60 protein-coding genes (2 of these 60 running past the window's edge) are annotated in these 55,146 nt (G+C 59.9%); 37 read left to right on the top strand and 23 right to left on the bottom strand.

Translation table 11 applies throughout. The annotated features are described in order from the left end of the window. On the bottom strand, nt 1-414 hold the 5' portion of the coding sequence (gene cueR, locus DSM107133_RS23865; RefSeq protein WP_037929540.1) for a Cu(I)-responsive transcriptional regulator. It extends 6 nt beyond the left edge of the window; only the first 414 of its 420 coding nucleotides appear in the window; its start codon is at nt 412-414; its stop codon lies off the left edge, out of view. Between the two features lie 19 nt (nt 415-433). Beyond that, nucleotides 434-2,941: a heavy metal translocating P-type ATPase gene (locus tag DSM107133_RS23860; protein WP_114293666.1), complete on the bottom strand. Its 2,508-nt coding sequence runs from the start codon at nt 2,939-2,941 to the stop codon at nt 434-436. A gap of 138 nt (nt 2,942-3,079) precedes the next feature. On the opposite strand from DSM107133_RS23860, the gene DSM107133_RS23855 reads away from it, so the two are divergent. The 10 genes from DSM107133_RS23855 to DSM107133_RS23810 all read left to right on the top strand — a co-directional run bounded on the left by DSM107133_RS23855 (nt 3,080) and on the right by DSM107133_RS23810 (nt 11,521). Beyond that, a complete protein-coding gene (locus DSM107133_RS23855) occupies nt 3,080-3,289 on the top strand; it encodes a heavy-metal-associated domain-containing protein (protein ID WP_114293667.1) in 210 nt (69 codons plus the stop codon). A gap of 173 nt (nt 3,290-3,462) precedes the next feature. Further along, a complete protein-coding gene (locus DSM107133_RS23850) occupies nt 3,463-3,885 on the top strand; it encodes a hypothetical protein (RefSeq protein ID WP_114293668.1) in 423 nt (140 codons plus the stop codon). A 73-nt stretch (nt 3,886-3,958) separates the two neighbouring features. Continuing rightward, entirely contained in the window at nt 3,959-4,180 is a 222-nt protein-coding gene (locus tag DSM107133_RS23845) for a hypothetical protein (RefSeq protein ID WP_239032051.1), read from the top strand. Continuing rightward, nucleotides 4,180-5,640, top strand: a complete 1,461-nt coding sequence (locus DSM107133_RS23840) for a TolC family protein (protein WP_114293670.1) — start codon at nt 4,180-4,182, stop codon at nt 5,638-5,640. The genes DSM107133_RS23845 and DSM107133_RS23840 overlap by 1 nt, the downstream gene beginning before the upstream one ends. Before the next feature lie 11 nt (nt 5,641-5,651). Next, entirely contained in the window at nt 5,652-7,010 is a 1,359-nt protein-coding gene (locus tag DSM107133_RS23835) for a copper oxidase (RefSeq protein WP_114276243.1), read from the top strand. Nucleotides 7,011-7,056: 46 nt separating this feature from the next. Next, nucleotides 7,057-7,773 (top strand): copper-binding protein, encoded by a 717-nt coding sequence (locus DSM107133_RS23830; protein WP_037929554.1) that lies wholly within the window; start codon nt 7,057-7,059, stop codon nt 7,771-7,773. 109 nt (nt 7,774-7,882) lie between these two features. Beyond that, a complete protein-coding gene (locus tag DSM107133_RS23825; RefSeq protein ID WP_114293671.1) occupies nt 7,883-8,416 on the top strand; it encodes a plastocyanin/azurin family copper-binding protein in 534 nt (177 codons plus the stop codon). 9 nt (nt 8,417-8,425) lie between these two features. Continuing rightward, nucleotides 8,426-9,730 carry an ABC transporter transmembrane domain-containing protein gene (locus DSM107133_RS23820; protein ID WP_114293672.1) on the top strand — a complete coding sequence of 435 codons (1,305 nt, stop codon included), beginning with the start codon at nt 8,426-8,428 and terminating at the stop codon, nt 9,728-9,730. 14 nt (nt 9,731-9,744) lie between these two features. Beyond that, entirely contained in the window at nt 9,745-10,185 is a 441-nt protein-coding gene (locus DSM107133_RS23815) for a cytochrome c (protein ID WP_240310534.1), read from the top strand. Nucleotides 10,186-10,279: 94 nt separating this feature from the next. After that, entirely contained in the window at nt 10,280-11,521 is a 1,242-nt protein-coding gene (locus DSM107133_RS23810) for a sialidase family protein (protein ID WP_240310535.1), read from the top strand. A gap of 50 nt (nt 11,522-11,571) precedes the next feature. On the opposite strand, the gene DSM107133_RS23805 is transcribed toward DSM107133_RS23810, so the two are convergent. The 4 genes from DSM107133_RS23805 to DSM107133_RS23790 all read right to left on the bottom strand — a co-directional run bounded on the left by DSM107133_RS23805 (nt 11,572) and on the right by DSM107133_RS23790 (nt 19,403). Next, nucleotides 11,572-14,721 (bottom strand): CusA/CzcA family heavy metal efflux RND transporter, encoded by a 3,150-nt coding sequence (locus DSM107133_RS23805; RefSeq protein WP_114293674.1) that lies wholly within the window; start codon nt 14,719-14,721, stop codon nt 11,572-11,574. After that, on the bottom strand, nt 14,718-16,154 hold the full coding sequence (locus DSM107133_RS23800; protein ID WP_114293675.1) for an efflux RND transporter periplasmic adaptor subunit: 1,437 nt from the start codon (nt 16,152-16,154) through the stop codon (nt 14,718-14,720). The genes DSM107133_RS23805 and DSM107133_RS23800 overlap by 4 nt, the downstream gene beginning before the upstream one ends. Further along, nucleotides 16,151-16,549: a FixH family protein gene (locus tag DSM107133_RS23795; protein WP_114293676.1), complete on the bottom strand. Its 399-nt coding sequence runs from the start codon at nt 16,547-16,549 to the stop codon at nt 16,151-16,153. Before DSM107133_RS23795 ends, DSM107133_RS23800 begins: the two co-directional genes overlap by 4 nt. A gap of 526 nt (nt 16,550-17,075) precedes the next feature. Then, on the bottom strand, nt 17,076-19,403 hold the full coding sequence (locus DSM107133_RS23790; protein ID WP_114293677.1) for a heavy metal translocating P-type ATPase: 2,328 nt from the start codon (nt 19,401-19,403) through the stop codon (nt 17,076-17,078). Between the two features lie 216 nt (nt 19,404-19,619). Between DSM107133_RS23790 and DSM107133_RS23785 the strand changes: the two genes are divergently transcribed. Together DSM107133_RS23785 and DSM107133_RS23780 are read left to right on the top strand one after the other, a co-directional pair. Continuing rightward, nucleotides 19,620-21,971, top strand: coding sequence for a cation-translocating P-type ATPase (locus DSM107133_RS23785; RefSeq protein WP_205387825.1), 2,352 nt, complete (start codon nt 19,620-19,622; stop codon nt 21,969-21,971). Between the two features lie 61 nt (nt 21,972-22,032). Next, nucleotides 22,033-22,533 carry a L,D-transpeptidase family protein gene (locus tag DSM107133_RS23780; protein WP_114293712.1) on the top strand — a complete coding sequence of 167 codons (501 nt, stop codon included), beginning with the start codon at nt 22,033-22,035 and terminating at the stop codon, nt 22,531-22,533. Between the two features lie 25 nt (nt 22,534-22,558). On the opposite strand, the gene DSM107133_RS23775 is transcribed toward DSM107133_RS23780, so the two are convergent. The 11 genes from DSM107133_RS23775 to DSM107133_RS23725 form a co-directional block, all read right to left on the bottom strand. After that, the gene (locus DSM107133_RS23775; RefSeq protein ID WP_205387826.1) at nt 22,559-22,723 is read right to left on the bottom strand and encodes a hypothetical protein; all 165 of its coding nucleotides are present in this window, start codon (nt 22,721-22,723) and stop codon (nt 22,559-22,561) included. Further along, nucleotides 22,720-24,216 carry an apolipoprotein N-acyltransferase gene (gene lnt / locus DSM107133_RS23770; RefSeq protein WP_240310536.1) on the bottom strand — a complete coding sequence of 499 codons (1,497 nt, stop codon included), beginning with the start codon at nt 24,214-24,216 and terminating at the stop codon, nt 22,720-22,722. Before lnt ends, DSM107133_RS23775 begins: the two co-directional genes overlap by 4 nt. Before the next feature lie 45 nt (nt 24,217-24,261). After that, entirely contained in the window at nt 24,262-24,738 is a 477-nt protein-coding gene (lspA, locus tag DSM107133_RS23765; RefSeq protein WP_114293679.1) for a signal peptidase II, read from the bottom strand. Between the two features lie 3 nt (nt 24,739-24,741). After that, entirely contained in the window at nt 24,742-25,524 is a 783-nt protein-coding gene (locus tag DSM107133_RS23760; RefSeq protein WP_114293713.1) for a ZIP family metal transporter, read from the bottom strand. Nucleotides 25,525-25,534: 10 nt separating this feature from the next. Then, nucleotides 25,535-25,987: a DUF411 domain-containing protein gene (locus DSM107133_RS23755; RefSeq protein ID WP_069301625.1), complete on the bottom strand. Its 453-nt coding sequence runs from the start codon at nt 25,985-25,987 to the stop codon at nt 25,535-25,537. Nucleotides 25,988-26,007: 20 nt separating this feature from the next. Next, the gene (locus DSM107133_RS23750) at nt 26,008-27,324 is read right to left on the bottom strand and encodes a M23 family metallopeptidase (protein WP_114293680.1); all 1,317 of its coding nucleotides are present in this window, start codon (nt 27,322-27,324) and stop codon (nt 26,008-26,010) included. A gap of 29 nt (nt 27,325-27,353) precedes the next feature. Further along, nucleotides 27,354-27,974 carry an SCO family protein gene (locus tag DSM107133_RS23745; RefSeq protein ID WP_081731465.1) on the bottom strand — a complete coding sequence of 207 codons (621 nt, stop codon included), beginning with the start codon at nt 27,972-27,974 and terminating at the stop codon, nt 27,354-27,356. An 11-nt stretch (nt 27,975-27,985) separates the two neighbouring features. Beyond that, on the bottom strand, nt 27,986-28,417 hold the full coding sequence (locus DSM107133_RS23740) for a copper chaperone PCu(A)C (RefSeq protein WP_114293714.1): 432 nt from the start codon (nt 28,415-28,417) through the stop codon (nt 27,986-27,988). Between the two features lie 70 nt (nt 28,418-28,487). Continuing rightward, the gene (locus tag DSM107133_RS23735; protein WP_114293681.1) at nt 28,488-29,150 is read right to left on the bottom strand and encodes a thioredoxin domain-containing protein; all 663 of its coding nucleotides are present in this window, start codon (nt 29,148-29,150) and stop codon (nt 28,488-28,490) included. Continuing rightward, on the bottom strand, nt 29,147-29,590 hold the full coding sequence (locus DSM107133_RS23730) for a disulfide bond formation protein B (RefSeq protein WP_114293682.1): 444 nt from the start codon (nt 29,588-29,590) through the stop codon (nt 29,147-29,149). The genes DSM107133_RS23735 and DSM107133_RS23730 overlap by 4 nt, the downstream gene beginning before the upstream one ends. Further along, complete coding sequence (locus DSM107133_RS23725) at nt 29,587-30,126, bottom strand: SCO family protein (RefSeq protein WP_240310540.1); 540 nt, start codon at nt 30,124-30,126, stop codon at nt 29,587-29,589. Before DSM107133_RS23725 ends, DSM107133_RS23730 begins: the two co-directional genes overlap by 4 nt. Nucleotides 30,127-30,373: 247 nt before the next feature. Between DSM107133_RS23725 and DSM107133_RS23720 the strand changes: the two genes are divergently transcribed. The 9 genes from DSM107133_RS23720 (at nt 30,374) to DSM107133_RS23680 (ending at nt 35,620) form a co-directional block, all read left to right on the top strand. Next, nucleotides 30,374-30,802 (top strand): helix-turn-helix domain-containing protein, encoded by a 429-nt coding sequence (locus DSM107133_RS23720; RefSeq protein WP_024099356.1) that lies wholly within the window; start codon nt 30,374-30,376, stop codon nt 30,800-30,802. Beyond that, nucleotides 30,799-31,125, top strand: a complete 327-nt coding sequence (locus tag DSM107133_RS23715; RefSeq protein WP_114293683.1) for a YnfA family protein — start codon at nt 30,799-30,801, stop codon at nt 31,123-31,125. Before DSM107133_RS23720 ends, DSM107133_RS23715 begins: the two co-directional genes overlap by 4 nt. 113 nt (nt 31,126-31,238) lie before the next feature. Beyond that, entirely contained in the window at nt 31,239-31,949 is a 711-nt protein-coding gene (locus DSM107133_RS23710; RefSeq protein WP_243253648.1) for a cation transporter, read from the top strand. Nucleotides 31,950-32,005: 56 nt separating this feature from the next. Then, complete coding sequence (locus tag DSM107133_RS23705) at nt 32,006-32,776, top strand: transglutaminase family protein (RefSeq protein WP_114293685.1); 771 nt, start codon at nt 32,006-32,008, stop codon at nt 32,774-32,776. Beyond that, nucleotides 32,766-33,674, top strand: coding sequence for a cation diffusion facilitator family transporter (locus DSM107133_RS23700; protein WP_114293686.1), 909 nt, complete (start codon nt 32,766-32,768; stop codon nt 33,672-33,674). Before DSM107133_RS23705 ends, DSM107133_RS23700 begins: the two co-directional genes overlap by 11 nt. 12 nt (nt 33,675-33,686) lie before the next feature. Then, on the top strand, nt 33,687-34,070 hold the full coding sequence (locus DSM107133_RS23695; RefSeq protein ID WP_114293687.1) for an STAS/SEC14 domain-containing protein: 384 nt from the start codon (nt 33,687-33,689) through the stop codon (nt 34,068-34,070). A gap of 6 nt (nt 34,071-34,076) precedes the next feature. Beyond that, nucleotides 34,077-34,634 (top strand): methyltransferase, encoded by a 558-nt coding sequence (locus DSM107133_RS25085; protein ID WP_114293688.1) that lies wholly within the window; start codon nt 34,077-34,079, stop codon nt 34,632-34,634. A 108-nt stretch (nt 34,635-34,742) separates the two neighbouring features. Further along, nucleotides 34,743-35,333: a L,D-transpeptidase gene (locus DSM107133_RS23685; protein WP_114293716.1), complete on the top strand. Its 591-nt coding sequence runs from the start codon at nt 34,743-34,745 to the stop codon at nt 35,331-35,333. A 17-nt stretch (nt 35,334-35,350) separates the two neighbouring features. Further along, entirely contained in the window at nt 35,351-35,620 is a 270-nt protein-coding gene (locus DSM107133_RS23680) for a hypothetical protein (RefSeq protein ID WP_114293689.1), read from the top strand. Nucleotides 35,621-35,703: 83 nt separating this feature from the next. Here the strand turns inward: DSM107133_RS23680 and DSM107133_RS23675 are convergent, their stop codons facing one another. From DSM107133_RS23675 to DSM107133_RS23660, 4 genes are all read right to left on the bottom strand, one after another. Beyond that, nucleotides 35,704-36,369, bottom strand: a complete 666-nt coding sequence (locus DSM107133_RS23675) for a L,D-transpeptidase (RefSeq protein ID WP_114293690.1) — start codon at nt 36,367-36,369, stop codon at nt 35,704-35,706. Nucleotides 36,370-36,669: 300 nt separating this feature from the next. Beyond that, nucleotides 36,670-37,512 (bottom strand): hypothetical protein, encoded by an 843-nt coding sequence (locus DSM107133_RS23670; protein WP_114293691.1) that lies wholly within the window; start codon nt 37,510-37,512, stop codon nt 36,670-36,672. 237 nt (nt 37,513-37,749) lie between these two features. Then, on the bottom strand, nt 37,750-38,406 hold the full coding sequence (locus DSM107133_RS23665) for a hypothetical protein (protein ID WP_240310539.1): 657 nt from the start codon (nt 38,404-38,406) through the stop codon (nt 37,750-37,752). 626 nt (nt 38,407-39,032) lie between these two features. After that, entirely contained in the window at nt 39,033-39,308 is a 276-nt protein-coding gene (locus DSM107133_RS23660) for a hypothetical protein (protein WP_114293692.1), read from the bottom strand. Between the two features lie 195 nt (nt 39,309-39,503). Between DSM107133_RS23660 and DSM107133_RS23655 the strand changes: the two genes are divergently transcribed. Genes DSM107133_RS23655 through DSM107133_RS23590 form a run of 14 tightly spaced genes read left to right on the top strand, consistent with a single transcriptional unit; the run spans nt 39,504 to nt 50,884 of the window. Then, nucleotides 39,504-39,863 carry a hypothetical protein gene (locus DSM107133_RS23655; RefSeq protein ID WP_114293693.1) on the top strand — a complete coding sequence of 120 codons (360 nt, stop codon included), beginning with the start codon at nt 39,504-39,506 and terminating at the stop codon, nt 39,861-39,863. Between the two features lie 52 nt (nt 39,864-39,915). Further along, nucleotides 39,916-40,539 carry a lytic transglycosylase domain-containing protein gene (locus tag DSM107133_RS23650; RefSeq protein ID WP_243253647.1) on the top strand — a complete coding sequence of 208 codons (624 nt, stop codon included), beginning with the start codon at nt 39,916-39,918 and terminating at the stop codon, nt 40,537-40,539. Further along, nucleotides 40,536-40,850, top strand: a complete 315-nt coding sequence (locus tag DSM107133_RS23645; protein ID WP_114293694.1) for a TrbC/VirB2 family protein — start codon at nt 40,536-40,538, stop codon at nt 40,848-40,850. The genes DSM107133_RS23650 and DSM107133_RS23645 overlap by 4 nt, the downstream gene beginning before the upstream one ends. A gap of 9 nt (nt 40,851-40,859) precedes the next feature. Continuing rightward, nucleotides 40,860-41,138: a VirB3 family type IV secretion system protein gene (locus tag DSM107133_RS23640; protein WP_114293695.1), complete on the top strand. Its 279-nt coding sequence runs from the start codon at nt 40,860-40,862 to the stop codon at nt 41,136-41,138. Beyond that, on the top strand, nt 41,128-43,512 hold the full coding sequence (locus DSM107133_RS23635; RefSeq protein WP_114293696.1) for a type IV secretion system protein B4: 2,385 nt from the start codon (nt 41,128-41,130) through the stop codon (nt 43,510-43,512). The genes DSM107133_RS23640 and DSM107133_RS23635 overlap by 11 nt, the downstream gene beginning before the upstream one ends. Next, nucleotides 43,509-43,724, top strand: coding sequence for a hypothetical protein (locus DSM107133_RS23630; RefSeq protein ID WP_114293697.1), 216 nt, complete (start codon nt 43,509-43,511; stop codon nt 43,722-43,724). Before DSM107133_RS23635 ends, DSM107133_RS23630 begins: the two co-directional genes overlap by 4 nt. A 4-nt stretch (nt 43,725-43,728) precedes the next feature. Further along, nucleotides 43,729-44,895 carry a lytic transglycosylase domain-containing protein gene (locus DSM107133_RS23625; protein ID WP_114293698.1) on the top strand — a complete coding sequence of 389 codons (1,167 nt, stop codon included), beginning with the start codon at nt 43,729-43,731 and terminating at the stop codon, nt 44,893-44,895. Beyond that, nucleotides 44,892-45,683, top strand: coding sequence for a type IV secretion system protein (locus tag DSM107133_RS23620; RefSeq protein WP_114293699.1), 792 nt, complete (start codon nt 44,892-44,894; stop codon nt 45,681-45,683). Before DSM107133_RS23625 ends, DSM107133_RS23620 begins: the two co-directional genes overlap by 4 nt. 26 nt (nt 45,684-45,709) lie before the next feature. Further along, nucleotides 45,710-46,357: a type IV secretion system protein gene (locus DSM107133_RS23615; RefSeq protein ID WP_114293700.1), complete on the top strand. Its 648-nt coding sequence runs from the start codon at nt 45,710-45,712 to the stop codon at nt 46,355-46,357. After that, nucleotides 46,354-47,067, top strand: a complete 714-nt coding sequence (locus DSM107133_RS23610) for a TrbG/VirB9 family P-type conjugative transfer protein (RefSeq protein ID WP_162792038.1) — start codon at nt 46,354-46,356, stop codon at nt 47,065-47,067. The genes DSM107133_RS23615 and DSM107133_RS23610 overlap by 4 nt, the downstream gene beginning before the upstream one ends. Beyond that, a complete protein-coding gene (locus tag DSM107133_RS23605; protein ID WP_114293701.1) occupies nt 47,064-48,386 on the top strand; it encodes a TrbI/VirB10 family protein in 1,323 nt (440 codons plus the stop codon). Before DSM107133_RS23610 ends, DSM107133_RS23605 begins: the two co-directional genes overlap by 4 nt. A gap of 1 nt (nt 48,387) precedes the next feature. Next, nucleotides 48,388-49,422 (top strand): ATPase, T2SS/T4P/T4SS family, encoded by a 1,035-nt coding sequence (locus DSM107133_RS23600; RefSeq protein ID WP_114293702.1) that lies wholly within the window; start codon nt 48,388-48,390, stop codon nt 49,420-49,422. 17 nt (nt 49,423-49,439) lie between these two features. Beyond that, a complete protein-coding gene (locus DSM107133_RS23595) occupies nt 49,440-49,859 on the top strand; it encodes a hypothetical protein (protein WP_114293703.1) in 420 nt (139 codons plus the stop codon). Further along, nucleotides 49,859-50,884 carry a type IV secretion system protein gene (locus tag DSM107133_RS23590; RefSeq protein ID WP_114293704.1) on the top strand — a complete coding sequence of 342 codons (1,026 nt, stop codon included), beginning with the start codon at nt 49,859-49,861 and terminating at the stop codon, nt 50,882-50,884. The genes DSM107133_RS23595 and DSM107133_RS23590 overlap by 1 nt, the downstream gene beginning before the upstream one ends. A 528-nt stretch (nt 50,885-51,412) precedes the next feature. Here the strand turns inward: DSM107133_RS23590 and adh are convergent. Then, a complete protein-coding gene (adh, locus tag DSM107133_RS23585; protein ID WP_054540808.1) occupies nt 51,413-52,936 on the bottom strand; it encodes an aldehyde dehydrogenase in 1,524 nt (507 codons plus the stop codon). A 129-nt stretch (nt 52,937-53,065) separates the two neighbouring features. After that, the gene (locus DSM107133_RS23580) at nt 53,066-54,025 is read right to left on the bottom strand and encodes a GAF domain-containing protein (protein WP_089423416.1); all 960 of its coding nucleotides are present in this window, start codon (nt 54,023-54,025) and stop codon (nt 53,066-53,068) included. 539 nt (nt 54,026-54,564) lie between these two features. Between DSM107133_RS23580 and DSM107133_RS23575 the strand changes: the two genes are divergently transcribed. Together DSM107133_RS23575 and DSM107133_RS23570 are read left to right on the top strand one after the other, a co-directional pair. Beyond that, nucleotides 54,565-54,762 carry a hypothetical protein gene (locus DSM107133_RS23575; protein WP_114294110.1) on the top strand — a complete coding sequence of 66 codons (198 nt, stop codon included), beginning with the start codon at nt 54,565-54,567 and terminating at the stop codon, nt 54,760-54,762. Then, nucleotides 54,759-55,146, top strand: the 5' portion of a protein-coding gene (locus tag DSM107133_RS23570; protein ID WP_243253569.1) for an IS630 family transposase. It continues 188 nt past the right edge of the window; 388 of the gene's 576 nt are visible here — the first part of the coding sequence; it begins with the start codon at nt 54,759-54,761; its stop codon lies beyond the right edge, outside the window. The genes DSM107133_RS23575 and DSM107133_RS23570 overlap by 4 nt, the downstream gene beginning before the upstream one ends.

Raw genomic sequence — 55,146 nt, 5'->3', positions numbered from 1 at the left:
GGACGCCTTGCTGATACTGCCCGCCTTTTGTTCCATCGCCAGATCGGCCAAGATGGGGCAATCGGGGCGGTGATCACCCGCGCATGCATCCACAAGATGCGACAGCGTCGCGCGCATTTCGGTTAGTTCAGCGATCTTGCTGTCAATCCGATCAAGATGCTCTTCGGCAATCTGCTTCACCTCGGCACTGGCTCGGTCAGTATCGGCATAAAGCTTCAGCAGGCTCCGGCAATCCTCGATGGTGAATCCAAGGGCCCGTGCCCGGGCGAGAAAGGCCAGCTTGTGCACGTCGCTTTGCCGAAAGCTGCGATAGCCATTTGAACTGCGCAGCGGTTCGACAAGACCGATGTCTTCGTAGTAGCGGATCGTTTTGGCGGGAAGGCCGGAAAGGTCGGCCACATCTCCGATGTTCATAATCGTTTCCTCCTTGAGTTCATTCAGCTGGAATCGGGGATGCCGAGGCTTCGGAGACGGGGCGCGCCGTTTCGTCCATCGCCGGGCGCACGCGGCGCAGCCGCAGCGCATTCGTCAGCACGAAGACAGAGCTGAGCGCCATCGCACCTGCTGCCAGAACGGGTGAGAGCAGAAGTCCTGACACCGGATAAAGCGCGCCCGCCGCAACCGGGATCAGGGCGACGTTGTATCCAAATGCCCAGAAAAGGTTCTGGCGGATGTTGCGCATGGTGCTCCGCGACACCTCGAGGGCGTTCACGACGCCGCGCAGATCGCCGGACATCAGCACCACATCTGCGGATTCGATGGCCACGTCTGTACCGGTGCCGATCGCGATACCCACGTCCGAATGGGCAAGCGCGGGTGCGTCGTTGATCCCGTCGCCAACGAACGCGATGCGCTGGCCGGTGCCCCGCAGATCGTCCAGCGCCGCCACCTTGCCGTCGGGCAGAACGCCCGCGATCACATGGTCGATGCCGATTTCGCGGGCGATAGCCTCTGCCGTTTCGCGCTTGTCACCGGTGATCATGGCGACCTTCAGTCCCTGTGCGTGCAATGCGCGGATTGCAGCGGCGCTGGACGGCTTCACCGGATCGGACACCGCGATGACGGCGGCGACACGACCGTCGATCGCCGCGAAAAGTGCGGTGCGGCCCTGTTCGGCCAGCCGGCGCTCCTCGTCGGCCAGATCGCCGATTGTCAGCCCCTCGCGGATCATCAGGCGGTCGGCCCCGACAAGCACCTCGCGGCCCGCCACTTTTGCTCGCACGCCGTGGCCGGTGATGGATTCAAAATCCTTGGCGTCATGCCGCGCGACGCCCTCGACCTTTGCCGCGCGCACGATTGCCTCGGCGATCGGGTGTTCCGATTGCGCCTCAACAGCGGCGACAAGCGCCAGCACCTCGGTTCGGTCAAAGCTGTCTGCAAGCACGAGATCGGTCAGTTCCGGGCGGCCCTGGGTAACCGTTCCGGTCTTGTCCAGCGCCACCACATCCACGCTGGATAGCTGTTGCAACGCGTCGCCCTTGCGGAAGAGCACGCCCATCTCGGCGGCACGTCCCGTGCCGACCATGATCGACGTCGGCGTGGCGAGCCCCATCGCGCAGGGGCAGGCGATGATCAGCACAGATACACCGGCCACCAAAGCAAAGGACAGCGCGGGCGAAGGACCGACCAACAGCCAGACAATCACCGTCAAAAGCGCCAATGCCATGACAGCGGGCACGAACCAGAGCGTGATCCGGTCCACCAGCCCCTGGATCGGTAGCTTGGCGCCCTGCGCCTCTTCGACCATCCGGATGATCTGGGCCAGCGTCGTGTCGGCGCCCACACGCGTCGCGCGGAAGTGGAAGGCACCGCTGCCGTTGACGGTGCCGCCGGTGACGGGATCGCCCACGGATTTGGCCACCGGCACCGGTTCGCCGGTGATCATGCTCTCGTCCACACGGGCACTGCCCTCGGTCAGCTCACCATCCACTGCAATCCGCTCGCCGGGGCGCACGATCAGAATATCGCCCGCGACGATGCGGTCAATGGCCACATCCTGCGGCTCCCCGTCAACCAGCACACGGGCTGTCTTGGCCTGAAGGCCCAGCAGCTTCTGGATCGCAGCCCCGGTCCGGCCCTTCGCGCGGGCCTCCAGCCAGCGGCCCAGAAGGATCAACACCACGATGACCGCCGCCGCCTCGAAATAGACCGCGCGCGATCCCGCAGGCAGCAGCGTCGGTGCGAAAAGCGCCACGAGCGAATAGATGTAGGCCGCCGAAGTGCCAACCGCGACAAGGCTGTTCATGTCCGGCGCGCCTTTCAACAGTGCCGGGAAACCGCGTGTGTAAAAAGTACGTCCTGGCCAGAGCAGGACTGCCGTGGTCAAAACGAACTGGATCATCCAGCTGGTCCAGTGGCCGATGGTGTCACCGATCAGACCGTGCATGCCGGGGATCAGATGTGCGCCCATCTCAAGTAGAAACACCGGCAGGGCGAGGGTCGCTGCCACGACAGTCCGTCGTGCCAGAACCCGCGCCTCTTCGTTCTTGCGGGCTCCTGCGTCTTCCGATGAACTATCTTCGGCCTGAGTGGCGGGGTAACCTGCGTCGCTGGCCGCCTTGATGAGGTCGACAACCGCGACTGCGCCCTCCAGATAGGTAACCGTTGCGGTTTCCGATGCGAGGTTGACGTTAACGTCCAGCACGCCCGGCAGCACGGCCAGTGCTTTGTCCACCCGACCGACGCACGAGGCACAGGACATGGATGCGATGTTCAGACGTACGCTCCCGGTACGGGCTGGATAGCCGATCTCCTGAAGGGTCGTGGCGATTTCGGCGATGCGCTCCGGTGCGTTGACCTGCGCCTGGGCGGTCTCGTTGGCGAGATTGACGCGGACATCGCTGACCCCCGGCAGAGCCGTGAGGCCACGTTCCACGCGCCCGACGCAGGAAGCGCAGGACATGTTTTGCAGGGAAAGCCGAAGGGTGCGTGGATCCGACATGAGAATCTCCTTGTTTTGATCCTCCTACAAATAGGGGCTCCAGTTACTGGAAGGTCAACAGGCATGTAGAATAAAATTCTGGCAATTGACCTTCCCCCGCAGGAACGCCCTATGTCACTATCGTCAAAGGAGATTGCGATGTTCAGATTCAGCGTACCGAACATGAGTTGCGGCCATTGTACCGCTTCCATCCATCAGGCCATCATGGCGGCCGACCCAGATGCAACGGTTTCGTGCGATCTGACTGCACGTATCGTCAACGTCGACAGCACTCTGGATGAAACTGCATTGGCCGCAGCGATCAGCGATGCGGGCTACAGGTCTGAGAAGCTGGCAGAGGTTCAGTAGCCAAGATGCGTCAGCAACGCTCCGCTGAACGGAGATAGCGGCTCTCTCTATGTCGCTGATATGCAACATTCTCTGACAGCAGCGGCCAAAACTCGCCGGTTTCAAAAAAAAGCGACAAACCTTCCTGCGCAGGACGGATTGACTGTACTGCATGGGTATCCGATGTTCGCGGCATGAGCTTTCGAGTTTTCATATCAAGCTGGTCAAGGGCGTTTACGTGCATTGCGTTTGCGCTGGCATTGGTATTGTCACCACCTTCTGCCGCTCACGCGGCATCCGGCATGCATGACGGACATCAAGCCAAGTCTATTGTTGTCGTTGGTTCCGCCATGACTCATGACACCGGAAGCGATGCGCATCACGAGCATGAGAAGCTTAGGGTCGCAAGCGACATCGACATCGCAGCGTCCGACAAAGATGGCAAAGAGCAACAATCCCAAGAGTGTTGCAACGGTATCTGTATTTCTGTCGTCTTCCTCGAAGACACCAAGATCAAAGCAGAGCCGGTTGGTACAAGTGAATATGTCATTCTGGACGGTCAAACGTATTCGGTAGAAACAGCAGGGTTCCTGCGGCCCCCTCGATTCCTGATCTGAACTGACGCCCAAATCGGGTGTGAGCCTTGCGCAGAGTCTGCGTGAGACAACGTTCATCAATCAGGTTACGTTCATGAAAATTCATCTACTTATGGGGGCTTCGGCCCTCGGGCTTGGCGCATGCGCCTACGAGCCCACCCCGTTGCCGTCCGTCGCGACCCAACAGGCCGTCGCCAACACGGCAGTTTCATCGCCGATCAGCTATCAGGACCCCTTGGCGGGCTACACCTATCGCGGCCCTACAGGTCCCCGCGACTGGCGTTCCGTCAATCAAGAACAGACGGAGGGCAACTGATGCGGGTATCGAAGTTTCCGCTGGTTTTCGGCTTTCCGCTAATCTTGGGTGCCTGTGCTACAGCTGTGCCAGGCATCTACACGGAACCAAAAGCTGGCTTCGCCAATATTTCCAGCCAGGTCACACCAGCCATTGGCAAACGGACAGCTTTCGCCGAAACCCAGGCCGAAAACGAGGCCTTGAAGAAGCAGGTGCACGCAATGGTGCACCGCAAGACCATTTCGGCGGACACCGCCGTTCAGGTCGCGCTTCTGAACAACAAGGGGTTGCAGGCGTCATATGCGAACGTTGGCCTATCTGCCGCAGAGGCCTGGCAGCAGTCGACGCCGGAAAACCCGATCGTGTCGATCGGTGTCTTGGGCATCGGTGCGCCGGAACTGGGGGCTTATAGGGCAATCGAAGGCCTGATCCGCTCCAACGTTCTTGATGCCACCACCCGTAAGCAGCGAACGGCCATTGCAGACGCAAACTTCCGGCAGGCTCAACTGAGCGCCGTGAACGACACGCTCGCACTGGCCAATCAGACGCGGAAGGCATGGGTCGATGCCGTAGCTGCCTTCGAGGCAGTGAGCTATCTGCGCCGCGCGAAAGCGACCTCTGACGCCGGATCAGAATTGGCGATGAGGCTTGGCGAGACCGGCGCGCTTAACAAAGCCGGGCAGGCCCGTGAACAGGCCTTCAACGCCGAACTCGCCGGGCAACTTGCCCAGGCACGCTTGAATGCTACCCGGTCCAAGGAGCAGCTGACCAGGCTTATGGGGCTGTGGGGCACCGAGGTCGACTATTATGTGCCCGATGCCCTACCTGCGCTGCCGCGTTCCGTCGGCCGTGTGACTGACATCGAAGCGAAAGCATTGCGAAATCGGGTTGATCTGCGCGTTGCCAAACTTGGCCTGGAAGCACAGGCCAAGGCGTTTGGTCTGACTGATCAGACTCGCATTATCAGCGATCTCGAATTTATTGCCGGGTTCGAAGCGGAGCGGGAAAATGAGGACGGAGAAACGGAGACCGTGACCACCCCTCAGGTGGAGGTGGAGTTCGCAATCCCGATTTACGACACCGGTAAGGCCCGGATGCGCAAGGCGGAATTGTCGTACCTGCAAGCAGCCAATATGCTGGCAGAGAGAGCCGTCAACGTCCGGTCCGAAGCGCGTGGTGCTGAAGCCTCCTATCACGCCGCGTATAAGATCGCCCGCCACTATCGCGACGTTCTGGTGCCGCTACGCACGACCGTCGAAGAAGAGGGGCTGCTGTCTTATAACGGCATGATCACCAACACTTTCGAGCTGCTGACAGACGTGCGCGAGAAACTTGGCGCATCACTGGAAGCGGCAAACGCAAAACGCGAATTCTACATGGCGCAGGCTGACCTGACTGCTGCGATCTATGGCGGCGGAGACGGCGGCGGTGCTGGTGGAGAAGACGCAACACTTGCCGCCGGTGGCGGCGCAGGACACTGAAAGGAACTGACATGTTGAACAGACGTCAATTACTCGGAGCCGGTGCGGCAGGTGCAACGCTGGTCTCTTCGAAAGCCTGGGGTCAAACCTTGAACATGGGATTGCCCGAAGCCGCGCAAATGGACAGTGCGGCAACGGCGATCACGGCGCGTCCCAATTCCGGGCCGGACTACACACCTGTGGTCACATTGAACGGATGGACCCTGCCACACCGGATGAACAACGGCGTGAAGGAATTTCACCTCGTGGCCGAACCGGTAGAACGCGAGCTTGCCGACGGCATGATCGCGCATTTGTGGGGCTACAACGGACAATCCACCGGTCCGACAATTGAAGCTGTCGAAGGCGACCGGGTGCGCATCTACGTCACCAATAAGCTGCCGGAAGGCACAACGGTACACTGGCACGGGCTGATTCTTCCGTCGGGCATGGATGGGGTCTCCGGGTTGAGCCATCCCAGCATCCCACCAGGCAAAACCTTCGTCTATGAATTCGACTTGGTGAAGTCCGGAACGTTCATGTACCACCCCCACGGCGATGAAATGACCCAGATGGCGATGGGGATGATGGGCATGTTCGTGGTCCACCCCAAGGATCCCACATTCATGCCGGTAGATCGTGATTTCCTGATCATGCTGAACGCTTTCGACATCGATCCGGGGACCTATGTACCCCGCATCATGACGATGACGGATTTCAACCTTTGGACCTGGAACAGCCGGATCTTCCCCGACATCGATCCGCTGGTCGTGAACAAGGGCGACCGGGTGCGAGTGCGGGTTGGGAATCTTACGATGACGAACCACCCGATCCATATGCACGGCTATGACTTCAAGGTCACCTGCACGGATGGCGGCTGGGTGCCGCCTGAAGCACAGTGGCCGGAGGTGAGCATCGACATTCCCGTAGGTGCGATGCGCGCCTACGAATTCACAGCTGATCATCTGGGTGATTGGGCGATCCATTGCCACAAATCTCACCATACGATGAACGCTATGGGCCATGACGTGCCGACGTTCATCGGGGTGAACAAGAAGCCGCTGACCCAGAAGATACGTCAATTCCAGCCGGAATACATGCCGATGGGCATGTCCGGCATGGGGGACATGGCAAAAATGGAAATGCCGCTGCCTGACAATACCATCCCGATGATGACGGGTTGGGGCCCGTACGGACCCATCGAGATGGGCGGCATGTTTTCGGTCGTGAAGGTGCGAGACGGCATCGACGCGGACGATTACTCCGATCCCGGCTGGTACGAAAATCCTCCGGGCGAGATGGCCTACGAATGGACCGGCGAATTACCCGAATTTGCCTCCAACAACAGCCCCAAGACCATTCTCACACCGAAACCAACCTCGAAGGGCTGAGCGGCCCTTCGTCATCTCCAACCAAACCAACCTACAGGACAATAAAATGAGAAATCTTCTTTTGACGACAAGCTTTGCGATCGCGTTATCAGCACCGGCCTTTGCTGCAGGTACACACGACGGTGGGCATGGGGAGAACAAGCCGGCTGCAATGATGGTCGGCATGCCGGGTGACGCCGCCAAGGTGGATCGTACAATCGACGTCACTTTGCTCGAAAACGATGAGGGCCAGATGCTGATCGAGAGTGAGCCGATGGATATCAAGGAGGGCGAAACCATCCGCTTCAACATCACCAACAAGGGTGAGCTGGAGCATGAATTCGTCCTCGACACGGTAGAGCGTAATGCCGAGCACAAGATCGAAATGGCCAAGATGGACATGGAACATGACGATCCGAACCGTATCCGTCTCGATGCGGGCGCCTCGGGCGAGGTTGTCTGGACTTTCGCAAATTCTGGCACATTCGAAGCAGCGTGCCTGATCCCGGGCCACTACGAATCGGGCATGCACCGTGAGGTCGCAGTCGGTGACCAGATGGCTCAGGCTGACGTGGAATACACGAGCGGCACCATCAAGAAAATCGACGCAAAGGCCGGCAAGGTCACAATCATCCACGGCCCTCTCGTCAACCTGGATATGCCGGCAATGACCATGGTGTTCCGCGCCGACGAGGCGATGGTGGCCAAGATGGCGGAAGGTCAGGACATCGAGTTCGTTGCCGACCGGGTCAAGGGTAAACTGACCGTCACGCAGATGAAGTAACTACTAACAATGGGGCCGGGGGTAAACACTCCGGCCCCATCGCCTTGATCGCTTAGCCCAAGCAAGCAAGAAGATCCCATAAAATCAAGCGCTACGGAGGTAGCCGAGCATGAAGAATTTCCTGAGAACCTGCACCATCGCCCTTGCGCTCGTCCTTCCGGCTTTTTCAGTGGGCGCTTCCAGTGGCAAGGGCCAGCAGCCTCACGCGCGTGCATTCGAAGTGCCTGGCCATGATCCGATCGGGAGGCCCGGTGATGGCTCCTCAATCGACAGGACGATTGAAATATCCATACGGGAGACAGAAAGCGGCTACATGCTTTTCGAGCCGGACGCACTCCACATCGAGAGCGGTTCAGTTGTCCGCTTTTTGATCAGCAATTTGGGCGGGCTGGAACACGAGTTTTTTCTCGGCTCCTTTGACGAGGTTGCAGAACACCAGCAGTGGATGCGCGAACATCCCGATATGCAACATGACAACGCCAATTCAGTTTCGATCCCTAGTGGGCAAAATGCAGAGTTGATCTGGGAGTTCTCCGATATGACCAACCTGGAGTTCGTATGCTTGATCCCCGGCCACCGGGAAGCGGGCATGTGGGGCGTCATCATCGTGCACGATCACCTTGCGCCGAAATCCAAAGGTTAGACATTTTCAATGTCACTCTTGGACAGGTATCACCTGCTTGTACACGACGTAGCTGCCGCCTTTGGGTACGACTACAACGATGTCACGCCAGACTGGGTGCACCCGTTCATTCATCTCATACTGGTCTTGGCGCCTGCGCTGCTGATCACCGTTGGCTCATATCTTGCTATTCGCGGCATTCTGAAGCTTTGGAAGTACCGCAGCACGCCTGCGATCCACCCAGAGCCCATACGAGGGCTCGAAGGAAGTCTTTTCAGCACCGTCTTGCGCTATTCAAGAAGGCAGCAGGCGTTGATGATCGTGGTTAGCCTCATCGCGATGCCTATTCTCTATCTGACCCTGGAACTGCCAAAACAGATCGTGAACAACGCTCTGGATCCCGACCGTTTCCCGATCGTCGTTCTGGGACGAGACCTCGATCAGGTCGTTTTCCTCATACTTCTTTGCGGTCTCTATCTTCTGACGATCATCCTGAATGGGTTAAACAAATATGGCCTAAACGTCTTCAAAGGGTATGTCGCGGAGCGTTTTCTGCGGCGCTTCCGCCTGCTGGTCTATCGGCAATGGCGCAGCGATCCAGACTCCGGAAACCAAAGCGAGATCGTCCCTATTCTCGCACAGGAAGTCGAGCCCATCGGTGGCTTCGCGGCGGACGTCCTTACGCTGCCAATCCTGCAAGGTGGTACGCTTTTGACGATCCTGTTTTTCATGTTCGTTCAGGACCCTGTCTTGGGTGCCGCAGCACTGACCGTACTGCCAATTCAGCTTGTGCTGCTGCCCAAGCTGCAACGTCGGGTCAACGCGCTTTCGCGCACCAGGATCAAGGAAGTCCGACAGCTTGGCAGGCAGCTCAGCGATCAATTGCGCCAACGGCAGGTCAATTCGGCCGGGCTGCTGCCAGCGAGTGCAAGTTTTAGAGAGCTTGAGCACGTGCGCAGGAAGATTTTCCGTCTGAAGTTCTTCATCAAGGCCCTCAACAATTTTCTGACCGCGCTAACACCGTTCTTGTTCTATTCTCTAGGCGGATACTTCGTCATCGAGGGGCGGATTACACTCGGCGCGCTTGTGGCCGTCCTGGCAGCGCACAAGGACTTTTCGGCACCGCTGAAAGAGCTCTTCAATTACTATCAGACGCTGGAAGACACGCGGATCCGGTACCAGGAAATCACGAGCTTTTTCATTCAATCGATTAATCGATCGACGAACGTTGAGGCAGACAACATCAGACTGGCGAGGGTCGGAAAATTCGAGCAATCCACACGGAGTTACCCGGATTTGTCTTTGGAAGGGCGGGGAGCGATCGCAACATCATGAAGGAGGCTGATAGAATGAAATGGGCAGCGATATTTTTTGCTCTGGTCGCTGCTGCTGCGGCGGGATGGTACATAATGCAAACGAACATCTCCCGAACTGGCTCCCAGACGGGCGAGAGCATACCGCTTCCCGCAGGAGCCCTTGCAACTGTCAAGCTGCCAGCCAGTTTCACAGAGCAGGAGCAGATCGGCGGGAGAGCTTATGATGCGGTCTGTGCCGCCTGCCATGGCCCGAACGGGCAAGGCCGGGATGGCGTTGCTCCACCGCTTGTTCACAAGATTTACGAACCGAGCCATCACAGAGACATGGCGTTTGTCCTCGCTGCGCAAAATGGAGTGCGGGCGCATCATTGGAAATTTGGAAACATGCCAGCGGTTGAAGGCGTGACGCGATCAGATATCCTTGCTATCGTGACTTACATTCGAGCATTGCAGCGTGCCAATGGGATCAATTAAGCCATTTCGACAGATAAGAGGGTGGAGTTTGGTTCGCGGTCAACGACTACTAGGTTCGCCGCGACATGGCCACAGCTGGCGGAAGAACGTTTTCATGAGTAAATGTCTTTCTGCATCCATATTGAGTATTGGTGCATTTTTCAATTTTTTCACCGCAACATATGCTGAGGAAACCGACCTCTTCAGATTGACCGACCGCACAGCCCCGGTCGGCATCGGTGCCCGTGAGCCATCACTAGCAACCTTGCCGGATGGCCGGGTCGTAGTGAGTTGGACAGAAGAAAACGGAGCCGAAGCGGAAGTTCGCATGGCTATCCTTGATGGCAGCGAGTGGTCGGACGCTCGCACAATTCATAAATCGTCAAAGATTTACATCAACTGGGCCGATTTTCCATCTGTAGCGGTGCTGGCTGATGGTGGCCTGGCGGCACAATGGCTTAAACTGAATGGGGAGGGTGATTACCAATATGACGTCAATATCGCTTTTTCCAAAGATGAAGGCAGAAGCTGGACGGACCCACTTGTTCCCCATGATGACAGATCACAACGCGAGCACGGTTTTGTTTCGTTGGTTCCCGATCAGTTTGGCGGGTTGACGGCGATGTGGCTGGATGGCCGGGAGTACGACAGTCAAACAGAAGGCGAAAGCTTCGAGAATGCGATGCAGCTGCGCGCACGACAGATCAACTCTGACGGAACGATGAAGCCAGAAAGCCTGTTGGACGCGCGCGCTTGTACTTGTTGTCAGACGTCCGCAGCGCGGACCGCGTCGGGCGATATCGTGGCGGTCTATCGTGATCGAACCGCCGATGAAATCCGCGACATTTCGATTGTTCGATCTACCGAAGGGGACTGGACGCAACCCATCACTGTTCACGACGACGGATGGGAAATTGCCGGCTGCCCCGTAAATGGCCCAGCCGTTGATACGATGGACGACAAGGTGTCCGTTATCTGGTTCACTGCAGCTGAGAATAAACCAGAGGTTTATATCGCGTTTTCGGACGATGGCGGTGCGCAGTTTGACGAACCGCTCCGCATTGACCTCGACACAGCCGCGGGACGGGTGGACGTCCTGCAAATGCCGGATGGAAGCGCATTGGCGCTCTGGATTGAATATGTGGGAGGCGGTGAAGCGATCGTCATGTGCCACATATCGCGAAGTACCGGATGCGCAGCGCCTCAGGCGCTCCATATCAATCGGGGCGGCGGATCGATCGGTTTTCCCCGAATGGCGCGCGGAGACGCCGGTGCGTTTGTGGCCTGGACGCAGCCGACCGGCGGCGCGGATGGGGGCACTACAATCCGCATGGTCGAAGTCGCGGTAATTCCATAGGTTTCGAGCATACATCTCAATATCCTATTGCTTGCTTGACGCCGTTGCCCTTATTCTGCGGCCTGCCCGAGGGCCAAATCAGGCACTGTAACGGCTTGCTTCAGGCTCCACCCTTTGATGATGGCATAAACCGCCGGAATGACGATCAGGGTCAGCAAGGTTGACGACACCATTCCCCCGATCATGGGCACTGCGATGCGCTGCATGATCTCGGACCCGGTGCCATGCGCCCAAAGGATCGGCATCAGGCCGGCCATGATTGCGACAACTGTCATCATCTTGGGGCGCACGCGGTCTACTGCACCCACCATGATCGCGGCGTAGAGCTCGTCGCGGGTCAGGTCCCTGTCGCCCGCGCGGGCACGCGCTTCATTCAACGCCTGATCGAGATAGATCAACATGATCACTCCGGTTTCAGCCGCCACCCCGGCCAGCGCGATAAACCCGACGGCCACCGCAACCGACATGTTGAAGCCCATGAACCACATGAGCCAAATGCCACCGACCAGAGCGAAAGGCAGCGACAGCATCACGATCAAGGTTTCCGTCAGGCGGCGGAAGTTTAGGTAAAGCAGCAGAAAGATCAGCGCCAGCGTCAGCGGCACAACAGTGGCCAGCCGCTGTTTCGCGCGTTCAAGGTATTCGAACTGACCGCTCCAGCCCAAAGAATAGCCGGGTGGCAGAGTGACGGAGGCCGCGACCGCCGCCTGAGCTTCGGCCACATAGCCGCCCAGATCGCGTCCGACGATATCGACAAAGATATATACGGCAAGCTGTCCGTTCTCGGTGCGGATCGACGTAGCTCCGCGGGTGCGTTCAATGGTGGCCACGTCCCCCAGCGGAATGGTGCCACCGCCCGGCAGTGCAACCTGAACCTCGCGCCCAATCGCCTCCGGATCAGACCGCAGTGTCGCCGGATAGCGCACTGCGACGTCGTAGCGCTCGCGCCCCTCGACGGTCTGCGTGATGGCCTTGGCCCCCAACGCCATGCCGACTACCTCCTGCACATCCTGCACCGACAGACCGTAGCGGCCAAGCGCTGTACGGTCCGGGGTGATGTCGAGGTAATAGCCGCCGATCACCCGTTCGGCATAGGCGCTGGTCGTTCCGGGCACCGTTCGTACCACGGCTTCGACCTCACGGGCGACCTTTTCCATCTCGGTCAGGCTGGTGCCGAAGACCTTGATCCCCACAGGCGTGCGGATGCCGGTGGACAGCATGTCGATGCGCGCGCGGATCGGCATGGTCCAGGCGTTCGACACACCGGGAAATTGCAGTGCTGCGTCCATTTCCTGCCGCAGGCTTTCGATGGTGACACCGGGTCGCCATTCGTTTTCCGGGCGGAGTTGGATGATGGTCTCGAACATCTCGGTCGGCGCGGGATCAGTGGCGGTCAGGGCGCGGCCCGCCTTGCCGAAGACGGTCAGGACCTCGGGAAAGGTCTTGATGATGCGGTCTTGCGTCTGCATCAACTCGGCGGCCTTGGTGACCGACAGACCGGGCAAAGTGGTCGGCATATACATCAGCGTGCCCTCGTTCAGGACGGGCATGAACTCCGACCCCAACTGCCGCGCGGGCCAGATCGTAACGATCAAGGCGAACAGCGCCACGATGATGGTGAGGCTTTTGGCCTTCAGCACCGCGCGGATGATCGGGCGGTAGACGGCGATCAGCGCGCGGTTCACCGGATTCCTGTGTTCAGGGATGATCCGGCCGCGCACGAACACCACCATCAGCGCAGGCACCAGCGTCACCGACAGGAAAGCAGCCGCCGCCATCGAAAACGTCTTGGTAGAGGCCAGCGGGCCGAACATGCGTCCCTCCTGTCCTTCCAGTGCAAAGATCGGCAGGAACGATACGGTGATGATCAGCAGGCTGAAGAACAGTGCCGGGCCGACCTCGCTTGCGGCTTCGATCAGCACCTCGATGCGGGGCTTGTCGGGGGCAGCACGTTCCAAATGCTTGTGCGCGTTCTCGATCATCACGATGGCGGCGTCGATCATCGCGCCGATGGCGATGGCAATGCCGCCGAGACTCATGATATTGGCCCCGATCCCGAGGAATTTCATCGCGGTGAACGCCATCAGCAGCCCCACCGGGAGCATGATGATGGCCACAAGAGCAGAGCGAACGTGCAGCAGAAAAATGATCGTGACCCCGGCCACAACGAGACTTTCTTCGAGAAGCGTTGTTTTCAGCGTCTCGATTGCCGACAGGATCAGGTTGGAGCGGTCATAGACTGGCACGATGTCGACGCCGTCCGGCAGACTTTGAGCAACCACGTCCAGTTCCGCTTTGGCGTTTTCGATCACATCCAGTGCATTGGCACCCACCCGTTGCAGCACGATGCCACTGGCGACCTCGCCCTCACCGTTCAACTCGGCGATGCCGCGGCGTTCATTGGGGACGATTTCGACCCGCGCGACATCTTTAAGGTTGATCGGCACCCCGCCGATACTGCGCAGGGTGATGTTGCCGATATCCTCGGTTCCCGCCAGATAGCCCCGCCCGCGCACCATGAATTCGAACTCGGACAGCTCCACCGTGCGCCCGCCGGTGTCCATGTTGCTTTCGGAGATGGCTTTGCCGATGTCAGACAGCGTGATCCCCTGCGCCCGCATCCGCACCGGATCCACCGTGACCGAGTATTGCTTGACGAAGCCGCCGACGCTGGCCACTTCGGACACGCCCTCGGCGCGGCTTGCACCAAAGCGGACGACCCAATCCTGCAACGACCGCAATTCCGCCAGCGACAGATTTTCCCCGGTGATCGCGTATTGGTAAACCCATCCTACCCCAGTCGCATCGGGACCGAGCGTGGGCGTCACGCCGTCCGGCAGGCGGGCTGCTGCGGCGTTCAGGTATTCAAGCACCCTGCTGCGCGCCCAGTAGGGGTCCACCCCATCTTCGAAGATAATGTAGACAAAGGAGATGCCGAAGAACGAAAACCCGCGCACGACGCGGGATCGCGGCACCGTAAGCATCGCCGAAGTCAGCGGATAGGTGACCTGATCCTCGACGACCTGCGGAGCCTGGCCCGGATAATCGGTCAGCACGATCACCTGCACGTCTGACAAATCGGGAATAGCGTCGATCGGCAAGTTGCGCAGTGACCAGACCCCTGCGGCGATGATCAGGGCCGTGGCGAAGAACACGAGAACAAGGTTGCGGGCGGACCATTCAATGACACGCGAGATCATTCGCCTGCCTCCGGGGCAGTCAGCGCAGCCAAGGCTGCGTTCAGGTTGCTTTCCGCGTCGATCAAAAAGGTAGAGGTGGTGACAATGCGGTCGCCCTCCACAATGCCTTCAAGGATTTCCACCATCCCGGCTGCCTGCCGCCCCAGCACCACATCCTGCGGGGCGAATTTCCCCTCCCCCAGATCTCTGATCACCACCTGACGGTCGCCGGTGTCGATCACCGCCGTTTCCGGCACCTGCACCACAGGCGCACCGTCGCCCGTCGCCAAAGCGACATCAGCGAACATGTTGACAAGCAAGCGACCCTCAGGGTTGGACAGGTCGACGCGGACGCGTGCCGTCCGGGTCTGCATATCGACCTCAGGGTAGATCTTGTCGATAACGCCGCTGAAGGTCTCGCCCGGGAGGCCTGGGAAGGTGATCGTCGCAGCATTTCCATCCGAAAGACCCGCGAGCGCAGATTCCGGCACGTCCGCCATGACCCAGACAACCGATGTATCGGCAATACGAAACAGCGTTTCTCCAGCCTCGGACATCATGCCTTCGACGGCCATCCGTTCCAGAACCACGCCCGACCGCGGTGCCATCAGGGTGATTTGCACCGGGGTACGCCTGTCCGCCGCGATTTTGTCGATCACGGACACCGGAACACCCAAGTTTGCCAGCCTTTGGCGGCTGCCTTCGACACGCCCTTCACCACTTCGCAGGTCTGACACATACTGCGCAGCCGCCGAGACGATATCCGGAGAATAGAGCATCGCCAGCGGTTCGCCCGCTTCAACGATTGATCCGGTCGTTACATCCTCGACTTCTTCGATGAACGCATCCGCACGCAGCGAAATAACGCTGACCCGACGGTCGTCCAGCGCGACAATTCCAGGCGCACGCACCGCCGTTGCCATGGGTTCAAACACGGCAATCGACGTACGCACGCCGGTGCGTTGCAGCTTGCCGGGCGATACGGTCACTGATTCGGCATCGCTTACCTCGTCGGCATAGACGGGCAGGTAGTCCATCCTCATGGAATCCAGCTTTGGCACCGGCGACGTATCAGGCAGGCCCATCGGGTGGCGGTAGTAGAGTAGGGTTCGTTCGCCACTCTCTGCCTCTAGGGGCGTGATCGCCTCTGGATCAAACGATACGTCTTCGCTCGCCAGGACCGGTAAAAAGGACTTTCCATCGGCAGTCTCGGTCGGCGTAGCGGACCATTCGGCGAGACCGTCAGGGTGTCGGTAGTAGATGACCGGGCCTGTCAGCGTTCGGGTTGCGGCTGGCATTGCTTCAGCTTGCCGTCCCATCAGCGCGGTGAATTGCGTCTGCGCCACATTTGCCAGCATAGCAGGCGTCCAACCCTTGACGCCTGCCGCGAGGCCCGCCCATCCAGCCGCGCCGCCAACCACGCCGATAAGCACTAATTTGCCAAAGACGCTCATGGCAGCACCTCGAGCACGATTTGCGCCTGAACAGTTTCAGGTTCGCCCTGCACCTTGGCCGCAACGGAAAACCGCCAGTTTCCGTCCATCGTCAGATCGGCGGAAAAGCGATAGAGACCCGGCTCTTCGCCGGGCAGCGCCACGACTGTCGAAGTCATCGTCTCCATGCTGTCCGGCTCCATATCCAGCCTTGTAGCAAAGATGACGGCGCCTTCGACGGGCGCATTGGTCCGGGTATCAATCAGACGAAGCTCCAGAACCGCGCCGTCTCCGAAGGGACAAGTCGTTTCGACGAGAACGAGGTTGTAATCAGATGCAGCCGCCTGTGCCATCGGCACGGAGAGCTGGGTCGCGACCACGAGGGTCGCAAGAAAGGTGGGGATATAGCGGAGCATGATACGCCTATTTTGACGGGCTACGGGAACGCCAGCCATCGTATCGACCCTGAGTCTATACGTTACATCGGCGCGTGGATTTTGGTGCGAAAGACACCTGACCCGTCATGCCTTGGGCGGTCTTTGAAGCCCAATGTCCGCATGTTGTCGGTGCGCTGCCGCCTCGGCCCGTGAGAACTCTGCGCTTCCTGGGCCCGGCAAGCTCGCTAGAGTTGCTCGTTCCAGCCCCAGCACAATCGGGGCTACCCGACATTGCATCGTCGAAATGCAAGCAGCATCGCATTCCGGCATGTCCGGGCAGTCATCTGGACAGCAATCGCTTTGCATGGTCATCGAAGGCCCTGAATCCACGCTTGAAATAGACGCATGACTGATTTGCGCCAGAACAACGCCAATCAAAAGAGTAAGCAGAAAATGGCGCGTTTTGAGTATCATCGGTCAGCTATGTTGGATTTCTGACAGACCAGCAATACACGTTTTGCTGAAATGGATAATTGACCGACTTCACGTTCAAAACGCGGACCCGCTAAAGCTTCAATCGCCTCAACCTGAGAGCGTTTGCGATGACCGAGACTGAAGAAAGGCTCATCGCGGCTGCGGCGATCATTGGTGACATCAATAGGCCGAAGACCGGATAGAGGACCCCTGCCGCGATTGGAACACCGAGCGTGTTATAGGCAAACGCCCAGAACAGGTTCTGGCGAATGTTGCGGATCGTCGCCACCGCCAGTGTCCGCGCCTTGACGATGCCGTTCAGATCCCCGCGCAACAGCGTGATGCCCGCACTTTCAACCGCCACGTCCGCGCCCGTGCCCATGGCAAGGCCGACGTCCGCTGCGGCCAGGGCTGGCGCGTCGTTGACACCATCACCCGCCATCGCGACCTTTCTGCCTTCGGCGTGCAGCTCGTCCACCAGCGCCTTCTTATCTTCCGGCAGAACGCCGGCCCGAACCTCGTCGATTCCAAGCCGCTGCGCCACGGCCCTGGCGGTGCGTTCGTTGTCACCTGTCGCCATGATGATCCGCAGACCTGCCTCGTGCAGCACCTTGATGGCTTCGGCAGTCGACTCCTTGATCGGGTCGGCCACTGCGACGATGCCGGACAGCTTACCTTCAATGGCTACGAACATGGCGGTCTTACCCTCGGCCCGTAGAACATCTGCCGCTTCCTCCGCCGCAGATGTGTCGAGAGACATGTCGCGCATCATTGCGGTATTTCCAAGCGCGACAGCCCGCCCCAAGACAGTTCCGCGCACGCCTTTTCCGGTCACCGCCTCGAAGTTTTCGGCATTGCCGACCTTGATGCCCTTCTCCTTCGCACCCTCCACGATGGCCTCCGCCAACGGGTGCTCCGAGCCTTTTTCCAGGGCGGCAGCTAGGGTTAGAATGGTTTCCTCGCTTTCGTCGCCCAGAGCGGCCACATCGGTCAGCTTCGGCTTCCCCTCGGTCAGGGTACCCGTCTTGTCCACGATCAGCGTATCGACCTTGGCCATGCGTTCCAGAGCTTCGGCGTCCTTGATCAGCACACCCGCCTGTGCACCGCGCCCCGCGGCCGTCGTGATCGAAATCGGGGTCGCCAGACCCAGAGCACAGGGGCAGGCGATGATCAGCACCGACACCGCCGAGGCAATGGCAAAGACCAGAGCAGGTTCGGGTCCGAAGCTCAGCCACGCGACGAATGCCAGCAGCGCGATCAGGACAACGGTCGGCACGAAGTAGGATGAGACCTTGTCGGCAAGACCCTGAATCGGCGCGCGGGACCTACGCGCGTTCGAAACCATCTCGACGATCTGGCTCAGCATCGTGTCGGCACCCACGCGCGCGGCCTCGATGACAAGGGATCCGTTCTTGTTGATCGTGCCGCCGGTGACGGTATCGCCGGGACCTTTTTCGACCGGCAGGGGTTCGCCGGTGATCATGCTCTCGTCGATGGACGACGTACCGTCCATGACCGTGGCGTCAACGGGGATCGCGTCGCCTGGGCGGACCCGCAGACGATCCCCCTCAACGATGTTTTCCAGCGGCGCGTCATACTCTGTGCCGTCGGGCAGGATACGTCGCGCGGTTTTCGGGGCCAGATCGAGTAGTGCCCGAATGGCATCGCCGGTCCGTTCCCGCGCCCTCAGCTCCAGAACCTGCCCGACAAAAATCAGGGTGATGATGACAACGGCGGCCTCAAAGTAGGTGCCGACCCCCGCGCCCATCCGGTAGACCTCCGGAAACACGCCCGGAAGGAACGTAGCCACCAGCGAATAGATGTAGGCCGCACCGACACCGATGGCGATCAGTGTCCACATGTTGGGCGAGCGGTTCATGATCGACGCCCATCCCCGCTCGAAGAAGGGTTTCGCCGCCCATAGGACGATTGGTGTCGCCAACGCGAACTCGACATAGGTCGCCAGTTGATGCCCGATCCAGTCTCGGACGGGCAGACCGACCAACTCCCCCATGGTTAGGATGACCAGGGGAACGGCCGCGGCGGCACTGATCCACATGCGGCGGGTGAAGTCGGTCAGTTCCTGACTGGGTTCATCCGACGGTAACATCGGTTCCAGCGCCATGCCACAGATCGGGCAAGATCCGGGTTCATCACGTACGATATCAGGGTGCATCGGGCATGTATACTGCGCGCCTGCTTGTGACGTCATGCGACGATCCGATGCCTTGCCAGAGGCGTAGTAAACTGGATCAGCCTTGAACTTGGTATGGCACTTGTCGGAGCAGAAATAGAAAATTTCACCGTCATAATCTGCACGGCGTGCGTCCGGAGAAATTGTGACGAACATGCCGCACACCGGATCCACGGCATGATCCGACGACCGCTCTGACGCATCCTTGCCTACTATCTGATCCATTTCCCAGCCTTTCAAAAACTACACTGGGACCGCAAATAGTGCTTCCCGTAGATGGAAGGTCAAGTCCAATCGCCTCGCTGTCGCGCCCGAACAGTTCAGAGGAGGTACAGTGCTGATTGTGATGGCCTTAATCACAGAACATCCCAAGAAACTTCTTGAACCTCTAGCAACTGAAGCTCCTATCTTTGGCTCAACGCTTATTCTCAGAGGTTTCCCATGTCCCACGACGGTCCAGACACGCATCCGCACGGTCATCAGGATGATCGCAAAGACACAAAGGCTTGCTGTGGCCAGACGGCCGAAGACACCGCGCAGGTGGCAGCACCTCCACCATCCTCCGGACGCAGTTTTCGCGTTAACGGGCTGGATTGTGCGGAAGAGGTCGCGATCCTGAACAAGGTCGTCGGGCCGGAAGTCGGCGGCAGCGAGCATCTGGCCTTCGATGTGATCAACGGGCGCATGACCATCCTCAAAAGCGCCAAACCGCTCAGCGACGATAAGATCATCAAGATCGTCAGCTCGACCGGTATGAGCGCGAAGATGTGGGATGCCGAAAGCGCCGAAGCGGATCAGGCGGCGCATTTCGCACGTCAACGCCTCTTCACCGGACTCAGCGGCGGCTTCTGGGCCGCGGGGTTCCTTTACCACATCGTCGAGACGGGGGCGGGCGGCGCGCTGCGGCTCTTCTCCGGTCATGGCGAGACGTCTATGCCTCTGGTCGAGATGGGGCTGTTCATGCTGGCGGTGGTGTTCGGAGCCTGGCTGGTCGCCCCCAGAGCATGGTCCGCCGCGCGTAGATTGTCGCCTGACATGAACCTCCTGATGATCGTTGCCGTAGCCGGTGCGATCGGGCTGGGCGAGTTTTTCGAGGCGGCGACGGTCGCATTCTTCTTTGCTCTGTCCCTCGCTCTCGAATCCTGGAGCGTGGGGCGTGCGCGCAACGCGGTCTCGGCCCTGTTGGACCTGGCACCACCCACGGCGCGCGTCATTCGCGCCGACGGATCGGAGACCGATGTTCCTGCGGCTCAGGTTGCGATCGGTGACCGCTTCGTAGTGCGCGGCGGAGACCGCATCCCGCTCGACGGAGAGGTGACCGAGGGTCGCGGCGATGTCGATCAGGCTCCGATTACAGGGGAAAGCGCACTGGTCGCCAAGGAAACTGGCGACGAAGTCTATGCAGGGACGATCAACGGTGATGGCACGCTGACGGTCAGGGCCACCAAGGCCGCAGGCGATACCGTGCTATCGAAAATCATCCGCATGGTAGGCGATGCGCATTCGCGCCGGGCCGAGGTGGAGCAATGGGTCACGAAATTCGCCCGCATCTACACGCCCATCGTGATGGCGCTGGCGATTCTAATCGCTGTCGTTCCGCCGCTGCTGTTCGCGGGGGCATGGAATTACTGGTTCTACAATGCGCTGGTTCTTCTGGTAATCGCTTGCCCCTGTGCGCTCGTGATTTCTACGCCGGTCTCCATCGTCGCTTCGCTCGCGGCCTCGGCACGCAATGGCGTGCTGATCAAGGGCGGTGCCTATGTGGAGGCTCCGTCACGCCTGACAGCTCTGGCAATGGACAAGACCGGGACGATCACCATGGGAGAACCGGAGGTCGCGGGCCTGCATCCTTTAGGCGGCACGGTCGAACGCGACCTTCTGAGCGCCGCTGTCGCGTTGGAAGCCCGCTCTTCGCATCCTCTGGCGCGGGCCATCCTGGCGCGCGGCGAACGCGACGGGTTGAAGCAGTCGGCGGCTACCGACACCAAAACGGTGCCGGGCCGCGGTGTCGAGGGAACCTGGGAGGGTCAGCCCGTCTGGCTCGGCTCGGATCGATTTGCGACCGAGAAGGGGCTTGGCGAAGCGATCCCCCGCGACCTGCTGGAACGGATCGAAGGGGCTGGCAGCACACTCGTTGCCGTAGGCTCCGCGGACCGCCTGCTGGGCCTGATCGAACTGCGCGACCGCATCCGCCCGGATGCGAAGGTGGTCGTGGCACGCCTGCATGCCCAGGGCGTAAAAAAGATCATCATGCTGACCGGCGACAATGAACGCACGGCGCGCGCCGTGGCGGCGGAAGTCGGCATTGACGCGGTGCGCGCGGAACTGCTGCCCGAAGACAAAGTGACGGCAATCGAGGAACTCGTTGCCAACTATGATGTCGTGGCAATGATTGGCGACGGTGTGAACGATGCACCTGCCATGGCGCGGGCGCATTTCGCCATCGCCATGGGTGCGGTCGGATCGGATGCCGCCATTGAGACCGCCGATATCGCGCTGATGACGGACGACATCGCCAAGGTGCCATGGCTGATCGGGCATTCGCGCCGCACCATGAACGTCATCCATCAGAACATCGCAATTGCGCTTGCGACGAAGGCGCTGTTCGTCGGGCTGACAGCGTTCGGCATGGCAACAATGTGGGGTGCCATTGCTGCGGATGTCGGCGTTTCGCTACTGGTAGTCGCCAACGCGCTCAGGCTGCTCCGGGCCAAAAAGGACCGGCCGGACGGGTCCGGGGGAGAGCAAGTGGGAGAGAAGATGGCGCAGGGAGCCCTGGCGCACGGCCATTGATTGATCAAGCATACCGATACCGATATGAGTGGACAGGTAAAAAGATCGAGCGGACGACATGATGAAAACGACACGACGAACGGCACTCTTGGGCGGACTTGCACTTGGCCTTTCAGGGTGCGCCAGCAAATTCCGAACCTACGATGGGCCCGAGGTCACCCGGTTGCAGATGTTCAAAGGTGACCGGAACCTGTTCCTGTTCAACAATACCTCGGTCCTGAAAGCCTACAGGATAGACCTCGGTTTCGCGCCCGAGGGGCCCAAGCAGTTCGAGGGTGACGGGAAAACGCCCGAAGGGGTTTATACCGTCGACCGACGCAATCCCGACAGTCTGTTCCATCTCTCCATCGGAATCTCTTATCCGAACGAGGCCGATATCGCCTTCGCCGCTGCACAGGGACGTGAGCCGGGCGGCGACATTTTCATCCATGGCGGGCCACGACCCGGTATCGACGCGATCAAACCAGACTGGACGGCGGGTTGCATCGCGGTGTCGGACCGCGAGATTGAGGATATCTACGCGATGGTGCGGGACGGGACGCCAATCGACATATTCGCATAGCATCGTACCGGCCTTGGCTGGCGGTTCATAGAACCCGTGCGAGAAAGATCGAGGCGAACAACGCCAGGAGCCCGAATGCGATCGCGGAACTCGTCGCGTATTGTGCAATGTCCAGCCTGTTGCCGCCCCGCTTTTTGGCGAGATATCCGCCCCATGCGGCTCCCGCCACTGCTCCGAAGATTACGATCATGGTGCGCTTTCCTTTCTGACGGTCATTCCAATGGCTCCCGCGATGCACGCTGCCAAAACGAGCAGGAACATCATCTGCCCGTATTTCGCAAATGGCGTGTCCGGGAGCGCAACTGGCAAGCGGGCGTCCAGCACGCCGGTCTCATCCAGCCCGAGGCGGGCGACGATCCGGCCGTACCCATCGATAACTGCTGAAATGCCCGTATTGGCCGCGCGAACCATCGGCAGCCCCTCTTCGACCGCGCGCATCCTGGCAGAGGCCAGATGTTGCCGGGGACCGAAAGACGCACCGAACCAAGCGTCATTGGTGGCGTTGAAGATCCAGTCCGGGCGCGAAGCGGCGTCTACGACGCGTCCCGGAAAAATGGCCTCGTAGCAGATCGAAAGGCCGACCGGAGATAAACCGGGTAGCTCAACGGTCTGGGGGCCGGGACCGGGCGTGAAGTCCCCAAGCCGTGCGGTCAGTCGCTGGATCGGAAGAAAACCCCGCAAGGGAACATATGCCCCGAACGGCACGAGATGATGCTTGGCGTATCTCGTGACGATCCGTCCGGTCTGATCGACCGCGAGGATCGAATTTCGATAGCGTGTGCCCGTCCCGCCCGGCTCTCGCGTCTGGGCGCCGGTCAGTAGAACGCTGCCTTCAGGCAGACGGTCAGCAATCTGATCCAACATTCCAGGATTCTCATCAAGATAGCCGGGAAATGCGCTTTCGGGCCAGAGAAGGACGTCGAACCTGCCAGACTGCGCGGACAGATCCAGATAGCGGGATATGTTCCGATCGCGGAACGCGGGGTTCCATTTCTCCGTCTGAGGAATGTTTCCCTGAACGATCCTGACGGTTGTGTCTGTTGGCGGTGTGGTGGCCATAAGGCGAACCGTGCCGAGGGTTCCGGCACCCGCCACCACCGAAATGAAAACAAATGTGGCGAACGCATTTTGCCGACGATTCCGCATGAGGAGCGTTACGGGCAGGACCGACAGCAGAACTGTGACGAGGCCAAGTCCGTAGCTGCCAACCCATGCGGCCATTTGGCGTGGAATATCGTAGTCGGCCCATGCATAGGCGATCAGGTTCCAGGGAAAGCCTGTCAGCATGGTGCCGCGCAGCCATTCCGAAACCGACCAGCAGACCGCGAAGATCAATGCGCCGGAGACACCTTTCGTCCTGCTCCATGCGAACGCTGCCATTGCCGCCGCCGGAAACAGCGCAAGGCCGGCGGCCAGTCCAGCCACCGCAGGAACGGCCATCCAGCCGAACCGCTCCGCGTCGACAAAAAAGCTCTCCGCGATCCAGGACAATCCGAACAGGAAGAAGCCAACGCCGAACGCCCATCCGGCAAGTCCGGCCCGCATGCGGCTCTCTCCGACCGTAAGGAGATACAGCGCGCCAAACGCGACGGGCAAAAGCACCGGCATCGAGAATGGTGGCAGAGCGAGAACCGCCAAAGCGCCGAGGCCGAATGCACAGAATGTGAGGATGATACCTGACATTCCGGAAATGCGCAGAACAGTGATGCCGATTGAAATCACCGAGATCTATCTTGAGGTTTCGGACGCATCGACCTTCTCGCGCCCCGCGAAGATCAGCAAAATCCCGACGCCGCAGACCACGAAGACATCCGCGAGGTTGAACGCTGGCCAATGCGCCGTTCCGAGATAGAAATCCAGAAAATCGGTCACCCCTTCAAAGCGAAGACGATCGACGATATTCCCAAGAGCGCCGCCGATCACCATGCCGTAGGCAACCGCCTCGGCTGCCTGCGTTGCCCGGATCAGTGAAACGACGAGGAACAGAACGACGGCGGTGGCGACCAATGCAAGGACCCACCACGGCACATTTTGAAAAAACCCAAAGGTCACGCCGTAGTTGCGGTGGAAGATCAGGTTGAAGCCGGGGAATACAGCGACGCCGGTGGCAAGCGCTTCTGCGTTCGCAAGCACGAACGCCTTCGATGCCTGATCGGCGGCGAGCGCCGCGACAGCTGCACAAATGCCAATGGAACGAATTGACATGAATCACCCCAACCAGACATCGAGGAACAGCATGACGACGAGGCCGATCGCGAGCCCAGTCGTCGCCTGCTTCTGGTGGCCGCTGCGATGGGTTTCCGGGATGATCTCGTGGCTGATGACGTAGAGCATCGCGCCCGCCGCAAAAGCCAGACCCCAAGGCAAGAGAGGCTGCGCCACGACGATCACTGCAGCACCAAGGAAGCCCGTGACGGGTTCAACCAGACCGGTCCGTGCTGCGATGCCGAACGCACGGCCCGCCGAGTATCGCTCGCCCAGTAGGGCGACTGCAACGGCCAGCCCTTCAGGCGCATTCTGCAATCCGATCCCGAGAGCGACGGGAAATCCGCCTGTAAAACCGTCGGCACCGAACGCAACGCCGACGGCCAAACCCTCCGGCGCATTGTGGATCGTGATGGCGATGATGAAGAGCCAGACACGGCGCAGCGAGACCGCCTCTGGGCCTTCGCGCCCGCTGCTGAAATGCTCATGCGGGATCATTTCGTTCATCATGGCGACCGCGCCCATGCCCATCAGGATCGCAGCACAGACGATCAGCGCCGGTATCGCGCCATCCCCGTATCGGCCCTCCGCTGCGTCGAGTGCCGGTATAATGAGAGAAAAGAAAGACGCGGCAAGCATGACCCCGGCGGCAAAGCCGAGCGAAATATCGCGCCATTTGCGTGACGGGGTCTTGCCGAGAAGCACGGGCGTCGCCCCGACGGCGGTCATGAGACCGGCGGCCAGGCTGCCTAGAAAGCCCAGTGCGACTGGTGAGAGTGTTGTGATTTGCTCCACTTTAACTCGCCGGATAGGACGAAAAGATCTCAGTGGAGCCGTCGGATTTCACCAGAAAGACATCGTAGGCTTCGGCATCGTCGCCGAAATCCATGCCGGGCGAGCCGATGGGCATGCCGGGCACGGCCAGGCCTATGGCATCGGGACGTTCTTCAAGCAGTCGAGTAATATCGGCTGGCGGAACGTGACCCTCGATGGTGTAGCCTTCGACGGTCGCCGTGTGACAGGAGAACATATCGACGGGAATACCGCGATCCATTTTCAGACGGATCAACGCCCCGCCCATATTCTCACCTTCAGGAGCGAACCCGGCATCGGACAGCTTTTCCATCCAGGCAAGGCAACAACCGCAGCCGCGCGTCTTTCCGACGTGGATAGCGGTCTGGGCGGTTACTGCCGTCGCGGCAGCAATCATGAGGGTCGCAGCGGCCAAGGTTTGAAACCTGTTTTTCATCGGAATTCCTTTCAAATCAGTCATGTGTCTTCGCGAAGAAAGGTCGCGAACCGTGTGCGCGTCTCTTCAAGGATTTCAGTGGCATCCGCAGTGTCGAAATTTTCCGCAGAGGCGAGCAATTTCTCCCCGAGCGGATCGATAGGTCGGCCGTCCACGCGCACTTCGTAGTGAAGGTTCGGAGCTGTCGCCGTGCCTGTCTCACCGACCTGGCCAATCGTTTCGCCCGTGACCACGCGGTTTCCGACGGCCAGACCCTCCGGCACAGAGCTGAGGTGCGCATAGCGGGTCATGGTATCGGACCCGTGCGTGATCTCGACCACCCGGCCATACCCGCTCCGCCATCCGATGAAGGAGACCCGTCCGGGCGCGGTGGCCGCCACAGGCGTCCCCGCAGCGGCAGCGTAGTCGACGCCTGTATGCATCCGCATATTGCCGTAGATCGGATGCTTGCGCTGCCCGAAGACCGACGACAGTCGTGCGCCTTCCACCGGCGGCGCAACCGTCCGCAGGATTTCACCATTCAAATAGACCGTTGCCCGCCCGCTGTCTTCGGCTGACCAGAGGATTTCGAAGCGGTCGTCGGCCAGATCGAGGGCCGCATAGGAGATTGACGGTTGACCGACCTCTGAACCATCGCGAAGGACGGTCTGACCCCAAAGGATATTCAGGGTCTCTCCGCCTTGAAGATCCCTGCGAAAGTCGACCGTTTCCCCGAGGATTTGTGCGAGATCGACGGCAAAACGGGCCGGGACGCCTGCTCGATCCAGCGAAGCGTAGATCGACCCGTTCACCAGCAACTGGCTCGCACGCTCGACTGTCAACGCGCTCGGCGTTACCGTCCGGCTCGCAATGGTGTCGTCCAGGGTGACTTCGATCCGCACACCGTCATCGACAGCCAACGTCACAACGAATGGCGTGCCGTCCGGGCGAAAGTCGACGCTGAGACGATGGCCCGGTCGAAGGCGGCGCAGGTCGTATTCAACCGTCAGTGCCAGTGCGACTTCGGTCCGTGTTTGCGCATCCATGTCCGCGAGAGAGAGAAGCACGTCCAATGTGTCACCCGCCTCGACCGTCGCCTCCCAAGGCGGCGTGGCGAGGGCCTGAACAAGCGCCATCAGATTATCTGGCTCGGCCCGTTCGAGTACGGGAAACTCAGGCGGCTGAAAAGCGGCCGGAAGCATATTCGGCATCGTCTCGCCAGATGCGTTGACGCCTGGTCCATCGAGAGGTTCGGGTGGACTGTCCAAGGCTACCGGAGCCTCGGAAAAGATGTACTCGGGCGGTGCCTCTAGGATCAAAGCCCGGCTCGCTATCGTGCTGACCGCTGCTGCGGCCATTGTCGTTCCCAGAACGATATGTCTCAGTTTCAAGATTCTGCCCTCTCGGTTCTGTTCTGCATCGCGCGCCTTATCTTCGGCACGGCGAATTCGCGTGGTTCGTGATAGTCGATGGTGGTGACGAAGCGACCTGTCGCATCGAACAAGAAAACACCCGCCGTGTGGTTCATCGTATATTCGCCGTTTTCCCCCTCAACCTTCTCATAGGTGGCACGGAAACCATCGGCGATGGCCGCGATCTGGTCTGGCAAGCCCGTCCATCCTTGTATCTGCGGATGGAAATACGAGACATACTCGGCCATGGTCTCGACCGTGTCGCGGTCCGGATCTACGGTGATGAAAACGGTATTCAGGTCTTCGGCGTCCGGCCCAATCTCGTCGAGCCATCCGGAAATGTCCGAGAGGGTCGTCGGGCAAACGTCGGGGCAATAGGTGAATCCGAAGAAGACCAGACTCGGCTCGCCGATGAGGGTTTCCGGGCCGACATCCCGACCATCCTGATCCGTCAGGCTGAATTCCATAGCAGTCAGCGGTAGAGACCGCTTGCCCGGCGCGGAGTCAGCGCCAGGCCCATCTACCTGCCACCAGCCGACAAACAGGGCGGCAAAGACCGCCGCCGCTCCGATCGCTGCGATTTTGGCCACCCTCATAATCAGCCGGATCAGCCTTCGGGGCCGCGTGCGCCGATGCCAAGGACCGGGACGGTGATTTCAAGCTCTGTTCCATCGGAAAAGAGCAGGGTCAGCGGAAAGGTCTCCCCCTCGACGAGCGGAGATTGCAGTTGCATCAGCATGGCGTGATATCCGCCGGGTTCAAGGGCGAACATACCCCCGGGCGGGATCACGATATTGTCCGCCGGAGCCATGCTGCTGACGCCGTCAGAATTGGTTCTGGTTTCGTGGACCGAAGCCATGCCGGAGATCTCCGCGCGAAGACCGATAAGGGAGATCTGATCGCTGCCCTCGTTCCGAACGGTCAGATAGGCCCCGCCGGGCCGCGACATTCCAAGGCTCGCGCGCGCCCAGGGGCTCTCGACCACAATCGATGCGTTCTCTGACAACTGCTGCGCTGAGGATGCCATTGGCAAGCCCATCAGAAGAGCGACAGACAGGCTCTGGATTGCCTTTGCGAAGGTTTTGAACACGTTGGGTCTCCTGTTCGTTCTAGTTTGTTGCCGCAGCCTCGACTTCGGCTTGGACGAGCGACAAGAGCTGCTCCGCACCGAACTCTGGCAAAGGCTTACCGTTGACGAAGAACGTCGGTGTGCCTTGGATACCGACAGCTTCGATGTCTGCCCGGTCTTGATTGAGGACGCCGACGATGCTGGGTGACATGATCTGATTTGCGGCGGCGTCTGTGTCCAAGCCCGCCGCTCCGGCGATCTCCATGATGCGCTCAGCTGCCGGAGCGCCGTGAGAGGCCCAGGCGGGCTGATTTTCAAGCAGCGCTTCCAGCACGGGAACAAAAACGTCCTGCAACCGAGCCGCTTCCAGCACCTTGATTGCCAGCTCGGACCCATCGCCGTGGAACGGCGTGTAGCGCATGACGACGCGCACATCGTCGGGGTATTGCGCCAGTATCTGCTTCACGATGGGATGGAAGGCGCGGCAGGCCTCGCAGGCTGGGTCGAAGAACTCCACGATGGTCACTGGCGCATCCTCGCGCCCGAGTATGGGAGAATAGGACCGAACAAGACGATCCTGTTGTTCCAGCGGAGCGGCTGTCGCCACCGGGGTCGGATCGGGGCGCGATACGAACCAGGCACCAGCCACGAAAACGGCCAGTACCAGAGTGAGTATCGCGAGCAGAAGTGTCTTTCGGTTCATATTGATATCCGTCGAAGTTGAATGAGAAGGACAAGGATCGCCCCGAACGTCAGCAGGGAGAGCAGAGGGATTGGCAGGCCAAGGATCAGCATCGCGTCATCGGTGCAGGATGGCCCGGACGCCGTGCAGGGGACGATCGGCGCCGGCACGATCCCTGCGTAAAGCAGGGAATGGTAAAGGGCGACGGCACCACCCAGAAACGCGAGCGGCGCGGCATAGCGCCAGATCGAGAGGTCGGCGCGCCAAGCCGCCACCCCGAGGATGACCGCGAGCGGGAACATGAAGGCACGCTGGAACCAGCACAGATTGCAGGGGGTCTGCCCCAGAACCTCTCCGATGAAGAGCACGGCAAGCGACGCGGACAAGGCGACGAACCATGCCGCGAAGAGGAAAGCTACCGGGCTCGCGGCGCGTGGCGTTGCGTCTGGGCCAGCTGTCACGCGCCGACCCTTTCGCGAAGATCAGTAACGATCAGTCCGGGTTCCTCGTCGTATTCGTAGATGCGGACAAATTCGCCTTCCGGATCGAAGAGAAGGAAGGACGACGTATGCCCCATCGTATAGCCGTCGGGCGCCGAGGCTTCCTCGATCTTCTGGTAGTAGATCTTGAAGGTCTCGGCAGTGCGTTCGATTTGGTCCGGCGGTCCGCTCAACCCAAGGATTCCCTGACCAAACTGGGGAACGTAGTTGGCCAGAGCGCTTGGCGTATCCCTTTCAGGGTCGACCGTGATAAACAGGGGCTGGACGGCGGAACCTTGGGTGCCGAGCTCGTCCATGACCTGCGCGATGGTTGCGAGCCCCATGGGACACACGTCGGGGCAGTTCGCAAATCCGAAAAAGACGAGCATCCAGCGCCCTCGGAAATCCTCGTCGGTCTGCACCATACCGGTATGGTCCGTCAGCTCAAAATCCGCAGTGAAACTCTCGGCCTCAGGATCAACACGCGCGGCGACCGGTCCCTGATTGCGTTCAGTCATCCAAAGCGTGGCTGACACCGCCGCAGCGACAACCACTGCCGACCAGAGAACTATCCGGACCTTCTTCATTGCTTGCGCTACCCACCTGTTCAGTTTGTCTGTGCGCGGGATACAAGCTACAGCAGATAGAGGTTCAAGCGAAAAGTTACTTTTTGTTGTCCGAAGTCACACCAAAGTGAAACCTTTGTCTTTTCAATGGAGTTGGCTCTTCAGTAAGCTACAGTCTTTGTAGATTGAAGGATCGCACATGCTGGCAATTGGAACACTCTCGCGGAGAACCGGAACCAAGGTTCAGACGATCCGCTACTACGAAGAAATCGGTTTGATGAACGAGGCCGGAAGGACCGCAGGCGGCCAGCGCCGGTACTTTGAAAAGGACCTCGACCGGCTGGCTTTCATCCGGCACTCACGCCAGCTCGGATTTTCGCTCGACTCCATCCGGGAGCTGCTGGACCTCTCGGACAACCCGTCCCAATCCTGCGCGGAGGCGGATTCGATCGCGCGTCGGCAACTCCACCAAGTCGAACAGCGGATCAAGCGTCTGCAAGCGCTTAAGAAGGAATTGAAACGCATGGTCGCCGAGTGCGACGGTGACAGCGTTGCGGAGTGCAAGGTTCTGGAGGTCCTTCGAGACCATGCGGAATGTCTGACCGAGCACGACGAGATTGGGGCTTGAACGCCGCAATTGCCTATCCGCTGGCTGCTGTCGCAGAGATCAGCGGGTGTTTCGCTATCTGGGCATGGTGGCGTCTTGGGGCATCAGCGCTCTGGCTCGTACCTGGCATATTCGCGCTCGCGCTTTTCGGCTGGTTGCTCGCGCAGGTCGAAACCAGCGCAGCGGGCCGCGCTTTCGCAGCCTACGGCGGCATCTACATCGGGGCCTCCATGCTCTGGATGTGGTTCGTGGAGGGCCAGCGACCTGACAGATGGGACTTCATAGGAACGTCTATCTGTTTGATCGGTGCCGCGATTATTCTTTCGGTGCCGAGAGAGACGTAGATAAATTCTCTTGGATCTACAGTCGCTAGAGGTTCTATATATCTTTTTGATAGCGGCATCCGAAGAGGGCGTTTCTGCCCCCTTTCTTAGAAATCGGAAGGTTTGCCAGTTCGATGGTCGAAAGCGAATTCAGCGGGAAGAATGAAAAAGAGCGCCAGACGCTCTGGATTGTTCTCGGTCTCAATCTCGCAATCGCTGCGGGGTTCTTCGCCACGGGAGCCATCGGCGATTCCAGCGCCCTGATCGCCAATGGTCTCGACAACACATCCGACAGCCTCGTCTATGGCATCAGCCTTCTTGCCTTGTCCCGGTCGTCGAAGTGGAAGCGGGGTGCCGCAAACATATCCGGCGGATTGCTTCTGATCTTTGCGGTAGGCATTCTGATTGACGCTTGGCGGCGCTATGTCGGCGGTTCCGAACCGCTCGGAACTTTGATGATCGCAATGTCGCTGGTCGCTGCGGTCGTCAACATCGCCTGCATCTGGCTGCTCGGGCGACTGAAGGAACCGGACGTGAACATCCGGGCCGCCAACACCTTCAGCCTCAACGATTTCGCCTCGAACGGCGGCATCCTGATAGCGGGCGGTCTCGTTTGGTGGTTGGGCAGCAACTGGCCCGACCTCGTTGTCGGGATCGCGGTGGCTGGCATCGCGGCGTGGGGCGGCATAGGCATCCTGCGTGACGCGCATGACGAGCATGACGAGCATGACGAGCATGACGAGCATGACGAGCATGACGAGCATGACGAGCATGACGAGCATCACAAGGCAGTTCACAATCACCAACCAGAAAAGTCTCTCGCGTCGCGACAAGATAAAGGTTGAAGCTACAGTGACTGTAGAAAATATCATCTCTGTATAGTTGATTCTAGGAAACGCTCATGACCCTTGTTGACCCGCTGCTTTCGTCCACGCCACTCTTGGATTTCAGGCATCCTTCACTTGCCGCTCTGATCGCCGACCGGGGGTGGGGAACCATGCCGTTGCATGATCGAATTGGTGCAATCTACGACTTCGTGCGAAACGAGATCGACTTTGGCTATAACCGCGCCGACGACGTTCCTGCCTCCGAAGTACTCGAAGACAGATATGGACAATGCAACACGAAGGGAACGCTGCTGATGGCGCTTCTACGCGCTGTCGGCGTAAGATGCCGCTTGCACGGGTTCACAATCCACAAAGCGTTGCAACGGGGCGTCGTGCCTGAACTGATCTATCCGATCGCACCCGCAGAAATCCTCCACTCATGGATCGAGGTCGAGACCGAGGCAGGATGGATCGATCTTGAGGGCTTCATTCTGGACACATCCTTCCTGTTGGCCTTGCAGCGGTCGTTTCCCGAGACTCAGTCCCTATGCGGCTACGGTGCCGGGACCGACTGCTTGAGCGCACCGCCAGTCGGATGGACGGGGGAGAGTACATATATCCAGAAGACCGGCATCGCCCGCGATTTTGGAACATTCGATAATCCTGACATGTTTTATGAGCACCATCGTCAGGCGTTTGGCCCCCTGCGCCACTGGGTCTATCGGCACCTCATTCGCCATTGGATGAATGCCCGCGTCAGGGCGATCCGCGCTGGTCGTTTGCCCAGCGTTCCAGGGCTCAGTCGGCCAAACCACAGCCATGAGGAGGCTTCTCGTGCCGCATGATCATGCCCAAATGGAGCCTAAAGAAGGCGACCGGCGGGTTGCCATTGCCATCTGGGCAAACGGCCTCTTGACGGTCGCTCAGATTGTCGGCGGGATACTATCCGGCAGCCTCGCGCTGATCGCGGATGCCATCCACAACTTCTCCGACATGGCGTCGCTCGTCATCGCATTCGGCGCGCGCAAGATCGCGCGCCGCCCGGCCGATGCGAAAATGACCTTCGGATATGGCAGGGTCGAGATCGTAGCCGCCCTGATCAATTATACCTCGCTGATCATCATCGGCCTTTATCTGGTCTACGAAGGCGCGATGCGGTTTGTTGATCCGCCAGAAGTCGCGGGTTGGACCGTGGTCATCCTGGGCAGTGTGGCGCTGTTTATCGATACCCTCACCGCGTGGCTGACCTATTCGATGCAGAAAGGCAGCGTGAACATCCGGGCGCTGTTCCTCCACAACCTCAGCGACGCACTGGCGTCCGTGGCCGTGATCGTCGGTGGTGTCCTCATCCTTCTCTACGATATCCGCTGGGTCGATCCTGCGATCACCATCGGGATTGCTGCCTACATCCTCTGGCTCGCCTTCAGCGAGATCGGTGGCCCGATCCGCACGCTGATGCTGGGAAGCCCACCCGATATCGACACGGACAAGGTTATCGCGGCCGTGGAGGACGTGGACGGTGTCGAGGAAGTTCATCACGCGCATTTCTGGCAGATGCAGGAGCATCGCGCGGCGCTCGACACCCATGTCGTGATCGCCACGAACCGGTGGGAGGATGTCGAAAGCATCAAGGAAGTGATCAAGACCCGCCTTTCGGAGGAGTTCGGAATAGATCACTCTACGCTGGAGTTCGAGAAGGCCGACAACAAGCATGACGACGCTGCCCGCTACGGGCATGGATGAAAGGAGACTCTCATGTGGAAGGAAGTGAACATAGACGGCGACGGTGTCCTGGGGATCGAATGCGACGGCAAGCTGTCGAAGCAGGATTTCGAGTCGATGCACACCTGGCTCGATCGCGAATTGGAAGCGGCAGAGGACAAACGGGCGCTGGTCATCTTTATGGACGCGTTTGAGGGCTATGAAAGCGCCGCAGCGATATGGACGGACATGAAAGTGGACGCCCGACATGCGACAGATTTTTCGCGGGTCGCCATGATCGCTGATCAGAAATGGATCGAATGGGGGACCAAGGTAGCGGATCTCGTGATAGGTTCAGATTTCAAATGGTTCGACATAGATGAACGGGATGCGGCTATCACTTGGGCGCGCGAAAACTCTATGGGTAGCGCAACGTAGTTTGTAATGCCTGAGTTAAGGACTGTCATTTTCGCTGCCGGTTGCGTCGCCAATCTGCTGCTTGTTGTTGGGATACTCTGGTCCATCTCTCAACCGGAGCGACGTGTCTGGCCGCCGATTCACTCTACAGGAGGCCACAAGATTGTCGTCTGGGGACTTACGTGCGTCGGCTTCGGATCTGCCATCGTTTTGGCTCTGCTAGAATGGGGTGAGCTCGACTTCCCATGGATCATGCGTTGGGCTCTAGGGCTTTGTCTGATCGTTCTGGGCAATGCCGCTGTCTGGTCCGGTGTAATACAACTTGGAATAGCGGCGACGAGTGGCGATGAAGGCTTTCTGCGGACCCGGGGCCTTTACCGGTTCTCCCGCAATCCTCAATATGTGGCTGACATGGCGATCCTTATCGGGATTGGACTGCTCTCCACCTCAATCCTCGCGTGGTCAGTGACCTTTACAGGCATCGCGGCATTGATCCTTGCGACCTTCGTCGAAGAGCGATGGTTGATTGATCGCTACGGGGACCCATACCGAGGCTACCTCCGCACAACCCGCAGGTTTCTCTGACAGCATAAGGACATCTGAATTCACGGCTTTGTGAGTGGCAGCCTGTTGAAGCTCTAGTGGGTGGAGGTCCCAAAATAGTGCAAACAGATAAAATTTGAGGTTTTCATGATGAAACGAGCGAACGACATGTCAGTCACGCGCAGGGCTGCGCTCCTGGGAGCCGCCGCAAGCGGCTTGGTTCTCGGAACCGGCAGGGGAGTGGCACAGACAAACGAGGGTCTGGCGACACCGACGGTGCGAAGCAATATTTCCGGGTTTAGGGTTGCGTCCTGGCAAGATCATTTTGACAACCTGCGGAATGGCGCGATCCTCTGCGACATTGACTCCCGCGCGGTGCAGTTCTGGTCGGAAGACGAAAACGTCTACAAGCTTTACCCCTCCAGCGTCCCTCTTACGGAGGAGTTGACGCGGCGCGGTTACACCGAAATCGTTCGCAAGGTGGATGGCCCGAGCTGGCGACCCACGCCGTCGATGAAGGAGCGCAACCCCGAATGGCCGGATTTCGTTGGCCCTGGCCCCGACAATCCCCTTGGAACACACGCCCTTTATCTGTCATGGCAGTATTACCGCGTTCACGGCACCGGTGACACGCGCAAGATCGGTCGACAATCGTCGAACGGCTGCATCGGTCTCTACAACGAACATATCGAAGAGTTGTTTGGATTGGCCGAGGTCGGTACTCAGGTTAAGTTGTTCTAAAGGCGGAAATTTTAAATATGCGAATTCATCTTGGCTTACTTGTCCCAGCAGCGTTTTTGCTGGGAGCGTGTTCCGCTTCTATTCCTGGCGCGCCCGACACTGCACAAAACAGACCACTGCCGGAGGCAGTCGTCGCTATGGCCGCGACGGGTCAGGATCTTCAGTCCGCGCGCCTTTTGCCGGAAGACGGCTGCTACTGGTATCTGCACAACGGTCCCGTGGAAGCGACCCTGGTGCCGCTCCGAACCCCCCGCGGAAATCCGATTTGTACCGCACCAGCGGCCTAGCGGGGTTCAGTAATCCGAAGTGATCCCCGGCTAGGATAAACTCCCGTCACTTTCCCTGACCGATGGTGCTTTGGTACACGGCCTCAGCTTCCCGCAGTGACACTGTCCTCGGCCGAGTAGAGGAAAGCCGTCGAACTAATATCGACGTTGGGATAAAGAACGTTTATGTGCGCCATGACCATTCTGACGCAGCCGGAACTCGCACGACCGCCGATGCTTCTCGGCTGTGGCGTACCGTGAATGCGGAGATAAGTATCCCGGTCGCCGAGAAAGAGATAGAGAGCTCGCGACCCAAGCGCATTCTTAGGTCCGGGCTCCATACCATCGGCGATATCAGCGTAGAGTTCTGGGTCGCGGTCGATCATGTTCTGCGTCGGCTGCCAATGCGGCCATCTGACTTTGCGCTTGATCGTGTATGTACCTGGTTCGTACAGGGTGCCTCGCGCGATCGCCACGCCGTAACGCATCGCTGTACCGCCTTGCTCAATATGATATAAATAACGAGCGACAGCATCCACGTGTATGTCGCCGGGCACAAGCCCGTCTTTCGCCACAACTCGCTGGGGCAGAAAACGAGGGTGCAAGCCCCAAGGGTTCGATGTCTCAAGATCAAAGTTCGGTGGTGTCACCTGGGCGTCCCAAGCCGCCATTTGTGCGTCTGTCGGCCAAGTGTCCGCAAAAACTGTCGCAGCCATTGGAGCTGAAAAAAGGGTGGTAGTGGTTATTAAGAAATGTCGTCTAGTTAGCATTGCGCGTCTCCAACTGATTGCAAAAACCAGGGTTGAGCCTAGTTCGGCATGTTGTGAAATCTAGGACCTCTGGCAACTGGAGCTTCAAGAGGTAATTCTTCTTGATCTCGGTTCTGAGCATAAATCGACGCAAAGATACTGACATCTTTTTTTGCATTTCACGGGTTTTCAACTCCACGGGATAAGGATTGTCGGATGCTACCGAACGGAAATTCTGCCGGACTCAGCCAAAGGTTATATTTTACATATTAAAACCGTATGCGTTTACACATATCCAAGCCAGGCACATTCAAAGCTCGTTCATCGCGAAATCTCCCCCGCCAGCACAGCCCTGCCATGCACAGCCAAGATCGCAGAGAACCTCTGGCATCCGAACTGCCGGATCACGTCGATGACCCTGGCCTCGTAGCCAGCATGCCCGATCAAGCGACACAGGTCCGATGCGTGAAACTGACGGTTTGTACTTGGCGCAGCTTGGATCTGATCGAGCAATTCACGCTCTTTTGGATCAACCCCCCGCTTCGGCGCCGGAGTAGGTTCCGAGCGAGGCGGTGTTCCCGGTGCAGTGCGCCACCGACGCATGAAACCAAGCAAGAAACCTGCAGGAACCTTGCCATTGCCTCGCGCCCGGTTGAACGCGAGGAAGCGATCCCAGATGACTTGCGTGTCGACGTTCCAGCAGGGTAGGGCGGTCTTCGCTGCCTTGATCAAGTTTGCCCAACAGGTCTGAAAAACGTTCGAGTTCGCGGTGATTTCAATCAGACCTGAGAATATAGTTTTGTTATTATTATCTCTAGATAGTGATGTGTCACCTTCACCTGACACGAGATCATGGGCATCCTCCTCTGCATCAAAGGCCGAAAACCGGAAGAGCCAGGGGGCAAATTTGCCGTTTGATTTCTGGCGCACCAGCTCCAAGTCCGACGCTTCGAGTTCGCTCAGAAGGACCGTCAGATACTGGCGCGAGATGCCCATCTTGCTTGCCAAGACTGAGAGGGTGAAGGCGGCTGTACCGCGCGACAACCCGTTGTAGCCCTCCTTCCAGGCGATGCCGTCCAGGATGAGAGTGGCAAGCTTGTGAGCGGATACGGAAAGATCAGTTTGCATAATACGTCGTAGTATCAAGCCGGTTGTGGGTTCCATGGTCGGGGCCTCCTGAGAGAACCGACGCCATGTCGTGAGACAACAACATTCTTGCCAGCAAAACAACTTTGCTGGTTGCGGGTTTTTGGACAGTGCGCTAGAAAATTCTTGTTCACGGATTTTTCTAGCGCGGCGTCAGGCTTCACGGTCTGGCGTCGTTTCCTTTTTTGGGTTGATTGCACGGCTTCCGGTGCAGGGGGTTGCGAGGAGCGCTCAGGAAGCCTGGCGCTTGGTTGGTCAGTAGCGGACTTCTTCGGAGCCGTAGTTTCCGGCGTGATCACGCCAGTCCACGAAGACAGATCGGTAGAAGTAGCTTCTGCATCCGTTCGGGATGGTTAGCTGAGACGCGGTCGGCACCTGAGCCACGTTGGACCTTGTCCAGCGATAGTCACCTTGAAGGCCGTATGACCCCAAGCGCGTCGAGTCGCTTCGATTGCAGTCGCCATCGCGGTTTTCGTTTTGACGGTACTGGATATGATAGACGCGGATGTTCCGCACAAAGTCGAAAGCGTCGTCCGAGATGTCGATATCCGCTTGATCATCGGCCTGGACCAGAACCAGGGGATCGGATGCAGCTTCCGAATGGATCAAGGGCGGATTGCGGAACGTTATGTCATAGAGCCGCTCCATCGGTGACAGCGGCGCGTGCTCGTTGAATGACGCTCCTATTGGGCAACGCCATATCTGCAACGGCGGCTCGATCGGCCAGGGGGTGATCCGGCGAATGAAAACTGCCCGCGCGTGTGCGCAGGGCGCAGAGGCGGGCCATCCCCCGGCAAGGCACAAGAGGATCGCGCAGTCGACCTGATAGGCTTGGGCCGGGGCGGCCGAGCCCATAAGAGAGGATATGCTAATTGCTGCGGCGGCTGCCACGCTATGGACCATGTGCTTCATGATGCCGACTCCATCTGTAATGGTGTAGCGATACGAAACAACATTAATGATAGCAAGGAGATTTGATTGCCGCACCATCTAAAAGGACCGCGCGCATACGCGTTTTGGGTCTTCAGCATGTATGCTCACGGGCATGTCTCAACACGACGGCCTTTGGAAACTTCCGACGACTCTGGCTTACGATACCACCGGATAGAATAGTCGCCCCCAATCCTGCCTGGGGTTGTGCATCGTCAGACCCACGAAGACGGGCGTCAGGAACGCAAGAATCGCCGCGCCAACACGCACCTGGGCTCGGTTGACGCCGCCGTTCCAAGTCGAGCCGCCATGTAGCAACTGATTGCGGAGAACATTGACGGGAGCGCGAGGAATACTTTGTGCTTGAGGTGGATCACGCCCTTACATTCGAACCCAAGTTCATGCTGCTGCCGAACCCGTATGATGCAGCGCATCAAGATCGTTTCGTTATCCTCGATGAGGGCGCGCGGGTGACTTACCGGCCATAGTTCTGTCGTCGAAACGAGATGAAGAACGTCCATTCACGGTAGGATGCTTTCCGGAGAACGTTCGCGGTGGAAATAAGACTGAGGCAAACAAATTCACTGATCGCTTTTCCCCCACGTTAATCACTCAACCGCATTCAAGAACCTGCCATAATCCTCACTGACTTCACGAGCCTCCGCGAAGGTCCTCGCGCGCTCTTCATCGACGCAACGGAAATAATCCTGAACATCCGCGATGTAGGCATCGAAGTCCTCCCGGATCAGATCAGCGTAGGTCCGCATGTCGTCTTGGGTCTGGGGTAGGAACGGTCGCTCGGGCGGGGCGCAGCCATGCGCCGGACCAGCTGCTGCGAAAGCAGTGATCAACAGCAGAAAGGGGATGTGGCGCGCACAAGTCATGTGCAGGGCAAAACTCCTTTGCCGCCTTTAAGATCACGATGTTGTCAGCTATCACTGTTATTGGAGCAAGACGATGTTCGTCAAGTCGATTTAATTTTCTTGCTATCATTAATGTTGTCTTGTATCGCCCGTGGTGTTTTAACTCTACGGGATCGATGCTGCACCTCAGGCAGAGAAAGGACCCGTGGGAAAGCCATGATAGAAGAAGCCCCCAATGTGGTTACAGAAGACGGACTGCGCGGCTTGCTCACCGAGGGCTACCTCATCGAGGTGGTCTGCAAGGAAGATGCCGAGAAGCGCCATAACAGCTGGTACGGTACGTGGGTCATCCGCGCCGTCGCGTCTGATGGGCGTGACGACAAGATGCTCGTCACCAGCCGAAGCGTTCTCAAGCTGCGCGACTTCAAAACTATCGTTGGCCTTGTCAGCTTCCTGGCCGACATGGGCTGCACGACAGTCAGCATTCCGCTCCACGAAGGCGGTCGCGAGCGTCACGCCGCTCCCGGTCATACATCAGGGCCGCAAAACGGAGCGGCCCCGGTCAAGGACAGCTAAACGCGCATTTGCGCTCGTCGTTGCTTTGGGTACAGGCGTATGTTCAGCGCCCTTGGCTCTGGCAGACGGCTTCATCTTCTCGGTTGGTCCGGATGGCCGACTGAATTCCGTCTCTGATAACGCGAGCACCCCTCGCTCGTTCTCCGAGACCCAAGAGGCGACTGATCGTCTTTTTCTCTTCGCAGAACCACGTGGCCCCGAAGCAGTCACTGAGGTTGCGATCCCGGCGCCGCGCGCCGTTCGCGCCTCCCCTGATATCCTGCAAGCCATTGAGGTCACCGCCCTGCGATATGCAGGCCATGACGCTCTGCGTCGCGCAGGACTGTCAGTCACCGATTGGGCGCTGTTCTATCGCGCCAATATTGAAGTCGAGAGCGCCTACAACCCCGCAGCGCGAAGCCCTGTTGGGGCCATCGGCCTCGGACAGCTCATGCCAGGCACCGCAAGCGATCTTGGCGTCGATCCCCACAACATCGCGCAGAATCTCGACGGCTCGGCGCGCTACCTTTTGATGATGCTCGACCAGTTCGGCGACGGATCATTGGCCCTTGCTGCCTATAACGCCGGCCCCGAGGCGGTCACGCTCCACGGCGGCATCCCCCCTTTTCGCGAAACCCAAGGCCATGTGGCCCGTGTGACGGCCGTGTTTCATCGGCTCAGAGGAGATCTTTCATGACGTCCAAGAACCTTCAAAGCGTGCTCCGCACGCGGGCCCTTGTCGCGCTCGGCGCGATGGCCCTGATCGTACTAGCGGGCCCCGCACTTGCCCAAAGCATCGACCTCTCGCCTGTGCAGACGCTGCTGCAGGGCATCGTCGATGCGATCACCGGTCCCTTGGGCATCGTGATCGGCACGCTGGCGCTCATCGGCGTGTTCCTCTCCTGGCTCTTTGGCATACTCGATTTCCGCCAAGCGCTCTGGGTGGTGGTTGCAATCGCCGGTATCGCCGCAGCGCCCACCATCGTTGCCGCCATCTGGACGACTTGAGCCGGGCCCATGTCTGACCAGTCCCGCGTATTCATCGGCCTTCTCAGGCCACCCAAGCTAATGGGCTTGCCGATCATGTACGCCATGGTCTGGCTCTTCGGCTCAGCGCTTCTGTTCCTCTGGGTGCAGAGCGGGGTGGTGGCCGTCTTCGCGGGGCTGGCCTGGCCTGCGCTCTGGAAAGCCGCGGACTGGGATCCGAACTTCCTCGATGTTCTGGTGACCACGTTGCAGGAAACTCCGCCGACAAAGAACCGTAAGCTCCACGGAGGCGACAGCTATGCCCCGTGATGGAATTGCAGGCCAGGATGCAGACGCGCTGGATCCGCTAACGGCGCTGCCCACATGGGTCAAGGGCGAGAAGCGGTTATCGACGATGCTGCCCTATGTGAGTCTTGTCACCGACCGCACGATCCGCACGCGCGGCAACGAGCTGATGCAATGCATTCGGCTCGAGGGCGTGAACAGCACAACTAGCGAGGACGCCTATCTTGACCGGATCGGCGGGCTTCTGGCGGGGATCGTAGCACAGGTGGGGACGGAGTTTTCCTTCTACTTGCACAAGGTCTCGAAAGCGGTCGATGTGACCCTGCCGCCCATCCCGGACAAGGGGTTTGCTGCCGCCGTCGATCAGCGCTGGCTCGCGCATCTGGGTCAATCTGGCCTGCGCGACAAGACGCTGACGCTGACCGTGCTGAAGCGCCCGGAGGCAGGCAGCCGTCTTCCCTTCGGTCTGGGGGCGTCGCGTAAGCGACATACAGCGGACACCACCCGCCGTTTGCGCAAACTCGATGAGGTCGTGGGGTTTTTGCTGTCGTCCTTCGATGAGCTGAAGCCCCGTCTGCTCGCGGCAAGCACCGGCGAGCTTCTGGGCTTCCTTGGCTCACTTAATACCGGCGAAGAACATCCGCTCTTCCCGCGCTCGCGCCTTGGGGTGATCGCCGAGGACGTGGCCAATACCCGCGTCACCTTCCGCGGCACGACCATCGCGCTTTCCGACGGCGCCGTGGGCGACAAGCTCGGCGCGATCTTTGCGGTGAAGAACTACCCCGCCAAGACAGACAGCCTGATGCTCGACGAGTTGAACCTGCCCGTCGACATGGTGGTTACGCATTCCTTCGTGCCGATCAATGCCAACATGATGGCGGGCCGGATCAAGCGGCAGTTGCGCCTCATGCAGGCGGCCAATGACGGGGCCGTCAGCCTCGCCCAGGAACTGGAACTCGCGCAGGACGATCTGGAGTCCAAGCGCCTGATCTTCGGCGAGCATCACATGACGGTGGCGGTCTATGCGCGATCCCAGGCCGCGCTCGACGACATCGCTGCCGAAATCCGCAACATCTCCGCGACCTCCGGCATCAACCTGATCTCGGAAGCCTTCGGGGCTCGGGCGCATTTCATGGCGCAGCACCCGGGCAATACCGGGGCGCGCAGCCGCAAGGCCGCGATCACGAACCACAACTTCGCCGATCTCGCCACCTTCCACCGCACACCGCTTGGCAAGACCGGCCGGGATGTTCCATGGGGTGTGCCGATCACGCTGTTCCCGACGCCCGAGCGCAGCGGGTTCCGCTTCAACTTCCACGAACAGGGCGCACCGGACCGCGAGCCCACAGGTGGGCACACCCTGATCCTGGGCCGCCCCGGCTCGGGCAAATCCGTGTTGGCGGCGTTCCTGATGACCATGGCCCGGCGGGCCGGCGCGCGGCTTTTCGTCTTCGACTATCGCGCCGGCATGGAAATGGCTGTCCGCGCGCTCGGGGGCAGCTATTCGACCGTACGGGCGGGACGCCCCACCGGACTCAATCCACTGCAGACCGAGATCGACGCGCGTGGTCAGGCTTGGCTTGCGGATTGGCTTGCAAGCCTTCTCGAGCGCCGTGACCGGCCGCTGACCCCGGTGCAGACCAACCGGCTGCAAGAAGTCGTGCGCCAGAACGCGAGTGCAGGGAACGCAGGCCTGCGGAACTGGTCGGATTTTGCATCGCTTTTGGTTTCGACCGATGATGAGGGCGACCTCTTTGAGCGAATGCAGGAATGGACATCCGAAGGGCGTTACGGCTGGATCTTTGGCGCCAATGCCGCGGATACGTTTAGCATAGACGGCGACGTGGCGGGATTTGATCTGACCGGCATTCTCGATTCCGAGAGCGAACGGGAACGCATGGCGGTCCTCTCCTACCTGTTCCGCCGGGTTGAGCGGGTGATCGAGGATCGGAAGCCCACGATCATCGTGATCGACGAGGCTTGGAAGGCGCTCGACAATGCGTATTTCGCGGAGCGGCTCTCGAACTGGCTGGTGACTGCGCGCAAGCAGAACGCCGTCGTCGTGATGATGACTCAATATGCCAGCCAGCTTGAGCGCACCCGGACCGGCAAGACCATCGTCGAGGCGGTGCCGACCCAGGTGCTTCTGCCCAATATCCGCGCTTCGGCTGCGGATTACGCCATGCTGGGCCTAAGTGAGAAAGAACTCGACGTGCTTCTGAGCGTCGGTTCCGCCTCGCGGCTGGCGCTTGTGCGCGATGACCGCGGCGCAGTGGTCATCGATGCCGACCTGAGCGCGCTCGGCCCCCTCGTGACCATCCTCGGCGGAATGGAGAAGGGCGAGGCACTTGTTGGCCCCGATTACCGCGAACGACAAGATTTCTGGAGAGTGACATGACCCATACCATCACGCGCAACGCCGTGCTGCTTGGCCTCGGCCTGACCCTGACGGCTTGCGCGCAGCATAACCCTGCGCAGGCCAATTGCTTCAACTTCCGAGACGCACCCGCGCAGACGGGAACCGCCACGGCAACGATCTCGACAATGGGTGCCGCCGTCACGCGGCGCGATACGGCGTGCGATTTCGTGATGCTTGGGGCGAGTGGCTGAGCGGATGCGGAGCTGGCTTCCCCTTTCAATGATCGGCTTTGCGCTTGCAGGTCCCACGGCGGGGCCAGCGATCGCCCAAGGCGTGCCGACCTTCGACCTGCGCCTCTTCGCAGAGCGGCAGGCAATCCTCGATCAGACCGATCAGGATCTGGCGCTACAGCAGGACCGACTGGCGCGTGAGGAGGAGCTGGCCGGGATCGAACGCCAGCAACTCGCCTCCCTCGAAGGGCTGATGGATGCCATGTCCCTCGGCTCCGGCGATGTGGCTGGCACCGTGGCTGGGCTGGAGGCGGGGCAGGGGGCGGTTGAGGACGTCGAGAGTGCTGCGGCCAGCCTCTACGCGCCCGAGGACAACAACCCGGCCGCAGCCCGGATGTTCGGCGATGCCCGGGAAGGGATCGAGGAGCTGATTATCCGCGCCGCGCGCGACACCCATAGCCTGCCCGGGGTGAGCCGCGCAGGGCTGTCGCTGGTCCAGTGGCGCTGCCTGCTGCAAGCGCTGATCTGGCAGGAAAGCCGCTTCCAGATCGGGGCTCGCTCCCCCGTTGGGGCTTTCGGGCTCACGCAGATCATGTCCGCTACCGCTAGTGATCTTGGCATCAACCCGGCCTATTACGACGACCCGTACCTGCAGGTCACAGGCGGTGCGCGTTACCTCGCGATGATGCTGAACATGTTCGATGGCAACATCATACATGCGCTTGCCGCTTACAACGCAGGCCCAGGCAACGTGCAGGACTACGGCGGCGTCCCGCCCTTCGCGGAGACCCAGCACTACGTCGTGGTGATCCCGCAGCAGTACAATAGCTACCTTGCCGCCGTGGGCGGCATCGATGCGCTCGGCACAATCGACCCTGTCCTTCTGGCGAACGCGAGCTTCAGCCTCTCGGCCCATGGTGCAGGCGTTTATGGCGACTACTCGCTGGTCTCTGTCCGCGCTGCCGCCCTGCGCGTGCAGGACATCATCACCTGCATCGGCGAGACCGAAGACCTGCACGAGGCCATCGCGCTCAACACCTACGCGCGCGCCGAGCTGGCCCGATTGGTTGCGATCCGCACACGGATCAAGGCCGCTCACACCCAGCCGCTGAGCGAAGAACAAATCGCCATGGCCGCCGCGCAAGCGGCCGAGCGGCAATATATGGATTTCACCCAGGAGACATTGCGATGATCCGGCGCTTGCGCATTTCCCTTACCACTACCGCCGCGACCCTCGCGCTTGCCCTCGCGGGCCCCGTCGCCGCACAGGGCGTGCCCACGGTCGACACGCAGAACATCGCCCAGGAAATCCGCCAGCTTCAGCAGATGCTGCAGGATTTCGGGATCCAGACCGATCTTCTGGATAATGCGCTGGCACAGCTCGAGACGCTGCAAGGCCAGCTCGATCAGCTGAACGAAATGTATGCCTCGCTCACCGGGCCGCGCAGCATTCTCGGCCTCGCGATGGGCGGGGATCTCGACGACCTGTTGCAAGCCAATTTTGAAGACATTCCCGGCCTAATCCGGGGCATCCAGGCCGGCGACTGGTCGAGCTTGATCGGACCCAACGCAGGGCCCCTGCGCACGCAGATGGAACAGGCGCTCGCCAGTGCAGGCTTCGACGAGGACTCGCTGCGCGAGATCGCCACCAGTGGCAATCCAGGCGCGGAAGGAGTCGCGACCCGCGCCACGACCGGCGCCGTGATGTCGGCCGCAGCCCAGAACAGCCACGCCGAGGCGGCCCAATCGCTGGAGCGCGTCGAGCAACTCGTCTCCCTGATCCCGGACATGGAAGACCTGAAGGCGTCGATGGACCACAACACCCGCGTCACAGCCGAACTCGCCATCGCCATGACGCGGATGTGGGAGCTTGAGGCGATCCAGACCCTTGGCGCGGGCAATGCGGGCGTGGTGGATGCTGCCACCGTCGCAGAAGAGCGCCGCTACATGGACTTCACCCTGCCGAGCCTCGCGCCATGAGAAAGGCACCGGACATGACGGCTGGCATGAGCGCGCGCGAACTGGTCGAGGAGGAGTTGATCCACGGCGCGCTGCGCAGGGAGCAGCTCTGGCGGATGATCGGCCTTGGCGGGGCAGGCTTCGGCGTTTTCGGCTGCCTTGCGGCCGCTGCTGTCGCTCTGATGGTCGAGACGCCCCCACCGGTCGTCGTGCCCTATGATCCCGCGACGGGTCTGGCCCTGCCGAACGTCACGGTCGAGACGGTCTCGCTTGCCGAACGTCCGGCCATCATCGAGGCGCAGATCTACCGCTACATCCTGGATCGCGAGGCCTACAACCAGCTCGACAACGATCTGCGCGTGCGCCGCGTGCTGGCGCAATCCACCGGGGCGGCCGAGGCCAGCATGCGCGCCATGTGGACCTCCGGTCAGGAGAGCTATCCGCCGACGCGCTATGGCCCGGCTGCGGAGATGGCCGTCGAGATCGCGTCGATCACGCTGATCGGTGACAACCGTGCCCAGGTACGCCTCAGAAAACGTCTGACCAGCCCGCAGGGGGCGCAGGACGGATCGTTCACTGCAACACTGATGTTCGCTTTTCAGCCCGAACGAGCCCGCAGGGTCGACGACGTCTGGCAGAACCCCTTCGGCTTCACCGTCACTCAATATGCCATCCGATCGGACCGTTCCGAATGACCTCTGTTCCAGTTCTCACATCCGTTCACGCCCTTCTGGTCGCCAGCGCGCTGGCGCTCATGGCGCCTGCAGCGCTGGCCGAGACCACGCCGCGCGCGGGTTCTCATGACAACCGCCTCCGGATCGCGACCTGGACCGAGGGGCAGGTCTACCGCGTCGTCACCACCCTGACCCGGGTCACCACCGTCGAGTTTGGCGAAGGCGAGACCATCCGCTCGATCATCGCGGGTGACACGGTGGGCTTCCAGTTCGACGGCGTGCCGGGCGGGCGTGCCTTCGCGATCAAGCCAGCCGCCTCGGGTGTCGCCACCAACATCACGGTCTATACGAACCGCCGCTCCTACTATTTCCACGTGGTCGAGGCGCGCGAGACGCCACATTACGTCGTGCAGTTCCGTTATCCCGAGAGCCGCGTTCAACCAACCCGCGCGGTCGCGGCCGATGCGCCGAACGCGAACTATGCCGTCAGCGCAAGCGAGGAGTTCACGCCGACGGCCGTCTGGGATGACGGCACCTTCACGTATTTCCGCTTCGCGCGGAACGCGCCGGTCCCGGCGATCTTCCGATATACGAACGGCGGCGAGCGGGCGGTGAACAGCACCGCACTCGAGGACGGCGTCATCCGCGTCTCGGGCGTGAACCGGCAATGGGTCCTGCGCCTCGGGGAAGACGAGGTCTGTGTTCAGGATATGGGTGGGCCCACGTCATGAGCCAGGACACCGAAGACCTCGCTGCGCGCCTTGCAGCCCTTGAAGCGACGGGCGACAAGAAGCGCGGTGCTGCACGGCCCTCTCCGCTGGCGGCCGTCCTCGGTGTTGCCGGGATCGTGGCCGTGGGCGGTCTGGCCTGGGCCGCCCTTCAGCCGTCACCGGAAGCGCCCCTGCCGACTGCAGCTCCCGAAGAATTCCAGACCGCGGGATCGGGCTTCGGCGACCTCGCACCCATGCCCGTGGCCGAGCCTGCGCCGCCGCCGGCCGAGACCGGCCCCTCTGCGTCAGAACTGGCGCTGATGGAGAGCCTTGCCACGCTGCGGGCCGAACTCGAAGACCTGCGCGCGCGGCCCGTCGAGGCATCGGACAGCGGGGCGGAGCAGGCCATAGCCGATCTCACGGCGCAGATCGCAGCTTTACAGACCGCCTCGACCGAGGCACAGCGCGCGCTCGAACGGCAATTGACCGAACGCGACCGGGAGCTTGACCAGCTGCGCATGGACCTCGAGGTCGCGCGGCTAACCCCGCCCGCGCACACGGACCTCGGGCCGAATGAGGAAGAGTTGCGGCTCGCCGAACTTGAACGCCGCAGGATCGCTGAGGCCGAAGCGCGGGCCGAACGCATTGCCTCGCCCATGATCGCGTTTTCCGGGATGGGGGCGGGGACCGACCGAGAGAACAGCCTCGAGGCGGCGCGTTTGAATGAGGACGAAGCCTTTGTCCGCGCAGGTGCGCGGCCCGCACCCGTGACGCGGGCCGAAGTGATCGTGAACCCCGGCAACACGGTCGTGCAGGGCACGATGATCCAGGCCGTGACCGAGACGGCGCTGGACAGCACGCTGCCTGGCGCGATCCGCGCCATCGTCTCCGAGGACGTTCATTCATTCGACGGCACGCGCGTCCTGATCCCTCGCGGTGCGCGTCTTGTGGGGCGTTACCGCTCCGATGTGGTGCTCGCGCAGTCGCGGGTGATGGTGGCCTGGGACCGCATCATCCTGCCCGACAACCAGACCGTGGAGATCAGCGCCTTCGGCGGCGACGAGCTCGGCCGCACCGGCACAACCGGCTTTGTCGACACCCGCTTCGCGCAGCGCTTCGGCTCGGCCGCGCTGATCTCGCTGATCGGGGCCTTGCCCGCAGCCGCCGCTGGACAGATCGAGGATGAGGCTGCGGCCGACATCGCGAGCGACGTCGGCACGGACCTGCACGACAGCACCCAAAGCGTCATGCAGGACTATCTGGCGATCCGCCCCGTGATCCATGTCGATCAGGGCACGCGGATCACGGTCATGGTCGACCGCGATCTGGAGATCTTCTGACATGGCTGCAAGCTATCTCGAAGCCTCGCTCGACCGGCTGGGCGCGCACGTGCAACGCGACGACACGATCGAGATCTGCATCAACCCCGACGGGCAGGTCTGGGGCGAATTCCAGGGCGATCATTTCATGCGAGGCCTCGGCACGCCGCTCACCCAGACCGAGATCAAGGACCTCGGCAACCAGATCGCCTCGGCCGCCTCGACGACGCTCAGCACCAAAAAGCCCATCGTCTCGGTCTCGATCCTCTACCGGGACCGTCCGATCCGGGCGCAGGTGATCCAGCCACCCGCCGTCGAGGGTGGGTTTTCGATCTCGCTGCGGTTCTTCTCCTCCCTGCCACTGGAAGCCATCAAGCTTGGTTTCCTCTATGGCAAAGAACGCAGCCTTGAGGTCCTGCGCTTTGAACGAAACGCTGCGCTGCGCGATGTCGTGGCCTCCGGCGACATTGATGCCGCCCTGCGCTTCTGCGTCGAGAACAAGCTCAACATGATCGTCTCGGGTGGTACGTCGACCGGCAAGACCGTCGCGGCGCGCAAGATCCTCTCACTGATCCCGCCCGAAGAACGGATCATCACGATCGAGGAGGCGGCTGAGTTGCGCCCTGAGCAGCCGAATGCTGTGACCCTGATTGCCGACCGCGACACCGAGGCCCGCAGCGCCGATGTGCTTCTGGCCTCGACCCTGCGGATGCGGCCTGACCGGATCGTGCTGGGGGAGGTCCGGGGGCGTGAGGCCATGACGTTCCTCGAGGCAATCAACACTGGCCATGGCGGTTCGCTGACCACTCTCCACGCCGAGACCCCGCAACTCGCCGTCCGCCGCCTCGCCATCGCGGCGCTCAAGACCGATGTGCCGATGACCTATGCCGACATGGTCGACTACATAGAGGGCTCGATCGACGTGATCATCCAGGCCGGTCGCCATAATGGCGCGCGCGGCATCACTGAGTTCTTCCTGCCGGGGCAGGCGAGACATCCAGACCAGAACACGGGTCCAGCCGGGGGTGACGAGCGCCCCACGGTCGCGGCCGAATGAACCGAAAGGAAACCCCCATGCGCCAGACCATCCTCGCCGCAGCTATCACCCTGCTGGCTGCTCCCCTCGCGGCCCAGACATCGCCTCAGGTGACGAACGATCTCAGCGTGACCATGACCCCCCAGCAATACCGGATCTGCAACGACCGGCCCGCACGCCCGACCTGGATGGACGAGGTTCACCCGCGTGAGGCCTACAAGGCGCTGACGTTGATGCGGCTCTACGAGCTGCGGTCATGGGAGGCGATCAAGGAAACCGGCGATTGCGGCTGTGATGTCCGCTTTCCGTCATGGGACGCGGCCTCGGTCGAGTACGAGGAATGGTTCGCGACAAGCACGCAGGCAGAGCACACCCAAGCTCGGCTGGCCATTCGCAACGCACAGAACCAGATCGCCCGCGACGTCCAGGACATCTGCGAAGCGCAAGGCAACTGGTAATGAGCATCGTCAGCTGGATGGTCGGAACTGCCGACGGCTTCCTTGCCGATGCGGCCGAGTCCCAGTTCGGGGCTGTGGCCAGCAATACCGGCACGATCGTCCTGCTGATGGTCACGCTTTCGCTGATCGCCGTCTGCATCAACATGGCCTTCCAGTTCCGAAGCATGGATGGGGCCAGCTTCTTCTGGTACTTCATAAAGCTGACGCTGATAGGCCTCTTCGCCTTCAACTGGGCCAACTTCAACGCGGTCGCCAACGCCGTGATCGGCGGGCTCGACTACATCGCCGGGGCCCTGATCTCCTCGGTCGGCGGCGGCGGGGTAGGAGCCACATACTTTGCGGCCGAGTTCGATGATCTCATCACAGAGTTCAGCCAGTACCTAAACGCGATCGGCAGCAACCTGAATTGGATGACCGGCGCAATACTCGGCGGCATCGGCCTTGTGCTCCTCAGCCTCCTTGGCTTCATGACCGGCATCGTCCTCATCTTCGCCAAGATGATGCTGACCCTGATGCTTGGGCTCGCCCCGATCATGATCGCCCTGTCGCTCTTCGATGCGACCAAGGATTTCTTCCATAGATGGGTCTCGACGACGATCAGCTACGCCTTCTACCCCATCGTCATCGCCGCCATGTTCTCGACAGTCGTCGGTATGGCGAATTCGCTCTTAGCACAGCTCGGTGACCCGAACTCGGCCACCAACATCGGCTCGCTCGTCCCGTTCTTCGTGATGGTGTTCCTCGCCAAAGGCTTCGTCGCGGCAACGCCCCTGATCGTTCGAGGCATATCGGGGAACCTGATGGTGGCTGCGGCACCCGCTGTGGTCGCTGGATCGACCGGGATCATGCGGGGGATCTTCAATACCGACGGCGTCAAGGGCAGGGCGCGGATCGGGGCGCTCACGACTGGCGAAACGATCGGGCGGGGGGCGGCGCAGGCTCCTGCAGCTGCGCGAAGCGCTGCGGCCACTGCAAGCGCGCAGGTGGTCAGGATGGCAGAGAGGGCGAAGCGGTTGGGGCAATGAAATAGCAGGCAATCCGACCGACTTTTGGTTAAGGAGAGGCGGCACAGTGGGCAGATAGTGACCTTTGCAAAGTTTGGCCGGTTTCTCGACAGCGGACCTTCGTGTGGACTGCGGCGAACGACGGTAGAGAGCCCTCTTTACCGATTTTCTGCATTGCCGCGAATGTCCGCAATCGGAAAACTGAAAGTAGCAGTTGCAATTTCCGACTTCGAGTGAACCTAGGTTAAAGGTTATGAAATGTGCCGAATGAACCGAACACCTGAGGAGCGGCTTAAATCTTGATAAGGGAAACAAGGAAATCGTGCCCCGAAATTCCAGCCCAAAGCGGAGCAATAGACTAAATTCTGAGAGCGTTTCTCGATCGGTAGGTAGAGCGGTCAATTAGGTTAACAGAAATACCTTGAATGACTGACACGCTGCCAGAGCAAGGTTTTCAATTGGAATTCATGGAATAGCTACAAAGCTTGAACTGACGAGGTCTGCGATGCGGCCTTTGCATGTATTTGCAAAGGCCGCCTTTCGAAGTATTTAGAAGAAGCCCAACTTATTGGGGCTATAACTCACCAACAAGTTCTTGGTTTGCTGGTAGTGGTCCAGCATCATCTTGTGGTTTTCACGGCCAATGCCCGATTGCTTATAGCCGCCAAACGCTGCGTGGGCTGGATAGGCGTGATAGTTGTTCACCCACACGCGGCCAGCCTCGATGGCACGCCCAAAGCGGTAGCAGGTGTTCATGTCACGCGACCAAACGCCAGCGCCGAGGCCATACATCGTGTCGTTCGCGATTTCCAAAGCTTCGGCTTCATCCTTGAACGTCGTTACCGACACGACGGGCCCAAAAATTTCCTCTTGGAAAACCCGCATCTTGTTGTGACCCTTGAGGATCGTCGGTTGGATGTAGTTCCCGCCTGACAATTCACCGTTGAACCGCGCTGAACCACCACCAGCCAGCACTTCGGCGCCTTCTTCGCGACCGATCGTGAAATAGCCCATGATCTTGTCGTGTTGGGCCTTGCTGACTTGTGCACCGACCATGGTCTCGGGGTCGCGAGGGTCGCCGTGCTTGATCGCAGCGACGCGTTTGATGCAGCGCGCGATGAACTCTTCGTAGATGTCCTCTTGGATCAGCGCACGTGAAGGGCAGGTGCAGACTTCGCCTTGGTTGAAGGCGAACAGAACGAAGCCTTCGACGGCCTTGTCCAAGAACGCATCATCCTTTGCCATCACGTCAGAAAAGAAGATGTTTGGCGACTTGCCACCCAGTTCAAGCGTGACGGGGATCAGGTTCTTGGTCGCCGCTTCCATGATTTTGCGTCCCGTGACGGTGGACCCAGTGAAGGCGATTTTTGCAATGCGCGAGGAACTGGCAAGTGCTGCGCCGACTTCTCCGCCAAAGCCGTTGACGATATTTAATGTGCCGGCTGGCAACAAATCGTTGATTAGTTCTGCAAAGACCATGATCGCGGCAGGCGTTTGTTCGGCTGGTTTCATTACGACGCAGTTGCCCGCAGCCAAAGCAGGGGCCAGTTTCCATGCCGCCATCAGCAAAGAAAAGTTCCAAGGAATGATCTGGCCGACAACGCCCAAGGGCTCGTGGTAGTGATAGGCGACGGTGTCGTTGTCGATCTCGCTCATGTTGCCTTCTTGCGCGCGCAAAACACCTGCAAAATAGCGGAAGTGGTCGGCGCAAAGTGGCACGTCTGCGTTCATCGTTTCGCGGATCGGCTTGCCGTTGTCCCATGTTTCGGCAGTGGCCAAGAGTTCTAGGTTCTCTTCGATCCGGTCCGCAATTTTAAGCAAAATATTCGCGCGATGCGTGGCAGATGTTTTGCCCCAAGCGTCTTTGGCAGCGTGGGCTGCATCAAGTGCGAGCTCAATATCCGCCGCGTCAGAGCGGGCGCATTCGTTGATCAAGCCACCGGTAATGGGCGTCACGTTTTCGAAGTATTTGCCATTGACGGGTGGCACAAACGCGCCGCCGATATAGTTGTCGTAGCGCAGCTTAAACGGCGACACATATGTGCCTGCCTCGGTGTGGGTCATATCGTTCATTTGAAATCCTCCATTGTTATCCGGCTTCTCCTCCCGGATTACAAAGAGTGTGACTTGCGTCGTGCGCCACGTCTTGTGGCAGGAAGGTGTCGCGGGATTAAAGGTGTCTCACCAATGAGACAGTTTCCCCTAACTATCTTCAAGTCCAAGCCGCTTCATCCGCCGATAAAGCGTCGCACGACCGATCCCAAGCTGGCGCGCGGCCTGCGATACGTTGTTTCCGGCCCGTGCCAACGCACGAATCACAGCGGCCTTTTCGGCCTTCTCAAATCCTGTAGGGCCATCTTCACGTCCCAGTATGTCTGTTGCAGGGCGCGCGACTAAATCACCCGTCCGTTGCAGCCCAAAGACACGGCGGGCCTCGCGGGTGGCCCCTATCACCAAATCACTTTCGTCAATGGCAAGTAGCGTTGAGGCCTCGGCGTCGTCGCTCTCGGCCACAATGATCCGCGCGGATGAAAAGGCGGCCCTGAAATTCGCGGCTTCAATCGCGCGTGCGGTTTGGGCCACTTGGGCCGCGATCAGGCGATTGAAGGCCTCCGTTTGATCTGCACGCGCGGATGATAAATCAAGCGCCGCCACAAGTTGACCGTTGCTGCCGTAGATCGGCGCGTCGATGCAACTCATGCCTGTGTTGCGCGTATAGAAATGCTCGTCTTGATGAATGATTACATGACGTTGCTCGGTCAGACAGGTCCCAATGCCGTTCGTGCCTTCTTTCTCTTCACTCCAGTCGGCACCGGTTGTGAGGCCCCAACCTTCAAATGCCATAGCGTCAGCATCAGAGAGACGTTGATCTAGGATGATGCCATCTGTATCGGTCAGGAAAACCGCGCAACCCGATTGCCCGACCAGAGAGAAAAGCGCGTCCAAACGCGGGCTCGCGACGGTCATGAATTTTTCGAGCGTCTCCATCCTGAATTGCAGACTTTTTTGCTCTATTCGGTCAGGTGCCCGATGCTCATCAGGGTCCAGTCCATGCTTAATGACAGAACGGTGCCAACTCGCAGCAACCCGCGACTTTGCCGCAGCCGATGTCGACTGCGTTGCCTCCATCACAATATCAGCATGCGATGCCTTTGGTGTCATTTTGCTCTCCCTACAGCATCATTAAAACGCGCTGGTCTCGGTTTGTCGACTACTGTCCTAACCTTCACTGCCAGTGGGGCTCATTGCGCCAAGAAATTTTGACGCCCTCCTTTTTCAAATTCTTGGGCTGTTCTGTCGTTGGGATGAAGTCCTGCCGATTGAAATGGTTCCCCGAAGTGGGGACTTTAAATGGACCAAAAGGGAAAGTGACTTTCGACTCGGAGGCCCAGTTCCCACCCGAGGTGCTTTCTCTAAATATGCCCCCATTAAAGCGTTTCTAACAAAACCTGAATCGCTGGGGATTCCCAAACTGGCCTGATTGTGATTCATCCTGTTTGGGAGGATGAACAATGTCAGCACCTTTGCCATCAGCGCTACGTGCGCGGTTTCAGAGATATATTGAGGAAGGGTTAAGCGGGCGAGCGGCGGCAGCACGCTTGAAGCTGTCGCCAGCAACGGGCGCCCGGTGGCGGCATCAGATCCAAACGACGGGCCGGGCTGATCCTGCCGTACAGGGTCGTCCAAAAGGGTCAGGAAAATTGGCACCCCATGTTGGTTTTTTCGAAGAGTTGATTGCTCAAGACCCTGATATCACACTGTTTGAGCTGCGTGATGCGCTTGCTGATGCAACCGGACTGCAGGTCCAGCACTCTGCTATCGGGCATCTGCTAAAGCGTCTCGGGTTCACGCACAAAAAAAGTCACTGGTCGCTACCGAACGTCACCGTGCCAAGGTGAGGCGACGACGTGAGGACTGGTTCACACACCGTTTGCCAGCCATTGCGCGGATGCCGGAACGCGTTGTCTTTCTTGATGAAACAGCGGTCAAAACGAACCTCGCCCGGCTGCGCGGCTGGGCCCCGCGTGGCGAACGCCTGACGATGGATGCGCCCTTCGGCAGTTGGGGAACCCAAACCCTGATTGCGGGGCTAACACATGAGTCTCTGATCGCACCTTGGGTGATCAAAGGCGCGATGGATGGTCCTGCCTTCGCGGCCTATGTGCAAAAGGTCCTGATCCCTGAGATCGCGCCAGGCACAGCCGTGGTTCTCGACAACCTCGCGACGCATCACAACAAAGAAGCCGCTGCGGCGCTCAAGGCTCATGGATGCTGGTTCCTCT

Origin of the sequence: Pseudosulfitobacter sp. DSM 107133 (assembly GCF_022788695.1) — a bacterium.
Lineage (GTDB): Bacteria > Pseudomonadota > Alphaproteobacteria > Rhodobacterales > Rhodobacteraceae > Pseudosulfitobacter.
The sequence above is the reverse complement of the archived record's forward strand: the minus strand, read 5'-3'. Positions and strand labels throughout refer to the sequence as shown.

Excerpts from the sequence above, each read along its gene's own strand:
- DSM107133_RS23665 (WP_240310539.1), bottom strand. The coding sequence starts at position 38,406 with ATGAAGCACATGGTCCATAGCGTGGCAGCCGCCGCAGCAATTAGCATA.
- DSM107133_RS23805 (WP_114293674.1), bottom strand. The coding sequence starts at position 14,721 with ATGATCTCGCGTGTCATTGAATGGTCCGCCCGCAACCTTGTTCTCGTG.
- DSM107133_RS23620 (WP_114293699.1), top strand. The coding sequence starts at position 44,892 with ATGATCCGGCGCTTGCGCATTTCCCTTACCACTACCGCCGCGACCCTC.
- DSM107133_RS23605 (WP_114293701.1), top strand. The coding sequence starts at position 47,064 with ATGAGCCAGGACACCGAAGACCTCGCTGCGCGCCTTGCAGCCCTTGAA.
- DSM107133_RS23675 (WP_114293690.1), bottom strand. The coding sequence starts at position 36,369 with ATGCTAACTAGACGACATTTCTTAATAACCACTACCACCCTTTTTTCA.
- DSM107133_RS23855 (WP_114293667.1), top strand. The coding sequence starts at position 3,080 with ATGTTCAGATTCAGCGTACCGAACATGAGTTGCGGCCATTGTACCGCT.
- DSM107133_RS23610 (WP_162792038.1), top strand. The coding sequence starts at position 46,354 with ATGACCTCTGTTCCAGTTCTCACATCCGTTCACGCCCTTCTGGTCGCC.
- DSM107133_RS23750 (WP_114293680.1), bottom strand. The coding sequence starts at position 27,324 with ATGGCCGCAGCAGCGGTCAGCACGATAGCGAGCCGGGCTTTGATCCTA.
- DSM107133_RS23695 (WP_114293687.1), top strand. The coding sequence starts at position 33,687 with ATGTGGAAGGAAGTGAACATAGACGGCGACGGTGTCCTGGGGATCGAA.
- lspA (WP_114293679.1), bottom strand. The coding sequence starts at position 24,738 with ATGTCAATTCGTTCCATTGGCATTTGTGCAGCTGTCGCGGCGCTCGCC.
- DSM107133_RS23755 (WP_069301625.1), bottom strand. The coding sequence starts at position 25,987 with ATGAAAAACAGGTTTCAAACCTTGGCCGCTGCGACCCTCATGATTGCT.
- DSM107133_RS23735 (WP_114293681.1), bottom strand. The coding sequence starts at position 29,150 with ATGAACCGAAAGACACTTCTGCTCGCGATACTCACTCTGGTACTGGCC.
- DSM107133_RS23645 (WP_114293694.1), top strand. The coding sequence starts at position 40,536 with ATGACGTCCAAGAACCTTCAAAGCGTGCTCCGCACGCGGGCCCTTGTC.
- DSM107133_RS23790 (WP_114293677.1), bottom strand. The coding sequence starts at position 19,403 with ATGGATCAGATAGTAGGCAAGGATGCGTCAGAGCGGTCGTCGGATCAT.
- DSM107133_RS23660 (WP_114293692.1), bottom strand. The coding sequence starts at position 39,308 with ATGACTTGTGCGCGCCACATCCCCTTTCTGCTGTTGATCACTGCTTTC.
- DSM107133_RS23835 (WP_114276243.1), top strand. The coding sequence starts at position 5,652 with ATGTTGAACAGACGTCAATTACTCGGAGCCGGTGCGGCAGGTGCAACG.
- DSM107133_RS23780 (WP_114293712.1), top strand. The coding sequence starts at position 22,033 with ATGAAAACGACACGACGAACGGCACTCTTGGGCGGACTTGCACTTGGC.
- DSM107133_RS23720 (WP_024099356.1), top strand. The coding sequence starts at position 30,374 with ATGCTGGCAATTGGAACACTCTCGCGGAGAACCGGAACCAAGGTTCAG.
- DSM107133_RS23710 (WP_243253648.1), top strand. The coding sequence starts at position 31,239 with ATGGTCGAAAGCGAATTCAGCGGGAAGAATGAAAAAGAGCGCCAGACG.
- adh (WP_054540808.1), bottom strand. The coding sequence starts at position 52,936 with ATGAACGATATGACCCACACCGAGGCAGGCACATATGTGTCGCCGTTT.
- DSM107133_RS23630 (WP_114293697.1), top strand. The coding sequence starts at position 43,509 with ATGACCCATACCATCACGCGCAACGCCGTGCTGCTTGGCCTCGGCCTG.
- DSM107133_RS23600 (WP_114293702.1), top strand. The coding sequence starts at position 48,388 with ATGGCTGCAAGCTATCTCGAAGCCTCGCTCGACCGGCTGGGCGCGCAC.
- DSM107133_RS23670 (WP_114293691.1), bottom strand. The coding sequence starts at position 37,512 with ATGGAACCCACAACCGGCTTGATACTACGACGTATTATGCAAACTGAT.
- DSM107133_RS23775 (WP_205387826.1), bottom strand. The coding sequence starts at position 22,723 with ATGATCGTAATCTTCGGAGCAGTGGCGGGAGCCGCATGGGGCGGATAT.
- DSM107133_RS25085 (WP_114293688.1), top strand. The coding sequence starts at position 34,077 with ATGCCTGAGTTAAGGACTGTCATTTTCGCTGCCGGTTGCGTCGCCAAT.
- DSM107133_RS23640 (WP_114293695.1), top strand. The coding sequence starts at position 40,860 with ATGTCTGACCAGTCCCGCGTATTCATCGGCCTTCTCAGGCCACCCAAG.
- DSM107133_RS23725 (WP_240310540.1), bottom strand. The coding sequence starts at position 30,126 with ATGACTGAACGCAATCAGGGACCGGTCGCCGCGCGTGTTGATCCTGAG.
- DSM107133_RS23820 (WP_114293672.1), top strand. The coding sequence starts at position 8,426 with ATGTCACTCTTGGACAGGTATCACCTGCTTGTACACGACGTAGCTGCC.
- DSM107133_RS23655 (WP_114293693.1), top strand. The coding sequence starts at position 39,504 with ATGATAGAAGAAGCCCCCAATGTGGTTACAGAAGACGGACTGCGCGGC.
- DSM107133_RS23850 (WP_114293668.1), top strand. The coding sequence starts at position 3,463 with ATGAGCTTTCGAGTTTTCATATCAAGCTGGTCAAGGGCGTTTACGTGC.
- DSM107133_RS23860 (WP_114293666.1), bottom strand. The coding sequence starts at position 2,941 with ATGTCGGATCCACGCACCCTTCGGCTTTCCCTGCAAAACATGTCCTGC.
- DSM107133_RS23685 (WP_114293716.1), top strand. The coding sequence starts at position 34,743 with ATGAAACGAGCGAACGACATGTCAGTCACGCGCAGGGCTGCGCTCCTG.
- DSM107133_RS23580 (WP_089423416.1), bottom strand. The coding sequence starts at position 54,025 with ATGACACCAAAGGCATCGCATGCTGATATTGTGATGGAGGCAACGCAG.
- DSM107133_RS23795 (WP_114293676.1), bottom strand. The coding sequence starts at position 16,549 with ATGCTCCGCTATATCCCCACCTTTCTTGCGACCCTCGTGGTCGCGACC.
- DSM107133_RS23800 (WP_114293675.1), bottom strand. The coding sequence starts at position 16,154 with ATGAGCGTCTTTGGCAAATTAGTGCTTATCGGCGTGGTTGGCGGCGCG.
- DSM107133_RS23825 (WP_114293671.1), top strand. The coding sequence starts at position 7,883 with ATGAAGAATTTCCTGAGAACCTGCACCATCGCCCTTGCGCTCGTCCTT.
- DSM107133_RS23705 (WP_114293685.1), top strand. The coding sequence starts at position 32,006 with ATGACCCTTGTTGACCCGCTGCTTTCGTCCACGCCACTCTTGGATTTC.
- DSM107133_RS23635 (WP_114293696.1), top strand. The coding sequence starts at position 41,128 with ATGCCCCGTGATGGAATTGCAGGCCAGGATGCAGACGCGCTGGATCCG.
- DSM107133_RS23785 (WP_205387825.1), top strand. The coding sequence starts at position 19,620 with ATGTCCCACGACGGTCCAGACACGCATCCGCACGGTCATCAGGATGAT.
- lnt (WP_240310536.1), bottom strand. The coding sequence starts at position 24,216 with ATGTCAGGTATCATCCTCACATTCTGTGCATTCGGCCTCGGCGCTTTG.
- DSM107133_RS23595 (WP_114293703.1), top strand. The coding sequence starts at position 49,440 with ATGCGCCAGACCATCCTCGCCGCAGCTATCACCCTGCTGGCTGCTCCC.
- DSM107133_RS23810 (WP_240310535.1), top strand. The coding sequence starts at position 10,280 with ATGAGTAAATGTCTTTCTGCATCCATATTGAGTATTGGTGCATTTTTC.
- DSM107133_RS23625 (WP_114293698.1), top strand. The coding sequence starts at position 43,729 with ATGCGGAGCTGGCTTCCCCTTTCAATGATCGGCTTTGCGCTTGCAGGT.
- DSM107133_RS23590 (WP_114293704.1), top strand. The coding sequence starts at position 49,859 with ATGAGCATCGTCAGCTGGATGGTCGGAACTGCCGACGGCTTCCTTGCC.
- DSM107133_RS23740 (WP_114293714.1), bottom strand. The coding sequence starts at position 28,417 with ATGGGCTTGCCAATGGCATCCTCAGCGCAGCAGTTGTCAGAGAACGCA.
- DSM107133_RS23745 (WP_081731465.1), bottom strand. The coding sequence starts at position 27,974 with ATGAGGGTGGCCAAAATCGCAGCGATCGGAGCGGCGGCGGTCTTTGCC.
- DSM107133_RS23615 (WP_114293700.1), top strand. The coding sequence starts at position 45,710 with ATGAGCGCGCGCGAACTGGTCGAGGAGGAGTTGATCCACGGCGCGCTG.
- DSM107133_RS23680 (WP_114293689.1), top strand. The coding sequence starts at position 35,351 with ATGCGAATTCATCTTGGCTTACTTGTCCCAGCAGCGTTTTTGCTGGGA.
- DSM107133_RS23845 (WP_239032051.1), top strand. The coding sequence starts at position 3,959 with ATGAAAATTCATCTACTTATGGGGGCTTCGGCCCTCGGGCTTGGCGCA.
- DSM107133_RS23840 (WP_114293670.1), top strand. The coding sequence starts at position 4,180 with ATGCGGGTATCGAAGTTTCCGCTGGTTTTCGGCTTTCCGCTAATCTTG.
- DSM107133_RS23815 (WP_240310534.1), top strand. The coding sequence starts at position 9,745 with ATGAAATGGGCAGCGATATTTTTTGCTCTGGTCGCTGCTGCTGCGGCG.
- DSM107133_RS23830 (WP_037929554.1), top strand. The coding sequence starts at position 7,057 with ATGAGAAATCTTCTTTTGACGACAAGCTTTGCGATCGCGTTATCAGCA.